The sequence below is a fragment of the Mesorhizobium sp. WSM4814 genome (assembly GCF_055811595.1).
Genome location: NZ_JBVVQT010000026.1, coordinates 1 through 56,550 on the forward strand (window position 1 = coordinate 1; position 56,550 = coordinate 56,550).

Annotated in this window: 54 protein-coding genes, 1 tRNA gene and 1 pseudogene (1 of these 56 only partly in view); 25 read left to right on the forward strand and 31 right to left on the reverse strand. The window is 62.2% G+C overall.

Translation table 11 applies throughout. The features are described from left to right. Positions 1–395, reverse strand: a pseudogene (locus AC0L2V_RS27575) (hypothetical protein); the annotation flags it as partial. 221 nt (positions 396–616) lie between these two features. Between AC0L2V_RS27575 and AC0L2V_RS27580 the strand changes: the two are divergent. Then, a complete protein-coding gene (locus tag AC0L2V_RS27580) occupies positions 617–1,144 on the forward strand; it encodes a transglutaminase-like cysteine peptidase (RefSeq protein ID WP_236389063.1) in 528 nt (175 codons plus the stop codon). A gap of 197 nt (positions 1,145–1,341) precedes the next feature. Here the strand turns inward: AC0L2V_RS27580 and AC0L2V_RS27585 are convergent, their stop codons facing one another. Both AC0L2V_RS27585 and AC0L2V_RS27590 read right to left on the reverse strand, forming a co-directional pair. Next, the gene (locus tag AC0L2V_RS27585) at positions 1,342–1,824 is read right to left on the reverse strand and encodes a hypothetical protein (RefSeq protein WP_027156248.1); all 483 of its coding nucleotides are present in this window, start codon (positions 1,822–1,824) and stop codon (positions 1,342–1,344) included. A gap of 8 nt (positions 1,825–1,832) precedes the next feature. Further along, entirely contained in the window at positions 1,833–2,543 is a 711-nt protein-coding gene (locus tag AC0L2V_RS27590) for a helix-turn-helix transcriptional regulator (protein ID WP_236377182.1), read from the reverse strand. Positions 2,544–3,202: 659 nt separating this feature from the next. On the opposite strand from AC0L2V_RS27590, the gene AC0L2V_RS27595 reads away from it, so the two are divergent. After that, the gene (locus AC0L2V_RS27595; protein WP_236388778.1) at positions 3,203–5,281 is read left to right on the forward strand and encodes a hypothetical protein; all 2,079 of its coding nucleotides are present in this window, start codon (positions 3,203–3,205) and stop codon (positions 5,279–5,281) included. 147 nt (positions 5,282–5,428) lie between these two features. Continuing rightward, positions 5,429–7,432, forward strand: coding sequence for a type I secretion protein (locus tag AC0L2V_RS27600; RefSeq protein ID WP_236388776.1), 2,004 nt, complete (start codon positions 5,429–5,431; stop codon positions 7,430–7,432). Between the two features lie 585 nt (positions 7,433–8,017). Here the strand turns inward: AC0L2V_RS27600 and AC0L2V_RS27605 are convergent. Next, the gene (locus tag AC0L2V_RS27605; RefSeq protein ID WP_473521764.1) at positions 8,018–8,413 is read right to left on the reverse strand and encodes a hypothetical protein; all 396 of its coding nucleotides are present in this window, start codon (positions 8,411–8,413) and stop codon (positions 8,018–8,020) included. On the opposite strand from AC0L2V_RS27605, the gene AC0L2V_RS27610 reads away from it, so the two are divergent. From AC0L2V_RS27610 to AC0L2V_RS27620, 3 genes are read left to right on the forward strand one after another with little or no spacing between them, the layout of a single operon-like run. Beyond that, entirely contained in the window at positions 8,346–10,481 is a 2,136-nt protein-coding gene (locus AC0L2V_RS27610; protein ID WP_413468486.1) for a type I secretion system permease/ATPase, read from the forward strand. The genes AC0L2V_RS27605 and AC0L2V_RS27610 overlap by 68 nt on opposite strands. Before the next feature lie 14 nt (positions 10,482–10,495). Further along, positions 10,496–11,833, forward strand: a complete 1,338-nt coding sequence (locus tag AC0L2V_RS27615; RefSeq protein WP_473521733.1) for an HlyD family type I secretion periplasmic adaptor subunit — start codon at positions 10,496–10,498, stop codon at positions 11,831–11,833. Between the two features lie 22 nt (positions 11,834–11,855). Then, on the forward strand, positions 11,856–13,544 hold the full coding sequence (locus AC0L2V_RS27620) for a GNAT family N-acetyltransferase (protein WP_473521734.1): 1,689 nt from the start codon (positions 11,856–11,858) through the stop codon (positions 13,542–13,544). Positions 13,545–13,580: 36 nt separating this feature from the next. Here AC0L2V_RS27620 and AC0L2V_RS27625 read toward each other — a convergent pair whose 3' ends face one another. Together AC0L2V_RS27625 and AC0L2V_RS27630 are read right to left on the reverse strand one after the other, a co-directional pair. Next, positions 13,581–14,261: a DUF2161 domain-containing phosphodiesterase gene (locus AC0L2V_RS27625; RefSeq protein WP_023802536.1), complete on the reverse strand. Its 681-nt coding sequence runs from the start codon at positions 14,259–14,261 to the stop codon at positions 13,581–13,583. Positions 14,262–14,396: 135 nt separating this feature from the next. Beyond that, positions 14,397–14,693, reverse strand: a complete 297-nt coding sequence (locus tag AC0L2V_RS27630) for a DUF982 domain-containing protein (RefSeq protein WP_473521735.1) — start codon at positions 14,691–14,693, stop codon at positions 14,397–14,399. 301 nt (positions 14,694–14,994) lie between these two features. Between AC0L2V_RS27630 and map the strand changes: the two genes are divergently transcribed. Continuing rightward, the gene (gene map, locus AC0L2V_RS27635) at positions 14,995–15,822 is read left to right on the forward strand and encodes a type I methionyl aminopeptidase (protein ID WP_023802538.1); all 828 of its coding nucleotides are present in this window, start codon (positions 14,995–14,997) and stop codon (positions 15,820–15,822) included. A 49-nt stretch (positions 15,823–15,871) separates the two neighbouring features. Then, a complete protein-coding gene (radC, locus tag AC0L2V_RS27640) occupies positions 15,872–16,636 on the forward strand; it encodes a RadC family protein (protein WP_023802539.1) in 765 nt (254 codons plus the stop codon). Positions 16,637–16,681: 45 nt separating this feature from the next. Here the strand turns inward: radC and AC0L2V_RS27645 are convergent, their stop codons facing one another. Then, entirely contained in the window at positions 16,682–18,130 is a 1,449-nt protein-coding gene (locus tag AC0L2V_RS27645; RefSeq protein WP_473521763.1) for an MFS transporter, read from the reverse strand. 147 nt (positions 18,131–18,277) lie between these two features. Between AC0L2V_RS27645 and AC0L2V_RS27650 the strand changes: the two genes are divergently transcribed. Continuing rightward, positions 18,278–19,186, forward strand: coding sequence for a LysR family transcriptional regulator (locus tag AC0L2V_RS27650; RefSeq protein WP_473521736.1), 909 nt, complete (start codon positions 18,278–18,280; stop codon positions 19,184–19,186). A gap of 33 nt (positions 19,187–19,219) precedes the next feature. On the opposite strand, the gene AC0L2V_RS27655 is transcribed toward AC0L2V_RS27650, so the two are convergent. After that, positions 19,220–19,504 carry a hypothetical protein gene (locus tag AC0L2V_RS27655; RefSeq protein WP_473521737.1) on the reverse strand — a complete coding sequence of 95 codons (285 nt, stop codon included), beginning with the start codon at positions 19,502–19,504 and terminating at the stop codon, positions 19,220–19,222. Positions 19,505–19,631: 127 nt separating this feature from the next. Here AC0L2V_RS27655 and coxB point away from each other — a divergent pair, with 127 nt between their 5' ends. The 6 genes from coxB (at position 19,632) to AC0L2V_RS27685 (ending at position 24,832) form a co-directional block, all read left to right on the forward strand. Further along, a complete protein-coding gene (gene coxB / locus AC0L2V_RS27660) occupies positions 19,632–20,447 on the forward strand; it encodes a cytochrome c oxidase subunit II (RefSeq protein WP_023802543.1) in 816 nt (271 codons plus the stop codon). Between the two features lie 89 nt (positions 20,448–20,536). Beyond that, on the forward strand, positions 20,537–22,306 hold the full coding sequence (gene ctaD, locus AC0L2V_RS27665) for a cytochrome c oxidase subunit I (RefSeq protein WP_473521738.1): 1,770 nt from the start codon (positions 20,537–20,539) through the stop codon (positions 22,304–22,306). After that, positions 22,303–23,007 carry a cytochrome c oxidase subunit 3 gene (locus AC0L2V_RS27670; RefSeq protein WP_091596997.1) on the forward strand — a complete coding sequence of 235 codons (705 nt, stop codon included), beginning with the start codon at positions 22,303–22,305 and terminating at the stop codon, positions 23,005–23,007. The genes ctaD and AC0L2V_RS27670 overlap by 4 nt, the downstream gene beginning before the upstream one ends. Before the next feature lie 13 nt (positions 23,008–23,020). Further along, entirely contained in the window at positions 23,021–23,743 is a 723-nt protein-coding gene (locus tag AC0L2V_RS27675) for a heme-copper oxidase subunit III family protein (RefSeq protein ID WP_023802546.1), read from the forward strand. Positions 23,744–23,774: 31 nt separating this feature from the next. Then, positions 23,775–24,179, forward strand: coding sequence for a cytochrome C oxidase subunit IV family protein (locus tag AC0L2V_RS27680; RefSeq protein ID WP_473521739.1), 405 nt, complete (start codon positions 23,775–23,777; stop codon positions 24,177–24,179). A 179-nt stretch (positions 24,180–24,358) separates the two neighbouring features. Then, on the forward strand, positions 24,359–24,832 hold the full coding sequence (locus AC0L2V_RS27685) for an aminoacyl-tRNA deacylase (protein WP_023802548.1): 474 nt from the start codon (positions 24,359–24,361) through the stop codon (positions 24,830–24,832). 57 nt (positions 24,833–24,889) lie between these two features. Here the strand turns inward: AC0L2V_RS27685 and AC0L2V_RS27690 are convergent, their stop codons facing one another. The 3 genes from AC0L2V_RS27690 to AC0L2V_RS27700 all read right to left on the reverse strand — a co-directional run bounded on the left by AC0L2V_RS27690 (position 24,890) and on the right by AC0L2V_RS27700 (position 27,554). Beyond that, positions 24,890–25,708, reverse strand: a complete 819-nt coding sequence (locus AC0L2V_RS27690) for a DUF2189 domain-containing protein (RefSeq protein WP_473490353.1) — start codon at positions 25,706–25,708, stop codon at positions 24,890–24,892. 406 nt (positions 25,709–26,114) lie between these two features. Then, positions 26,115–27,062: a heme o synthase gene (locus AC0L2V_RS27695; RefSeq protein ID WP_091596990.1), complete on the reverse strand. Its 948-nt coding sequence runs from the start codon at positions 27,060–27,062 to the stop codon at positions 26,115–26,117. A 111-nt stretch (positions 27,063–27,173) separates the two neighbouring features. After that, positions 27,174–27,554, reverse strand: coding sequence for a c-type cytochrome (locus AC0L2V_RS27700; RefSeq protein WP_023802551.1), 381 nt, complete (start codon positions 27,552–27,554; stop codon positions 27,174–27,176). 295 nt (positions 27,555–27,849) lie between these two features. Here AC0L2V_RS27700 and AC0L2V_RS27705 point away from each other — a divergent pair, with 295 nt between their 5' ends. After that, positions 27,850–28,731: an alpha/beta fold hydrolase gene (locus AC0L2V_RS27705; protein ID WP_473512688.1), complete on the forward strand. Its 882-nt coding sequence runs from the start codon at positions 27,850–27,852 to the stop codon at positions 28,729–28,731. A 64-nt stretch (positions 28,732–28,795) separates the two neighbouring features. Further along, entirely contained in the window at positions 28,796–29,122 is a 327-nt protein-coding gene (locus tag AC0L2V_RS27710) for an antibiotic biosynthesis monooxygenase family protein (protein ID WP_473512686.1), read from the forward strand. Positions 29,123–29,184: 62 nt separating this feature from the next. Here the strand turns inward: AC0L2V_RS27710 and tig are convergent, their stop codons facing one another. Next, positions 29,185–30,657, reverse strand: a complete 1,473-nt coding sequence (gene tig / locus AC0L2V_RS27715) for a trigger factor (RefSeq protein WP_091597207.1) — start codon at positions 30,655–30,657, stop codon at positions 29,185–29,187. Positions 30,658–31,303: 646 nt separating this feature from the next. Next, entirely contained in the window at positions 31,304–32,155 is an 852-nt protein-coding gene (locus AC0L2V_RS27720) for a hypothetical protein (RefSeq protein ID WP_473512685.1), read from the reverse strand. A gap of 343 nt (positions 32,156–32,498) precedes the next feature. Here AC0L2V_RS27720 and AC0L2V_RS27725 point away from each other — a divergent pair. After that, positions 32,499–32,581 (forward strand) — tRNA-Leu (locus AC0L2V_RS27725). Positions 32,582–32,670: 89 nt separating this feature from the next. Here the strand turns inward: AC0L2V_RS27725 and AC0L2V_RS27730 are convergent. Beyond that, a complete protein-coding gene (locus AC0L2V_RS27730; protein WP_473521740.1) occupies positions 32,671–33,252 on the reverse strand; it encodes a GDYXXLXY domain-containing protein in 582 nt (193 codons plus the stop codon). Continuing rightward, positions 33,249–34,364 carry a DUF2157 domain-containing protein gene (locus AC0L2V_RS27735; RefSeq protein WP_473512683.1) on the reverse strand — a complete coding sequence of 372 codons (1,116 nt, stop codon included), beginning with the start codon at positions 34,362–34,364 and terminating at the stop codon, positions 33,249–33,251. Before AC0L2V_RS27735 ends, AC0L2V_RS27730 begins: the two co-directional genes overlap by 4 nt. A 236-nt stretch (positions 34,365–34,600) precedes the next feature. Here AC0L2V_RS27735 and AC0L2V_RS27740 point away from each other — a divergent pair, with 236 nt between their 5' ends. Both AC0L2V_RS27740 and AC0L2V_RS27745 read left to right on the forward strand, forming a co-directional pair. Continuing rightward, the gene (locus AC0L2V_RS27740) at positions 34,601–34,741 is read left to right on the forward strand and encodes a DUF1127 domain-containing protein (protein WP_006335194.1); all 141 of its coding nucleotides are present in this window, start codon (positions 34,601–34,603) and stop codon (positions 34,739–34,741) included. Between the two features lie 54 nt (positions 34,742–34,795). Continuing rightward, the gene (locus AC0L2V_RS27745; protein WP_023802557.1) at positions 34,796–34,936 is read left to right on the forward strand and encodes a DUF1127 domain-containing protein; all 141 of its coding nucleotides are present in this window, start codon (positions 34,796–34,798) and stop codon (positions 34,934–34,936) included. A gap of 369 nt (positions 34,937–35,305) precedes the next feature. Here AC0L2V_RS27745 and AC0L2V_RS27750 read toward each other — a convergent pair whose 3' ends face one another. Next, complete coding sequence (locus tag AC0L2V_RS27750) at positions 35,306–35,896, reverse strand: hypothetical protein (RefSeq protein WP_473512681.1); 591 nt, start codon at positions 35,894–35,896, stop codon at positions 35,306–35,308. A 120-nt stretch (positions 35,897–36,016) separates the two neighbouring features. On the opposite strand from AC0L2V_RS27750, the gene trmFO reads away from it, so the two are divergent. From trmFO to AC0L2V_RS27765, 3 genes are all read left to right on the forward strand, one after another. Then, positions 36,017–37,426: a methylenetetrahydrofolate--tRNA-(uracil(54)-C(5))-methyltransferase (FADH(2)-oxidizing) TrmFO gene (gene trmFO, locus AC0L2V_RS27755; RefSeq protein ID WP_473512679.1), complete on the forward strand. Its 1,410-nt coding sequence runs from the start codon at positions 36,017–36,019 to the stop codon at positions 37,424–37,426. A 72-nt stretch (positions 37,427–37,498) separates the two neighbouring features. Beyond that, on the forward strand, positions 37,499–37,801 hold the full coding sequence (locus tag AC0L2V_RS27760; protein ID WP_473521741.1) for a type II toxin-antitoxin system ParD family antitoxin: 303 nt from the start codon (positions 37,499–37,501) through the stop codon (positions 37,799–37,801). After that, the gene (locus AC0L2V_RS27765) at positions 37,773–38,105 is read left to right on the forward strand and encodes a type II toxin-antitoxin system RelE/ParE family toxin (protein ID WP_473512703.1); all 333 of its coding nucleotides are present in this window, start codon (positions 37,773–37,775) and stop codon (positions 38,103–38,105) included. The genes AC0L2V_RS27760 and AC0L2V_RS27765 overlap by 29 nt, the downstream gene beginning before the upstream one ends. Before the next feature lie 61 nt (positions 38,106–38,166). On the opposite strand, the gene AC0L2V_RS27770 is transcribed toward AC0L2V_RS27765, so the two are convergent. From AC0L2V_RS27770 to secDF, 3 genes are read right to left on the reverse strand one after another with little or no spacing between them, the layout of a single operon-like run. Continuing rightward, positions 38,167–39,018, reverse strand: a complete 852-nt coding sequence (locus tag AC0L2V_RS27770; RefSeq protein WP_473521742.1) for a phytoene/squalene synthase family protein — start codon at positions 39,016–39,018, stop codon at positions 38,167–38,169. Between the two features lies 1 nt (position 39,019). Further along, positions 39,020–39,409, reverse strand: a complete 390-nt coding sequence (locus tag AC0L2V_RS27775) for an Mth938-like domain-containing protein (protein WP_023802563.1) — start codon at positions 39,407–39,409, stop codon at positions 39,020–39,022. 15 nt (positions 39,410–39,424) lie between these two features. Continuing rightward, complete coding sequence (gene secDF, locus AC0L2V_RS27780) at positions 39,425–41,977, reverse strand: protein translocase subunit SecDF (protein WP_473521743.1); 2,553 nt, start codon at positions 41,975–41,977, stop codon at positions 39,425–39,427. Here secDF and AC0L2V_RS27785 point away from each other — a divergent pair, their 5' ends adjacent. Continuing rightward, on the forward strand, positions 41,978–42,343 hold the full coding sequence (locus AC0L2V_RS27785; RefSeq protein ID WP_473521744.1) for a hypothetical protein: 366 nt from the start codon (positions 41,978–41,980) through the stop codon (positions 42,341–42,343). It begins immediately after the preceding gene. On the opposite strand, the gene yajC is transcribed toward AC0L2V_RS27785, so the two are convergent. Next, on the reverse strand, positions 42,303–42,641 hold the full coding sequence (yajC, locus tag AC0L2V_RS27790) for a preprotein translocase subunit YajC (protein WP_023802565.1): 339 nt from the start codon (positions 42,639–42,641) through the stop codon (positions 42,303–42,305). The two genes, AC0L2V_RS27785 and yajC, sit on opposite strands and share 41 nt — an antisense overlap. A gap of 277 nt (positions 42,642–42,918) precedes the next feature. Here yajC and AC0L2V_RS27795 point away from each other — a divergent pair, with 277 nt between their 5' ends. Next, positions 42,919–43,794 carry an ATP-binding protein gene (locus tag AC0L2V_RS27795; RefSeq protein ID WP_473521745.1) on the forward strand — a complete coding sequence of 292 codons (876 nt, stop codon included), beginning with the start codon at positions 42,919–42,921 and terminating at the stop codon, positions 43,792–43,794. Positions 43,795–43,987: 193 nt separating this feature from the next. Here AC0L2V_RS27795 and AC0L2V_RS27800 read toward each other — a convergent pair whose 3' ends face one another. The 11 genes from AC0L2V_RS27800 to AC0L2V_RS27850 form a co-directional block, all read right to left on the reverse strand. Continuing rightward, complete coding sequence (locus AC0L2V_RS27800; RefSeq protein WP_473521746.1) at positions 43,988–45,490, reverse strand: peptidoglycan DD-metalloendopeptidase family protein; 1,503 nt, start codon at positions 45,488–45,490, stop codon at positions 43,988–43,990. A gap of 199 nt (positions 45,491–45,689) precedes the next feature. Next, a complete protein-coding gene (locus tag AC0L2V_RS27805; RefSeq protein ID WP_473515776.1) occupies positions 45,690–46,355 on the reverse strand; it encodes a protein-L-isoaspartate(D-aspartate) O-methyltransferase in 666 nt (221 codons plus the stop codon). Continuing rightward, on the reverse strand, positions 46,352–47,110 hold the full coding sequence (gene surE, locus AC0L2V_RS27810) for a 5'/3'-nucleotidase SurE (protein WP_027156218.1): 759 nt from the start codon (positions 47,108–47,110) through the stop codon (positions 46,352–46,354). Before surE ends, AC0L2V_RS27805 begins: the two co-directional genes overlap by 4 nt. After that, entirely contained in the window at positions 47,110–48,414 is a 1,305-nt protein-coding gene (gene serS, locus AC0L2V_RS27815) for a serine--tRNA ligase (RefSeq protein WP_473521747.1), read from the reverse strand. The genes surE and serS overlap by 1 nt, the downstream gene beginning before the upstream one ends. 125 nt (positions 48,415–48,539) lie before the next feature. After that, the gene (tatC, locus tag AC0L2V_RS27820; RefSeq protein ID WP_051407946.1) at positions 48,540–49,349 is read right to left on the reverse strand and encodes a twin-arginine translocase subunit TatC; all 810 of its coding nucleotides are present in this window, start codon (positions 49,347–49,349) and stop codon (positions 48,540–48,542) included. A 44-nt stretch (positions 49,350–49,393) separates the two neighbouring features. Then, positions 49,394–50,074, reverse strand: coding sequence for a Sec-independent protein translocase protein TatB (gene tatB / locus AC0L2V_RS27825; RefSeq protein ID WP_473521748.1), 681 nt, complete (start codon positions 50,072–50,074; stop codon positions 49,394–49,396). Positions 50,075–50,103: 29 nt separating this feature from the next. Continuing rightward, positions 50,104–50,325: a twin-arginine translocase TatA/TatE family subunit gene (locus AC0L2V_RS27830; protein WP_023802572.1), complete on the reverse strand. Its 222-nt coding sequence runs from the start codon at positions 50,323–50,325 to the stop codon at positions 50,104–50,106. A gap of 178 nt (positions 50,326–50,503) precedes the next feature. Beyond that, a complete protein-coding gene (gene scpB / locus AC0L2V_RS27835) occupies positions 50,504–51,283 on the reverse strand; it encodes an SMC-Scp complex subunit ScpB (RefSeq protein WP_287229315.1) in 780 nt (259 codons plus the stop codon). Beyond that, on the reverse strand, positions 51,280–52,080 hold the full coding sequence (locus tag AC0L2V_RS27840; protein WP_091597197.1) for a segregation and condensation protein A: 801 nt from the start codon (positions 52,078–52,080) through the stop codon (positions 51,280–51,282). Before AC0L2V_RS27840 ends, scpB begins: the two co-directional genes overlap by 4 nt. 126 nt (positions 52,081–52,206) lie before the next feature. Then, positions 52,207–53,226, reverse strand: a complete 1,020-nt coding sequence (gene nagZ / locus AC0L2V_RS27845; protein WP_473521749.1) for a beta-N-acetylhexosaminidase — start codon at positions 53,224–53,226, stop codon at positions 52,207–52,209. A gap of 165 nt (positions 53,227–53,391) precedes the next feature. Further along, positions 53,392–56,550: the 3' portion of an SPOR domain-containing protein gene (locus tag AC0L2V_RS27850; RefSeq protein ID WP_473521750.1), read on the reverse strand. It continues 699 nt past the right edge of the window; the window shows 3,159 of its 3,858 coding nt (coding positions 700–3,858); its start codon lies beyond the right edge, outside the window — the gene reads right to left on this strand; the stop codon is at positions 53,392–53,394.

Here is a 56,550-nt window from a genome sequence, read left to right on the forward strand (position 1 = left end):
CCGCCATTGCCGCCGTCGCCGTCGCCGTCGCCGTCGCCGTCGCCGTCGCCGTCGCCGTCGCCGTCGCCGTCGCCGTCGCCGTCACCATCGCCGCCATTGCCGCCGCCATTGCCGCCGTCACCATCGCCGCCCTCGTTCAAGGCGGCGGTGATAAGGGCCGTGGTAACCGGCGGGCACATGTCGATTTGCGCGGCGGAAAGAATGCTGGTGCGGTTGGCTGCAATACAGCAAAGCGCGAAATTGGCTTCAGTGAGAGGTTGGCACTGTGCAGCCGCAAGCCGAGGACGTTGACTCTGCTGTGCGGTTGCCGGTGTGATCATTGCCACCGTGAAGGCAGCGGATGAAAGGAGCAGTATTCTTAGAATCGTGCTTGAGACGTCAGGGTACAGGTGCATTTTCTTCCTCCTTGAGGGAAAAAAAGGCGCTCCCGTCCCCTTTGGTTGCGCGAAGGATCAATATTACCGACCATCGGTAACACTTTGTTAAGTATGGCAAACAATTTGTTCCTGCGCAATCGCGATTCTCAGGATTGATTTACCAACCCCCATAAGGATTATGGCGACCCACCAAAAGGGGACACTCAGTGATTCGTTCAGCGACGCTTCTCGCGGCGGCCATTTTGTTGGCCGGCTGCAGCAATCAAACAACCGGAACAGCAACGAAGATGGCCACGCAAGGCTACGCCTTTGCACCGGCCGCCTTCTACAAATTCTGCGCCAGCGATCCGGCGCTGTGCAGCACCCGCGGCAAGGTCAAAGCGGTCGAACTCACGCCGAGGCTGGAAGCGGAACTTGCGAGCGTGAACAAGTCGGTCAATCGCCGCATCAAGGAGAGAGGCGACAGAGACTCCGCAGGACGAGCCGACGTCTGGGGCTTGCCGACCGGCGAAGGCGATTGCGAGGATTTCGCCATCCTCAAGAAAGCCGAGCTGTTGAAACGCGGGTGGCCCGCATCCGCCATGTTGCTGACCGTTGCGACGCTTGGCGGCGCAGGTCATACGGTCCTGACGGTGCGGACGAACCAGGGCGATCTGGTGCTGGATAACAGGACGGGCGCGATCAGGAACTGGTCACGGACCTCGTACCGTTATTTTGCTCGGCAGTCCCAGTCCGAAAACGGCAAGTGGACGCGGATAAGAACCTGACACCCGTGCCTTGATCGCCCCGCGCCGATTTCGACGCGGCGCTAACCGGATCTATCTTTCATCTGGTGTCCTCAGCCCGACCGTTGGCCGCGACGTCACTGGCTCTGCGCGATAATGCGTCCAGGCGGACGTCACGGCGGCCCGGACCCGATCGCCGCCTACGTCAACTTCGATGCGCGCGGCACAGGACAAGCAATTCAATGCGGGAAGGAATTGCTTTCGACGACCCGCCAAATATCCTTGTTGATTGCGCTGATCGCCTGGATGGAGGCGCTGATCCGCTTCATCTCGGAATCGTCGAGCTCCTCGATCTTCCCATATTTGATTGCATCCTTGCTGTCGAAGATGCGCATTAGTTGCGTGCTCGCATGCGTTCCCGTTTCGTCGAACGAATAGATGCAGTGGCTGTATTTGTTGCGCAGCTTTCCCTGCCGGGTAAGCTGGCTGGCGATCTCCAGGACCTGGCGTCGGCATTCAACCGGTGTTCCCGCCATCTTCGCCAACCGCTCGACCAGTTCGATCCGTGCACGCGTGGTGTTCAGCGTCAGGAAAATGACGATCGCAGTCTCCTTGTCTACTTTCGCCAGACCGGCAATCAGGTAAATCAGCAAGCTTTCTGTGTTGGTCCATGTGTAGTTCAATTGACCAACAAGCAGCAAAATCTCCTGGAAGCGTGGCATCGACCTGCTCACGTGAGAGTTGAGATCACCGGGCGATCCGCACCGGGAACCATTCCAGCGGCCGCAACCCGTCTGGCATGAAAAAGGGCTGCGGCTTCAGTCCTGTTGTGGGCGCCCAGCTTGTTGATGATGTTGTGCATGTGAATTTTGACGGTGTGTTCGGAAAGGCGAAGTGCGGCCGCTATGGTTTTGTTCTGCAGTCCCTGCGACGCCATCTCCAGGATCTGACTCTCCCGACATGTCAGCTGGCCTGACTCCTCGAGTGCGGCTTGCCGTTTGATGGCGGGCTTCGCTTCCTTCGCGTCGCTATGTGGGATGCCGTTGTTCAGGTACGGCTGGAACATGGCCAAGGGGAAATATTCGCCTCCGCGCAGCATGAGCCTGATTACGGAAAGCCACACATCCAGCTTCAGGTTCATGGGAAGCACGCCGCGCACCACTCGCGACGCAAAGACCTCATCGGGGGAAAGCGGCCTCCTGCCGTCGTCCTGCATCACAGCGGTCATGGCTGCCGGGTGGAAGCGGGCCAGCTGGGCGGAACAGGAATCGATCTCGCTCAGAAACACCGCATCGATCAGAATGAGGGAAACCGAGGGATCGAACGCAGCCCAGGTGGCGGACAGGTCGCGAACGCGCTCAGCCCCGATCCACGGGAATTCCCTTTCGACGGCATGCACCAGGCTATCGGAGATCGTGTCGTCAGGGGCGATGAACAGCAAGGTTCGTCGGGCCCAGGATTCTCTATCGGCTGTATCAGCTCGACCTCGTCCGCTCGCCTCCACCCCATCCACCCCACTCATGGCCCACCCCGTTACTAGCACTCACTAAAGGCCGGGAACCCCTACCCGGACGACACACGTTAACGACTTCCTAACTCAAAAATAGGCGAAAAAATATAGTCCTGACGAGCTAGGCAATTGCTAGGGCAACCCGTGCTGGCAGCGGCGCGGCGCGCAACTGTCCGCGATTCACGATTGCTGCCGACCTAGTCACCGTCCAGGATTTAACCCTTCATGGCGAGCAGCTCGTCCCAAACGGGCTAGCTCCAACTATCAGCTTACATTTTACCGCTGACGGTCACAGACTTCCAATGTTCCGAATTGGGAGCTTGGGGAACATCCAGAGAGTCACGAGAGCAGCGAGCGACCGCACCGTTGGGCGGCGCAGGCGGAAACTCGTGCGCAACCTGGCTGCCTCGCTCCCCCGTCAAAGGGAGGTGACGCCGTACAAACAGACGATGACCGGATCTCCGGCCTTAGTCCCCTAGGCGCAGGCGATCCAAACCAACCACATGAAAACTTAACGGCCGCGAGCAGCCCAAGACCACGTCAGAATGAATGTGGTTCGGTTGTCGCGGCCCCTAACCGAGGGAACGACAATGACTTCTCGCACCAACAATAACACCGGTTGGCAGTTCATCGGCGACGTCGCCGATGCCGATGCCGATGCAAAATCCGACGCTGACTCCAAGAGCGACGCCAGCGCCGACGCCAAGAGCGACGCCAGCGCCGACGCCAAATCCGATGCCGACTCAAAATCCGACGCTGACGCCAAGAGCGACGCTGACTCCACCGGTGTCGGCGTCGGCGTAGGCGTAGGTATCGGAGCCGGCATCGGCATTGGCGACGCTGACGCTACGGCCAATTCGACCAGCAACAACAACAACAACAATAGCAATTCGAGCAGCAACAACAACAGCAACAATAGCAACAACAACAACAACAACTCCAACTCCAACACCAACCACACCGACGTTAAAGCCAGTGTTAGCGCCCACGCGTCGTCGGACGGAAAGTCGGACGACGATTTCGCTGACCTCGACCACGTGGCTGTCGGCCTCGGCGGCGTCATGATGTTCAGCCGCGACGGCGACATCAGCTTCGATCCGGGCGACGACGTCAGCTTCTCGGATGTCCTGAACGGCGCGTTTGCCGGAGCTGGCAATGGCCACAGCGCCACCATCATCAACCAGACCGGCGACATGAAGGACAACGACTATCTCGGCAGCGCGACGGTCAAGAATGATGGCTACTTCGGCAACAAGGGCGACGCCAAGGGTGGCTACGCCAAGTCCGAGGAAGGCATTGATGCCGGCGGCGACGGCGGCCATGCTGGCGATTCGGTCGCTTTTGGTGGCTTCGGCGCCAAGGGCGGCGATGCCGATAGCGGCGACGCCAAGGCTGGCGACGCCAAGGGCGGCGGTGTGGCCGTGAGCGTGCCGATTGTCGTCGGCTCCGCTGACGCCAAGTCCGACGGCGGCAACGCCAATGGCGGCGACGCCGTGCCGATCGCGGTTAGCGGCGACGCCAAGGGCGGCGACGCGAACGGCGTGGCAGTCGGTGCAGGCCTCGGCGGTGACGGCAAGGGCGGCTACGGCGACAGCGGCGAAGCCGATGGCGGCGACAGCGGCGACGCCAAGGGCGGCGACGGCGGCGACGGCGTCGGGCTCGGTCTGGGCCTCGGCCTGGGCGTCGGCGTCGGCGGCGACTCCAAGGCCGACGGCGGCAATTCCGACGCCAAGGGCGGCGACGCTGGCGCGCTTGGCTTTGCCGACGCCAAGGCTGGCGACGGCGGCAACGGCGGCAATGGCGGCAACGGCGGCAACTCGACCGCGGTGCCGGTTGCCCTGGCGCTGATGGACGATGCCGAAGCTGGCAGCGACAGCGATGCCTGGTTCTCCAAGGATGACAACGTCGCCGTAGCTATCCCGATCGCCGCGAATGGCGACACCGATGCCGGCAACACCGGCGGCGGCGGCGGCGGTGGCGGCGGCGGCGGCGGCGGCGGCGCGAATGCCGGCAACTTCGCCGATGTCGATGGCGGTGCTGCAACCTCGACTGGCGGCGCGGCAGACTCGACCGGCGGCGCTGGCTCAGGCTCCGGCTCCGGCACTGGTTCTGGCTCTGGTGTCGGCGGCGCCGGCGGCAGTGGGACCAGCGGCGCGGGTGGGGCTGGCACGAGCGGCGACGCAACCGGCGGAGCCGGCAGCGGCGGCGCCGGCAGCGGCCTGGCGAGCAACGTCAACACCGGTGGCGCAGCTGCCAGCGGTGCGGCCACGAACGGCGACGCGACTGGCGGTGACGCGACCGGCGGCGCTTCGACGGCGACCGGTGGAACGGGCGCGGTTGCTCTCAGCGGCGCTTGGGCTGACGGTGCGGACGGTGGCTATGCCTGGAGCGGCGACGCCACGGGCGGCGCTGGCGGCAACGGCGGCGCAGCGACTGCGACCGGCGGCGCGGCTGGCGCTGGCGGCGACGGCGGCAGCTGGGGGTCGAATATCGGCCACGACCAGCACATTGAAGCCATCAGCCAGGCCAACGCCAATGGCACCATCGACATGAACGGCTTCAACCAGCAGATCGTCATGGGCGCCAACCTGCAAGGCCACTCGGTCGACATGACCGTAGTGGGCGGCAACCTCACCAGCTCGCTGGTTGGCGAAGACGACGCCACATAACTGGCATGGCAGGTCTCGCAACGGCGGGACCTGCAAAAAAGGGACTGCGCGGGGGAAAACCCCGCGCAGTCTTTCGAACCAGAGAAGAGAAGCGCGACCCGGCAAGGGCGCGGATGATCTCGAAAACCGGAGGAAACTTCCGTGTATATGGACAAGATCACCGAGGCGATCAGCCACTTTGTGGGACTCTTTGAAATCACGCTGGAGCAAACCCGTCTCAGGAAAGCCTATGACGAATTCAAGGCGGCCCAGGCGGTCGAGGAAGAAACGCCGGAGCTTGCCAGTCAGACGGTCAACGTCGACGCAGGATACACTCTGAAGGATTTCGTTCCCTCCATCGAGTATTCGCCAGTTCCACCAAAACTTGTCCTGTCGACACCCTGGTCGGATTTCCAATTCGTTCCTCCAGACATCCCCGCGATCCCGCAGCCGGACGTCGCCTATCCAGGTTTCCTGCTTCCCCACGAAGCGTACCCGATGGGGAGTGCGCCCTCACGCCTGATCCTGCCCCATATCGAGCCCCCTGGCTCGGTGGCGGTCCTTATCAATCAGGAGGTTCGGCTCTCCGACAACGACTATACAGGCGCTGGCGGACATGGCCTGAAATTCTCTCCCGCAGCAGCGGACCATGCTGCCGAAATGGCAACCTTGCTGGGCGCGGCGGCGGATCTGTCGCCGATCGACGATCTGGAAATGCCGGGTTCGTCCGAGGAGATAGTGGCTGTCATCAAGACAGCCGGCGAACGGCTCAACGGCTATCCGGAGGAAACGGATGGCGAAGCCGATGTTTTCGTCGTCAAGGCCGACGTCATCGAAGGCACTTACGTCAATGGGCAATCCGTGGACGAAGCGCCCAAGCTCGACGATCACCTCCCGGAGAAGCACCGTCGAGCCGACGAGGAGGACGAGGACGAGGAAGAAGAGGCCGAGCAACCCTCCTACACGCCTGGGTCCGGAAGCATCGACATCGATGTTTCGGTCGAACTGGAAGCCGGCGGCAATCTCCTCGTCAACAGCGTGGCGATGGCCAACAACTGGCTGCAGTCGCCGGTTTGCGCAGTGATGGGCGACCATGTCGAGCTCAACGCGATCATTCAGATCAATGTCTCGTGCGACAGCGACCTCGTCAGTTCCTCCATCAACGGTTGGGGCCTGAACGCCACCGATCCGACCCAAGGCTTCAATATCGCGATGTTCAAGCGCATCGATCCGTCGGCGGAAGCTGCGGCGTCGCAGGCCAAGCAGGGTGACTTTCCCAAGCACTGGGTTGTCACCGAGGTCGAAGGCGACCTGCTCATCATGAACTGGATCCAGCAATACACCTTCATGATGGACAATGACGTTTCCGTCCTGTCGTCATCGGGAGTCAAGACGCTGGTGACGGCCGGCGCCAACACGGCGGCTAACGACATTTCGCTGGACGAACTGGGCTTCAACTACGACCTGATCGTCGTCGGCGGAAACATTTATGACGCCAACATCATCCATCAGTTGAACGTGCTCCTGGACAACGACCTGATCGGCGCGGTCGATGGTTTCCAGACAACCGGCCAAGGCGCGGCCTCCACCAGCGACAATCTGCTTTGGAACCAGGCCAACATCGTCAATTACGGCGCCGGCGATCGCTTCGAGGCGATGTCTGAAGCTTATCGCAAGGCGTGTGAAAGCCTGCAGAACGGCAAAGCTGACCTTTCCGACATACTGGGCGACGGCGCATTCGCGGGCATCGGGGCGATTCGCGTGCTCTACATCTCCGGCGACATCCTCAATCTGCAATACATCAAACAGACCACCATTCTTGGCGACAGCGATCAGGTGGCCCTGGCCATGAATGCGCTGGCGCATCCGGAGGCGGACTGGACAATTTCGACGGGAACGAATTCGCTGGTCAATTATGCCTACATCGCCGACGTGGATTCCACCGGCAAGACCTATGTCGGCGGCGGCATCTATTCGGACGAGATCCTCATCCAGGCGGAGCTGATTTCCACCGGCCCCGATCTTGGCGGCCAGAATCCCGACGTGCTGGTGAATGAGGCGGTCGCTTTCCTCGATGACGACATGCTGGCGCCGGAAGCCTCTCAAAACGTGGCGTATCCCTCGCTCGTGCCTGAGACCTATTCCGATCCGATGCAAAGCGTTCTCGCGTGATTTTCGAACCGGGGTGGCAGCAATGACCGAAGATCGCGATCAAACCGGGCGCGCTTTCGCCCAGGAACCAGAATGGGATCGGCCGGATGACGGCGGCGACGCAGTCGGGCGAAGCGCCGCCGAGCCGATCGCACAGACTTGGTTTCGTCACAGCAGGGCGGTCGATCGTTCGGTGGAAAAACTGGACGATGTCGTTGCCGAATTGTGGCGCATAGTGGACGCCCGGCCGGCCGAAACGCCGACATCGCTTCGCGACGCGACGCCAGCCAAGGTCACCGAACAAGCCAAGGTCACCGAACAAGCGCGCCCTTCAACCGCGCCTTTACCTGGTGATAGAAGCGCTCCGCAACGCGAGGTGCAGCCACCCTCCCCGCAAGCAAAAGCGCCTTCGGCTCCGCCGCCGGCCACGCCCGCTGCTCCAGTCGCAGACAGCATAAGAGGCCTCGACCCCATCCGGCCACCGAGCCCTCGGATCTCCGAGCCGGCTCAGCGTGCCGTAGCACCAAAGGAAGAGCCGGCGCGCAAGCCCGAGCCGGAAATGCTGGAACGCAAGACGCCGAACGCACCGAAGGACGCACTTGGCAATCAGGACCAGCCGAGCGCGCGAGTAGGCGAGCCGCCCACGCAGGAGATCCGGCCACCGAGCCCTCGGATTTCCGAACCGGCCCAGCGCGCCGTATCACCAAAGGAAGAGCCGGCGCGCAGGCCCGAGCCGGAAATATTGGAACGCAAGACGCCGAACGCACCGAAGGACGCGCCCGGCAAGCAGGACCAGCCGAGCGCGCGAGGAGGCGAGCCGCCCACGCAGGAGATGCGGCCACCGAGCCCTCGGATTTCCGAGCCGGCCCAGCGCGACGTATCACCAAAGGAAGAGCCGGCGCGCAAGCCCGAGCCGGAAATGCTGGAACGGAAGATGCCGAACGCGCCGAAGGACGCGCCCGGCAAGCAGGACCAGCCGAGCGCGCGAGTAGGGCCGCCCACGCAGGAGATCCGGCCACCGGGGCCTCGGATCTCCGAGCCGGCCCAGCGCGCCTTACCGCCAAAGGAAGAACCGGCGCGCAAGCCGGAGCCGGAAATATTGGAACGCAAGACGCCCAACGCACCGAAGGACGCGCCCGGCAAGCAGCACGAGCCGAGCGCGCGAGTAGAGCCGCCCACGCAGGAGATGAAGAACAAGCCGGTTCTGCCCGGCGTGACAATCGAGGGCGACCGCGGTCCCTTGCTTGCCCGGGAAGTGCCTGGCGGCGGCGGCCCGACCGGAACCGGCAAGGGGGGCGGCGGTGGCGGCGGCAATGGCGGCGGCGGCGGCGCATTCCACAAGCGTCTCGGCCCGGTCGATCTCTCGGCAAGCCTCACGGCCGGCCTTCGCGCGGTCAAGAAGAACCTCATCGCAGTGATGATCTTCACGATCGCGACCAACGTGCTGGTGCTGGCGATACCTGTCTACCTCTTCCAGATTTCGGATCGCGTGCTGACGAGCCGCTCGGTCGACACCCTGGTGATGCTGACGATCGTGATCGTCGGCGCAGTCATCCTGCAGTCGGTTTTTGACGCCATCCGGCGCTTTATCCTCATGCGCACAGCGGTCGAGGTCGCCGCCCAACTGGGCGGACCAATCCTCAGCGCAGCCGCCAGGGCTTCACTGCACAGCAATGGGCGCGAATATCAGACGCTGGGGGATCTTCAGCAGCTGCGCACGTTTCTGGTGTCCGCCACGTTGCTGTCTCTTCTCGATGCGCCGATGGCCCCGTTGTTCATGCTGGCCATATTCCTGATCCACCCCGACCTCGGCTTCATCGTCGTGGCGACGGCGCTGCTGCTGCTGGCCATCACGCTCGCCAACCAGCGCGCAACCGCCAAGCCGTTCGGCGAGGCCAACACAAGCCAAACCAAAGCCAACCTCCACGTCGATTCGATGTCGCGCAACTCGCAGATCATCAACGCGCTCGCGATGATCCCGGAAGCCGTGTGGATCTGGGGCAAGGATACCGGCAACTCGCTCAGATGGCAGGTCATAGCTCAGGACCGAAACATAGCCTTTGCTTCTCTTTCCAAGGGCGTCCGGCTGCTGACCCAGGTCATAATGCTCGGCTGGGGCGCCTATCTGGCCATCGAAGGCTCGGTCACGGGCGGCATGGTCATCGCCGCGTCAATCATTGCCGGTCGCGCACTTGGCCCGATCGAGGGTGCGATTGAAGGGTGGAACCAGGTTGTGCAGTCACGCGCCGCCTTTGGCCGCATCAGTGCGCTGCTGAAGGAATCCCCGCTGAACTTCGAACGCCTGAAGCTGCCGCGTCCGGAAGGGCGCCTCGATGTCGAGCGGCTGCTGTTCGTGCCGCAAGGAACCAAACGTGTCGTGCTCAATGGCATCGGCTTTGGGCTGGAGGCCGGAGACTCGCTGGCGATCATCGGCAATTCGGGCGCCGGTAAAACGACCTTGGGCAAAATGCTCGTCGGCTCGATCCTTCCAACTTCGGGAAGCGTGCGGCTCGACCTGATGGACCTGCGGAACTGGGATCAGCGGCAATTTGGTGAAAGCATCGGCTACCTTCCCCAGGACGTGCAGCTTTTCCCGGGGTCGATCAAGGCGAACATCGCCAGAATGCGCGAAGACGTCGACGATGGCGCAATTTACGAAGCCGCCAAGCTGGCCGACGTGCACGAACTGATCGCCTCGCTCCCGCATGGCTACGAGACCTTTGTCGCCGCCGATGGCGCGCCGCTTTCTGGCGGGCAGAAGCAGCGGATCGCTTTGGCGCGCGCCTTTTTCGGCAGCCCGAAACTGGTGGTCCTCGACGAGCCGAATTCGAACCTCGACACCGCTGGCGAGTTGGCTTTGTCGCGCGCTCTACAGCAAGCCAAAGAGCAAAAGATCACGATGGTGACGATCACGCAGCGGCCTGCTTTGCTGCAGACCGTGGATAAGATCCTGGTGCTCGTCAACGGCACCGTGGCTCTTTTCGGGTTGCGTCAGGACGTGCTCCAGGCTTTGGCGGCGCGCGGCATGAGCCTCGATGGCGGCCATTTTGCCAATATTCAGGTCAAATGAGAGAGAGAGCGGCCGTGAAGGAAATAGCCAAGATCGAAGACGCCCAATGGTATGGCGCCGTTCCGCGTTCCATTTGGAAGCAGACGACCGCCGGATTGCTGCTGATGGCCGTCACCTTCGGCGGATTTGGCACCTGGGCATTCACGGCACCGCTCGCAGCCGCGATCGTCGCGCAAGGAAGCTTCGTGGCCACTGGGCAGAACAAGATCATCCAGCACCTCGAAGGGGGTATCATCAAGCAGCTTCTGGTTAGCGAAGGCGACCATGTCGTAACCAATCAGCCTTTGGTGCTGCTCGACGAAACGGCCGCGCGGGCAAAGGAACGGCAGTTGTTCTTCCGCCAGGCGCGCCTTGAAGCGATTGTGGCGCGCTTGACCGCCGAGGTGCACGGGGCGGAGACGATTACGTTCCCGGCCACAATAACCGAAAATCGCGACGACCCGGAAATTGCTTCGATCGTGCATAGCCAGCGTCTCAACTTCGAGGGCTCGCGCACCAAAATGAGCAGCGAGATCCGATTGCTCGACCAGAACATCGGCGCCCTGAAATTCCGGGCGGGCGGTTATGAGCAGTTGCTGAAAGCGGTCACGATACAGCTCGGTCTGCTACGCGAGGAGTATACCGGCAAGAAGACCCTGCTCGACCAAGGATTGATCCGCGCGACCGAGATCAAGGCGATTCAGCGCGCCATAGCAGATGCCGATGGGCAGATGGGGCGGCTCTCAGCCGAGATATCCGAGACCGGCGCCCAGGTCATCAAGCACGAACAGGAGATGCGGCAGACAGAAAACGCCTACCGCCAGGCGGCGCTCGACGAGCTCGAGGGCGTTGAAACCGAACTGGACAGCATCCGCGAACAGTCCCGCGAGGCGCAAAACGTGCTGCGCCGAGCGACGATCAATGCGCCGGTTTCGGGCACTGTCGTGCGGCTGTTCTACCACACGTCCGGCGGCGTCATCGAGAGCGGCAAGAGCATCATGGAGATCTTGCCGGCGAATGTGCCGCTTATCATAGAAGCGCAGGTGCCTCGCACCGAGATCGACAATGTCAAGGTCGGACAAAAGGCGACGGTACGGCTGGTCGCGCTCAACGCGCGCACGACGCCGGTTCTGAACGGCGAAGTCTACTACGTCTCGGCCGACTCGCTCCCCGACGCCTCCGGCCCGACCGCAAAGGAGGTTTATCTGGCGCGCGTCAACCTCCCAGTCAGCGAACTGGCTCGAGTGCCTGGATTTGTTCCGACGCCAGGCATGCCCGCTGAAATTCTCATCCAGACGGCGGAGCGGACCTTTTTCAGCTACCTGTCCAAGCCGATCAAGGACAGCATGGCTAGGGCATTTAATGAGCGCTGACCGTAGAGGCGGGGGTGTAAGTATGCAGATCGACGTCTTGACACGCCCGGAAGAACTGAACGGGCTTCGCGACAACTGGGACGACCTCTACGCCAGGGATCCCGACGCGCATTTCTTCGTCTCGTGGGACTTTCTTTCCCACTATCTTCGACGCTTCGACGGTGAATGGTTCATTTTGGCGGCACGCAAGGGGCCGCCGGGCTCTCCCTATGTCGCGCTTCTGCCGCTCCGGCTGCGCACCAGCATGAGGAAAAAAACCGGCGAAATCTACCATGAAGTGTATATGGGGGGAAACCTTGCAGCCGATTATACCGGCATCCTCTGCGCGCCGGAATACGCCTACCGGGCAATCGCGGTTTTCGCGAAGCATCTGAAGACGATGCATTGGGCCAGCCTGCATCTGGAAAACCTGCGGATGTCGGAACGCAGGATAGGCTGGCTGATGGAGCAGCTTTCCGACAATCGGCTGACGATGCGCAGGATGAGGCGCGTCAACCAGGTTGACAATGTTGACAACTGCATATGCCCGGCGATCGACCTCCCGTCCTCATGGGAAGATTATCTTCTGCACAATCTCAGCGCTAACACCCGCCAAAAGATGCGGAGATTTCTCCGGAAGCTGGAGAACTCTGACGAGTTTCGCATAACGCATGCCGACGCCTCTACCATCGAGCGCGATATCGACATCCTGCTCGAGTTCTGGCGCATCAAGTGGACGCCGCGAAAGGGGAATCTCGTTCCCGGCCTGGTCAAGAGCAACCGACGGCTGTTCAGGCAAGCTTTCGAACAGGGCACGCTGTTTGTGCCTGTGCTTTGGCACGGCGACCGGCCCTTGAGCGCTCTCGCGATCTTCCTCGATCCGGTCAAGAAGAGCATGCTGTTCCACATGGTCGGGCGCGACGAGACGGCCGACATGCTGCCGTCGGGACTGGTCCTGCACGGTTATTGCATCCGCCGCGCGATCGAGAACGGTTTCCGGACATATGATTTCCTGCGCGGCAACGAACCTTACAAATATTCCTTCGGTACCCACGACACCGTCCTCAACTGCACATTGATACGAACCAAAACCGGCCGGAACCTTGGCGACCGGCTGGACAGGCGATCCTTGGTCGGCGCGTTGCAGCAGGCGGCCGGCCTCCACAAGAAGGGTTGGATCATCCAGGCCGAAAACATCTATCGCCAGATCCTGAACACCGAGCCGACGCATGATCAGGCTCTGTACGGACTCGGTCACGTTCTGGGCACCAAGGGCGATCACCGTCAGGCTGCCGAATGCTTCGGCGCGCTTGCAGCCATGTCGCCGCAATCTGTAAACGCCTGGCTTTGCCTGGGCATTGCGCAGCAGTCGCTAAACGACCACTCCGCAGCCATCGAGTCGTTTAGGCGAGCAACGGACCTCAACCCAGACCTCATTCTGGCGCGTTATGCCTTGGGCCGCAGCCTTCTCGCCCTGCAGCGGACGGATGAGGCGGCCCAGGCTTTCACTCTGGTCCTTGAGAATGGATCGCCCGCCCCCGCGGAAACCGCCCTGCGCGCCAAGGCCCGGCGACAATTGCAGCAGCTGAGGACAGCCAAGCCGCTCTACATTCTAAAGAAACCTGAGCGCGAGAAGCCCGTCATCCAGCCGTCGCTGCCGCTGGGGCTGACCACTCTGCTCACGGTTGCGCGGCCGGCAACCGTAAGCCGCTCCACCTCTTCTGTCACTTGACGTGGGCTTCGTTGTCTGCCTGTCGCTGCAAGTCGCTCAAACGACTCGTGCCGCCTCGTCAGAAGCCGATTGAGGCCAGCGCTGTAGCGCAGCACGGCCAACGTCGGTAAGCGCATAAACGCCGCGCTCGGCCCTGGCGAACCAGCCATAGACATTGTGAAGCAGGATATTGGCGGCGCGTGGCGAAATGGTTTTCAGATCGCGCGGGCGTTTTGGGCCGTCGACCATGGCAGCGGCGCAGGCCAGCGCGTCCTGCCGGTAAGCGGTCATGACCGGCGTACGCGAGCCGCCGCCGACTACAGGGTCGCCGCGCCGGCGCCGATGCTCGTCCACCAGGCGCGATCTTCGCCTCGGGTCTCGCCGGGGCGGCAAGGCGGCCGGACTGAGCAGCAATTCGACGTTGCCGGCGGAGCCAACCCCGAGAAGGCCGAAGCCGAGCCGCCGGCACAGCGCACGGAACCGGCGATCGTGCTCGCGGCCCTTGCCTCGACTTGACATCCTCGCCGCGAGCCAGACCTCATCGCATGACGCAGCACGGTCAACACCTTGAAGAATGAGTTCGAGGTTGAACTGCAGCTTCAATTCGCAGATGACGAGCACGGGCGGCTCGCCGTCACGCAGTCCCACGACATCGCAGCCGCCAACCTCGCCTTTGACAGTGAAGTCCAGACTCTCAAGAAACCGCTTCACCGGGATGTAAAGAGACGTTTCCTGCATGCCGCAGGCATAGCCGATTCGTGGCCGGTTGGCACAGCATCGCCGACAGGCATTGCCACCGAGGGCAGATTTGCCACTCGTTCAACACACGGAGCCATGCTTCAAGCAATTTGCCGGGACTTGCCCACTCAGCCGTTAAGCCCTCAGCCCCCTCGCCTCGCCTCCGCGCTTGCGCGGGACCATCATATCCCTGGCCAGCAGGCGGCTCACCCGGCAGAATGCCATGAACGCCCGGCAAGCCGCCTCGGTCTCGACCAGGTCGACGGTGGCGCCGAAGCAGGCGTTGAACGCGGCCTGATAGACTCGGCCCTGGCGGCGAACCGGCCAGCCTTGCAGGAAATCCAGCGCCTGTTCGACGCTGTATATTTCCTCGACCGGCAGGCCAGGCGCGGTCGTGATGCGCACCGGCACCTCGAATTGCAATCTGTCCATTCCTGTCTCTCCAGAACGCGCAGCAACGCCGCTCGCCGCAAAAAGTTGCTTTGACCAGCTTTCCGCTCAGGCCCCGTTTCTTGCCCAGAAACTTCTTGCTCACAAAATATGTCGTCAGTGCGGACGAACGGCCCGGCATGGGGCCGGACACGCACAAGATGAAGCCGCAAAGCATGAATATCGCCGGCTTGAGCCCAATCGCCGGCAGTTCGTCCTTGAACCTGGCGCCGTCCGGTGCCAAATCTGGGGGACTCTTCTCGCGGGCTCAACAGAAGCCCTTTCACCCGGCAAGACGGACACAATGGTCACCTATCTCGACGCCGCCACGGCACCGCTCAGAAACACCGGCCAGATCCGCCTCTATGGCGAAGAAGGCTTTGCCGGCATGCGCAAGGCCTGCGATCTCACCGCGCGCTGCCTCGACGAACTGGTGTCGATCGTCGCGCCGGGCGTCACCACCGAAACCATCGACCGCTTCGTCTTCGAGTTCGGCATGGATCACGGCGCATTGCCGGCGACGCTCAACTATCGCGGCTACACCAAGTCGTCCTGCACCTCGATCAACCACGTCGTCTGCCATGGCATCCCCGACAGCAAGCCGTTGAAGGACGGCGACATCGTCAACATCGATGTCACTTACATCCTCGATGGCTGGCATGGCGATTCCTCGCGCATGTATCCGGTGGGCACGATCAAGCGCGCCGCCGAGCGCCTGCTCGAGGTCACGCATGAATGCCTGATGCGCGGCATCGCCGCGATCAGGCCCGGCGCCCGCACCGGCGCCATCGGCGCCGCCATCCAGACCTATGCCGAAGCCGAGCGCTGCTCGGTGGTGCGCGATTTCTGCGGCCACGGCGTCGGCCAGCTCTTTCACGATGCGCCGAACATCCTGCACTATGGCAGCGCCAGCGAGGGCGTCGAGATGCGGCCGGGCATGATCTTCACCGTCGAACCGATGATCAATCTCGGCCGGCCGCACGTAAAAGTGCTGTCGGATGGCTGGACGGCGGTGACACGCGACCGCTCGCTGTCGGCGCAGTACGAGCACACGATCGGCGTCACCGAGACCGGATGCGAGATTTTCACGCTGTCGCCAAAAAACCTCGACCGCCCCGGCCTGCCAGCATAGTGTTTGCGCGAGGGCCGGATCTTCCCGGTCAAGAAAATGCGGGCGGCCTATGGGAAAGACCAGCGACGATGACGAACGGATCTTCTTTCCCGAAACACCGATAAAACCGCTCGCGAAAGCCAATTCGGTCGATAAGTCGCCCGAAAAGCCGCACTATCTCGGCCATCGCGACCGCTTGCGCCAACGGTTTGCGGCCGGTTCCGACGCCCTCCCCGACTACGAATTGCTGGAGCTCTTGCTGTTTCGCCTGATCCCCCGCGCCGACACCAAGCCCGTCGCCAAGGCATTGCTGGCACGCTTCGGCACGCTGGCCGAGGTGCTTGGCGCCCCCGTCGCACGGCTTGAGGAGGTCAGCGGTATCGGTCCGGCAGTGGCACTCGATCTGAAGATCGTTGCCGCGGCCGCCCAACGCGCGGCGCGTAGCGAGATCAAGGGCCGCGAGGTGCTGTCGTCCTGGACGCAGGTTCTCGGATACTGCCGGTCGGTCATGGCCTTCGAGGAGCGCGAGCAGTTCCGTATCCTGTTTCTCGACAAGAAGAACGCGCTGATCGCCGACGAGGTGCAGCAGGTCGGCACCGTCGACCACACACCGGTCTATCCGCGCGAAGTGGTCAAGCGGGCGCTCGAACTCTCCGCCACGGCGATCATTCTGGCGCATAATCATCCGTCAGGCGACCCGACGCCGTCGCGCGCCGACATCGAGATGACCAAGCTGGTCATCGAGACGGCCAAACCGCTCGGCATCGCCGTCCACGATCACATCATCATCGGCAAGAAGGGTCATGCCAGCATGAAGGGCCTGCTGCTGATCTGACGCCCTGTTTGGACAAGCATCGGCCCCAAAGCGTCCGGTCTCGTGTCATGACACGCCAGGCAGCGACGGGCGTGCCGCGAGAACGCGGCCTCCGACCGCAACGACGAGCGCGACGATGATCAGTATTGCCGCGACCGCAAACGTGATCCGCATACCAGTCGCGACGGCGTCGGGCCGCGCCGTTGCGATGTCTATGGCCTCGGAGGCGAATGCGAACACAGCGCCCATGACGGATGCGCCGGTGATGAGCCCGAGATTGCGCGACAAATTGAGCAAGCCGGAAATGACGCCCGGCTGGTCCGGGCGGATATCCGACATGACAGCGGTGTTGTTTGCCGTTTGAAACAGCGCATAGCCAGATGTGATGACGGCGATCGGGGCGATGTAGCCAGGGATGCCCGATATTGCCGGCATCACGGATAGAATGAAGCAACCGGCGGCTATCGCGATAAGCCCAATGGCGGTCATGCGCCCAGCGCCAAAACGGTCGGCTATGCGACCAGCCGGCACACCCGTCAGCGCGGCGACAAGCGGACCGACCGACATGACGATGCCAACAACAGCGGCGTCGAGCCCGAGCGCACGAGACAGATAGAACGGCCCGACCACCAGTGTCGCCATCATCACCGTCGCAACGAGCGCGCTCATGGCGAGGCTCGCGCTCAACGTCGTATTGCCGAAAGCGGCCAATCGGATCAAAGGCGACGCCACTCTCGCCTCGACAAGCACAAACAAACCCGCCGCGAAGACTGCAGCCACGAATAGAGCCAGGTTGGGCTGACCAAAACTGCCACGCCCGATCGTCATCGCGAGCGCATAGGCGCCAAGCGTCAGGGCAAGCAGCAGCGTGCCGACAACGTCGAAGCCGGCCCGATCCGTCTTCGGCTCCCGGCGATCAGCCGGCAGATAGCGGTAGGCGAGACAAAATGTCAGCAAGCCCAGTGGCACGTTGACGAGGAAGATCGCCCGCCAACCGGCTCCGGCAATCAGCAGACCGCCGAGCGAGGGACCGAGAGCGGTGCCGATCGCCGACATCGTTCCGAGCAGCCCCATGGCGCTGCCGGTCCTTGCCTTCGGCACCGTCTCACCGACAAAAGCCATGGTCAGGGTCATCATGATGGCCGCCGCCAAGCCCTGGGCCGCCCGGGATGCAATCAGCAGCCAGAGCGTCGGCGCGACGCCACACAGGACCGAGGCCACCGTAAACAGGAACAGCCCGACCAGCAGCAGCCGCCGGCGACCGGTGATGTCACCCAGTCGCCCGACGCTGACGATCAGGGTGGTGATGGCGAGGAGGTAAGCCAGCACGATCCACTGGACCTCCTGGAACGAGGCGTCGAACGCCTGCGTCAACGTCGGCAAGGCGACATTGGCGATGCTGATGCCGAGCGAGGACAGCAACATCGATAGCGAAAGGCTGGCGAGCGCCCACCGAACCGCAGGTGCCCGTTCTGGATTTTCGGCGACTGCCCGTCCTGCATCGATTGGCTTCAACATGAACTCCGTTTTCTGGCGCGACTCCCGAAACGGAGCTGGCAGACAGGTAGTCCTTTGCTTGAGATGGCGGAAGCCGCATCATTTGCACGTAATCATTGCGTTTGACGCCATGTCAGATCGGGCCGGCCATGCTACGATCATCATATGTCGCATCCCGACCTCAATCTGCTTGTCACGCTTGACGTGTTGTTAACGGAAGGCAGCGTGGCGCGCGCCGCCAGAAGGCTGCTGCTGAGCCCGTCGGCGATGAGCCGGGCGCTGGCGCGATTGCGTGAGACGACGGGCGATCCGCTGCTGGTCAGGGCCGGACGCGGCCTCGTTCCGACACCTCGGGCCCTCGAGCTCCGCGAGCGCGTCGGTCAGCTTGTGCAGAACGCCGAAGCCGTTTTGCGTCCTGTCGAGATGCTCGACCTGAAACGGCTTGAGCGGACCTTCACGCTTAGAAACAGGGATGGCTTTGTCGAGAATTTCGGGCCGGATCTCATTGCGCGCGTCGGCGAACAAGCACCGGGCGTGCGGCTGCGCTTTGTGCTGAAGCCGGACAAGGACAGCACGCCTCTGCGCGACGGTAGCGTAGACCTGGAAACCGGCGTTGTCGGAAAGGCCACGGGACCGGAGATGCGCGCGCAAGCGCTGTTCCGTGATCGTTTCGTCGGCGTCGTGCGGATGGGACATCCATTGTGCGAGGTCACGATGACCCCTGCCCGCTACGCAGCCGGCCGGCACATCCTCATCTCCCGTCGCGGACTCGACAGGGGACCGATCGACGATGCCCTTGCGCCGTTAGGGTTGAAACGGGAGATCGTGACGGTCGTCAGCGGCTTTTCGGAAGCTCTGGCTCTGGCGCGTGCCTCAGACCTGATCGCCAGCGTTCCCGAACGCTATACGGGAAACCTGCGCGATGGAATGTTCTGGTTCCCTCTGCCGGTTCCCCTGCCGGAAATCGCGGTCTCACTTTTGTGGCACCCGCGGCTGGATGCCGATCCGGCGCACCGGTGGCTGCGCGGCTGCGTTCGAGACGTTTGCACCGGAAAAGCCCACTGGATCTCTTAAAGCGCAGCGGTCAAGGGAGCGTTGCTGATTCGATCACAGCAACTCTAGTTGCAGGTGCCGGCGATTCCGACCGACCGCCTCGCTGAACCCGATTAGGTCGAAAACGGCCTCGCCTCGCCCCGACAGCAGCCGAATCGCCAGGGACAGCAGGAGCCGGTCGGCGAAAAAACAATCGCCTTTATCGCGTCGGCACAATCCCGAACCAGCCTCCTCCCCCGCGAGGGGGCGGCCTTTCACTATCCGGCAGGATGCCGTGTTGTTCGGTGCCCCAGCAGGTTTTTTCTTCGCCGCAGCCTTCTTCTTCTTGGGTTCTTCCACATCATCGCCCTTGCGTTTTCGGCTGACGGGAAGACCGCACTAGAATTTCGACCGGAAATCGAGCTATGATGCATTTGGCATTTCCTGGGACGGCTTCGCGCCCTTGGAATGCCGGGAGGAACGGGATATGGCCATAGCGCTTGTACTCGTTTTGGTAGTTGTGGGCTCAGTGTTGTTCCACTTCCTGAGCCCATGGTGGTGGACGCCGATTGCCTCTAATTGGGACTATATCGACAACACCATCATCATCACCTTCTGGATCACCGGCGTCGTCTTCGCCGCCGTCGTCCTATTCATGGCTTATTGCGTCTTCCGCTTCCGTCACCGGGAGGGCAACCAAGCTGCATACGAACCCGAGAACAAGCGGCTCGAATGGTGGCTGACGATCGTCACCGCAATCGGCGTCACCGCCATGCTGGTTCCCGGCCTGTTCGTCTGGAACCAGTTCGTCAGCGTCCCAAGCGACGCAACCGAGGTCGAAGTCGTCGGCCAGCAATGGCAGTGGAGTTTCCGCTTGCCCGGCAAGGACGGCAAGCTCGGCACGTCCGACACCCGCAACGTCAGCCCTGAAAATCCTCTCGGCGTAGACCCCAGTGACGCCAACGGCCAGGACGATGTCGTCGTCGAAGCCGCCGATCTGCATCTGCCGGTCGGCAAGCCGGTCAAGATGCTGCTCCGCTCGATCGATGTGCTGCACGATTTCTACGTGCCGGAATTCCGCGCCAAGATGGACATGATCCCGGGCTCGGTCACCTATTTCTGGTTCACCCCGACCAAGACCGGAACTTTTCAGGTCCTGTGTGCCGAGCTTTGTGGCCAGGGGCACCCGTTGATGAATGGCGTGGTGATGGTCGACACGCCGGAAGACTATCTGGCGTGGCTCGGCGAACAGCAGACTTTTGCACAATTGTCGGCCCCCCAGCAGGTGGGCTCGGCAGAGTAGACGCCGGCAAAGACGGCGATTTGGGTTGAAATTGCGGCACGGCTCGAAACTGTCGAGCCTGGCCGAAAAGGACACGGAGGTGTTCCTATATGGTCGATGTCACACCTGCAGATGGGGTACCGCCGGCCGAAGTCGCGGAGATGGAACTCTACCATCCGCGCAGCTGGTGGACGAAGTACGTCTTTTCGCAGGACGCCAAGGTCATCGCCATCCAGTATTCGGCGACGGCCACGGCAATCGGCATGGTGGCGCTGGTGCTGTCCTGGATGATGCGGCTGCAGCTCGGCTTCCCCGGCACCTTCGACTTCATCACCCCGGAAGCCTACTACCAGTTCATCACCATGCACGGCATGATCATGGTGATCTACCTGCTCACGGCACTGTTCCTGGGCGGATTCGGCAACTACCTGATCCCGCTGATGGTCGGCGCGCGCGACATGGTCTTTCCCTATGTCAACATGCTGAGCTACTGGATCTACCTGCTCGCCGTGCTGGTTTTGGTGTCGAGCTTCTTTGCGCCCGGCGGACCGACCGGCGCCGGCTGGACGCTTTATCCGCCGCAGGCGATCATGACCGGCACACCAGGCGGCCAGGACTGGGGCATCATCCTGATGCTCGTCTCGCTGATCCTGTTCATCATCGGCTTCACCATGGGCGGCTTGAACTACGTCGTGACGGTGCTGCAGGCCCGCACACGCGGCATGACGCTGATGCGCCTGCCGCTGACCGTCTGGGGTATCTTCACCGCGACAGTCATGGCGCTGCTCGCCTTCCCGGCGCTGTTTGTCGCCTGCGTGATGATGCTGTTCGACCGTGCGCTCGGCACCAGCTTCTTCATGCCGGCCATCGTCGAGATGGGCGAACAACTGCAGCACGGCGGCGGCAGCCCGATCCTGTTCCAGCATCTGTTCTGGTTCTTCGGCCACCCCGAGGTCTACATAGTGGCGCTGCCGGCCTTCGGCATCGTGTCCGACCTGATCAGCACCCATGCGCGCAAGAACATCTTCGGCTACCGGATGATGGTCTGGGCCATCGTCGGCATCGGCGCGCTGAGCTTCGTGGTCTGGGCGCACCACATGTATGTCAGCGGCATGCATCCCTATTTCGGCTTCTTCTTCGCCACCACGACATTGATCATTGCCGTCCCGACCGCGATCAAGGTCTACAATTGGGTGCTGACATTGTGGCGCGGCGACATCCACCTCACCGTGCCGATGCTTTTTGCCCTGGCCTTCATCGTCACCTTCGTCAATGGCGGGCTGACCGGACTGTTTCTCGGCAACGTCGTCGTCGACGTTCCGCTATCGGACACGATGTTCGTCGTTGCCCATTTCCATATGGTCATGGGCGTTGCCCCGATCCTCGTGATCTTGGGGGCGATCTATCACTGGTACCCGAAGGTCACTGGCCGGATGCTGAACGAGGCCATGGGCCAGTTCCACTTCTGGGTCACCTTCCTCGGGGCCTATCTGATTTTCTTTCCCATGCACTACATCGGCCTGATGGGCGTGCCGCGCCGCTACAACGAACTGACCGCCACGACGGTGATGACCGAGTCGGCCCACGATCTGAACGCGTTCATCAGCATCATGGCGTTCCTCGTCGGCTTTGCCCAAATCGTGTTCCTGTTCAATCTGATCTGGAGCATCCGCCATGGCCGCGAGGCCGGCGGCAATCCATGGCGCGCCACGACGCTTGAATGGCAGACGTCGGAAACACCGCCCGCCCATGGCAATTTCGGCAAGGAACTGCCGATCGTCTATCGCTGGGCCTATGACTACAGCGTCCCGGGCGCCAAGGAGGACTTTATCCCGCAAAACATGCCGGGCTCCTTCGGATCCTCCAGGGAGCCGGCATGAGCGTCATTCTGGTCTTCCTCCTCGTCATCGTCGGCTTTGTCGGATGGTGGCTTTCCCATCAGCGGCTGATGGCCAAGCCATGGCTCGAGCAAGGTTTGATCGGGGATATTATAGGCCCGGAAGGATCGGCGCTGCCGACCGCCAAGATCGGGCTCGGCGTCTTCCTCGCCGTCGTCGGCTGCCTGTTTGCGCTTTTCACCAGCGCCTACTTCATGCGCATGGCGCTGTCGGACTGGCAGGCGCTGCCGCTGCCGCGCGTGCTCTGGTTCAACACCGGCGTGCTGGTCCTGAGCAGCATCGCGCTGCAATGCGCCTCGGTCGCTGCGCGCCGGGGCGAGATCGACGCGGTCAGGCTCGGCCTCGTCACGGCTGGGCTCACCGCGCTTGCCTTCCTGGTTGGACAGCTTGTGGCTTGGCGGGAACTGACCGCCGACGGCTACCTGCTGACCGCCAATCCGGCCAACAGTTTTTTCTACCTGATAACCGGGATGCATGGGCTGCACATACTGGGCGGGCTGGTGGGCCTGGGCAGAACAACTGCCGGCGCCTGGAACGGAGCACGGCCGGAGCGGCTTCGCCTCAGCGTCGAACTGTGCGCCATGTACTGGCATTTCCTGCTTTTCGTCTGGCTCGCCATTTTTGCACTTCTGGCCGGCTGGGCCGCGACTTTTATCGAAATTTGCCGACAGCTGCTGACCTAGGAGGGCCGGACGGATGGCAGACACGACAGTGACGCATACCGGCCAAGCACAGGCGCGGCCGGCTGGCTTGCAAGGCGTCGCCGCCGACTGGTCCTCGGATCAGCGCGCGTTCAAGAACGTGTCCTGGGGCAAGGCCATGATGTGGATCTTCCTGCTCAGCGACACCTTCGTCTTCGGCTGCTTCCTGCTCTCCTACATGACCGCGCGCATGTCCACCCGAGTGCCGTGGCCCAATCCGAGCGAGGTCTTTGCCCTTCATATCGGCGGCTCGAATATTCCACTGATCCTTATCGCGATCATGACCTTCGTGCTGATCTCGAGCAGCGGAACGATGGCCATGGCGGTGAATTTCGGCTACCGCCACGACCGCCGCAAGACGGCGATCCTGATGCTTTTGACCGCAGCGCTCGGCGCAACCTTCGTCGGCATGCAGGCCTTCGAATGGACCAAGCTGATCTCCGAGGGGGTGCGGCCCTGGGGCAATCCGTGGGGTGCGGCGCAGTTCGGGTCATCCTTCTTCATGATCACCGGCTTTCACGGCACCCATGTGACGTTCGGGGTGATCTTCCTGATCATCGTCGCGCGAAAGGTCTGGCGCGGAGATTACGAAACCGGCCGGCCCGGGTTCTTCACCAGTCGCAGGGGCCGCTACGAGCACGTCGAGATCATGGGGCTCTACTGGCATTTCGTCGACCTGGTCTGGGTGTTCATTTTCGCATTCTTCTATCTTTGGTGAGAGGCAGACATGGCTTTGGTGAGAGGCAGATATGGCTGAAGCAACCGCAAACGGTCTGGGGCAACATACGCTGCACGGAACGCAAGCGCATGATGCGGCAGCAACCGGCATCGCCCCTGCGGAGGTTCATCAGGAGCACCCGATCAGGCTCTATCTGGTGGTCTGGGTGTGGCTGTTCATCCTCAGCGCCTGCTCCTATCTGGTCGATTATGTCGGCCTCCAGGGCTATCTCAGATGGTCGCTGATCCTGATCTTCATGATGCTCAAGGCCGGGCTGATCGTCGCGGTCTTCATGCACATGGCCTGGGAGCGGCTGGCGCTGACCTATGCGATCATATTGCCGCCGATCCTGGTGCTGGTGTTCGTGGCAATGATGGTCTTCGAATCGGAGTACACGCTTCTCACCCGGATGCTGTTTTTTGGGGCCGAGCCCTGACGCGCAATCCGGGTTCGGGCAGCATTTCCCGTCGCGGGCCGGAGGGGCTGTTCACGGCCCGCTCTGCGTTGCCTTGAAACGGTCGACAGCTGGCCCATTTTTGTCACCACCGGAAAACGACAGAAGGAGAACGATTTTCGTCGGTTCTCCGTCGTGAACTCCAGGAAGGGAGGCTCAAGATGACGATCGCAAACAGATTGAAGGACTTTATCGACGAGAAAGGAATTTCCTACGACACCGTCGAGCACCACCGCACGTCGACAAGCAGGCAGTCCGCCTTAGCGGCGCATGTGCCCGGCAGCATAATGGCCAAATCGGTGGTGGTTCACCACGACGGTGGCTATGCGCTGGCCGTGGTCCCGAGCACGCACAGGATCGAGCTCGGCACATTGCAGGACGTCATGCACCAGCGTATTGGGCTCGCCTCCGAGGACGAGGTGGTTTCGCTCTTCGAGGATTGCGACACCGGCGCCATCCCGCCGATCGGCGCGGCCTACGATGTGCCGGTGATTGTCGATGAAAGCCTCGGCAATGCCGGCGATATCTATTTCGAGGGTGGCGACCACAGGACGCTCGTGCATGTCAGCGGCAAGGATTTCCGCAACCTGACCAGCGACGCACAGCAAGCCCGCTTTAGCTACCCGGCTTACTAAGCACTCTTGCCAACCTGCCGCAGCGGCCTCTCGCCGGTGCGGCAGGGCAGAGTTTTTTCAGTCCGCCGGTCTGGTGGAGGCCGGCGATTCCACGACTTTCCGATAGACGTGCCAGGTGGCGTGACCGAGGATCGGCAGCACCACCGCCAGCCCGGCGAACACCGGCAGCGAGCCTATGATCAGGGCGACGGCGACAATCAGGCCCCAGACAGCCATCACGATCGGGTTCGCCAGGACCACCCGCACCGAGGTGTGGATGGCTTCGTAGGCGCCGACGTCGCGGTCGAGCAACAACGGGAACGCGACGACCGTGGTGCACAACACGACCGCGGCGAAGACGAAGCCGATCGCGTGGCCAACGATAATCAGCGTCCAGCCGCGCCCGGTGGCGAATATTTCACTGATGAAGCTGGACAGTGATTCCGGCGGGGCTGGACCGAACACTTGCTGATAAAATATTTGCGCGGTCAACAGCCAGGCGACGAAGATCGCAAGCAGCATGATCCCGACCGCCGCGATGGCCGGCAGCGCTGGAGAATTCCTGACCTCGAAAGCGTGGCTCCATGAGGCGTCGAGCCCGGCCTCCCGCCTCCGGCTGATCTCATACAGGCCGAGCGCCGCGAACGGGCCGATCAGCGCAAAACCAGACACCAGCGGAAACAACAGCGGCAACGTGTTGTTGCCCGACGTCCAGACAGCGAGCACGACGCCGACAAGCGGATAAATCAGGCAGAGGAAAACGATGTGCGACGGTTTGACCATGAAATCGTCGACGCCACGCTTGAGCGCGTCGAAAAGGTCGGAAACGCCTATCTTTCGAATTCTGGTGTGCTCCAGCGTCTCGCTGGCGCCTGCAATCACGTGAAAACTTGCCATGACCATTCCTCCAGACCAGGTCCGGTAAAGGTCGCGATTTCACGGTGCTGTCGTTCAGCGTGACTGGCCACGCAAAACCGCGACCCGCACCATGATCAACATACGCTCTTGCATGGCATTTGTCGCCGCCCTTTGTCTGCGGGACGGCTCCGGTGATCCCGCTAGCTCTAACGGCCTTTCTTCGCTAGTCTCAAAGCTGGGTTGAAGGGTGAAGATCATGGATGGAAAGACCGTTCTTATACTCGGCCTTGGCATAGTTATTCTGCTGGTGCTGGGATTCTGCGCAGTGCCAACGTGAGGTTTGAGCAGGTTCGGACGCACTTCGTTCAGCAATCGCCGATTTTCAACCCGGCAAACAATCCGAGAACATCAGGATTCAATGCAGCCACGAGGCAGGTTCATGCCGTCAATTTCCGGCTGACATGACGACACGCATTGCAACGGTATCGGCAAGCAGCACGGCAAAGATCGCGAAAAGATAGAGAATCGAATAGGCAAACAGCGCCTTTGCGCGTTTCATCTCCCACCCTTCAGCCAATCTTTTGTCGACCAGAAGCTTCCAGGCATGCCAGATGAAACCCGCGCCCAATGCGGCCGAAACAATCCCGTACAATCCGCTCGCGAATCCGACAGCCCAAGGGAGCACGCCGATTGGCGCCAGGATCAGCGAATAGACGAAGATTTGCTTTCTGGTCGAAGCCTGGCCGGCCACGTTCGGCATCATCGGAATGCCGGCCGCAGCATAGTCGCCGATCTTGAACAGCGCGAGCGCCCAGAAATGCGGCGGCGTCCAGAGGAAAATGATCAGAAACAGGACGAGACTTTCAACCCCGACGGCGCCGGTGGCGGCCGCCCACCCGATGACCGGAGGAAGCGCGCCCGCGGCACCACCTATGACGATGTTCTGCGGCGTCGAGCGTTTCAGCCACATCGTGTAGATGACGACGTAGAAGAAGATGGTGAAGGCCAGCAGCGATGCGGCGAGCCACCCCACCAGCACGCCGAGCGTCATGATCGAAAGTACGGAAAGCACCATGCCGAAGCCGAGCGCTTCGCCTGGCGTGACCCGGCCTGACGGGACCGGCCGCTTTGAGGTGCGCGACATCAACGCGTCAATATCGGCATCGTACCACATGTTGAGTGCCCCGGCCGCTCCCGCTCCAACCGCAATTGCACCGATTGCAATCACGGCGATGACCGGGTTCATCGCCCCGGGCGCCACCATCAGGCCGACGAAAGCGGTAAAGACAGCAAGCGCCATGACGCGTGGTTTCAAAAGCGCGAAGAAATCACTGACCGTCGCTTCAGAGATCTGGATACCGGTATCCTTGAGGCCGCTTTCCCGAGCCGACATTTCAGGCGACTACCGATTGGCACACGCAATCTGGCCGGCCCATCGGCCGACGGAAGAACCGGGTTACTTCCTGGCGGAAGAACCGGGTTACTTCCTGGCGGAAGAACTGGGTCATTTGGAGAATTGCTTCAGATAGGCGATGACATTGGCGAGATCCTCGTCCTTCTTGAGGCCGGGAAACGCCATCTTCCCACCTTTGATCATGGCCTTGGGATCGCGAAGATAATTCGTCAGCGTGGCGTCGTCCCATTTGACGCCGGATTTACCCGCCTCGGTCATGGCTTTGGAATACTTGAACCCGGGATGCGTGCCGGCCGTCCGGCCGATGACGCCGCTCAGCGACGGACCGACCTTGTTCTGGTCCTTGTCAACGACGTGACAAACCTTGCATTTGGCGAAGACCTTCTCACCCGCGGCGGCATCCTGTGCCTGGGATTGGCTCGTGACAAAGGTCGCAACGGACACGACTGCGAAAAACGCGATTGCACGCATGGCATTTCCTCCCCGATCGCCAAATCTGCCTTGGACGATCTGCGCCTGCCGACACTTTCGCCGTCATGCGCCCCTTGCACGACAGAGCGGAATATCCGCGTCTCCCGCATGGAATTGCGGCATCTACATACCACAAAATCTGGCCGGCAGATAGAAGAAGTCGACCAGCAAGATTGGCGCCGAAGCGACGAGGCAGGCCGATCGGCGTAGAGCGTAACCGGAACGCATACCGGGTAAAGGCGTTAGACCAGCTACGGTTAAACATCTGAAAGATCAAAAATTCAGAGAAGTGTCTATGAACGACAGGAGCGACCTGGAGGTGCGCCACGGCACCCGCACGATTGACGGCGACACCGTCTTTTACAGACAAGCAGGTCCTGAAACCGCGCCGGTGTTGCTGCTTCCGCATGGCTATCCCTGCTCATCCTTCCAATATCGCCGGCTGATGCCGGCGCTCGCCGATCGGTGGCGGACGGTCGCGCCGGATTTCCCCGGCTTTGGCTACAGTGGCGATCCGGCACGGTTCGGTTATGATTTTGATGCCTATGCAACGTTCCTTGAGCGGTTCACCGACGCGCTGGAGCTCGGTAGCTACGCGCTATGGTTGCACGACTACGGCTCGCAGATCGGCCTGCGCCACGCCATAGCGCACCCATCGCGGATCAGGGCCCTGATCATCCAGAATGGCGACATCTACGCCGATGCTCTTGGCCCGAAGTATGAAACGATCCGGCGTTTCTGGCGTGATCCTTCACCAGCGAACCGTGCGCCGCTCGAGCAGGCGGTGAGCGAAGACGGCTTTCGCGCCGAGTTCGTAGGCGAAGTCGATGACGACGTCGCTCGACGCGTCCCGCCTGATCTATGGAAGTTGCATTGGCCGCTGATGGATACGCCTGTGCGCCGTGCGCTTTCAGTCGGACTGATGGAGAAGCTCAAGGCTAATCTCGACTGGTTCCCTCGTTACCAGGCATACCTGCGCGAGCGGCGGCCACCGGCAATGATCCTTTGGGGACCGAAGGACGAATACATGCCCGAGCCGGCAGCGCGCGCCTATCTGCGCGATCTCCCTGAGGCCGAGTTGCATTTGCTGAACGAAGCAGGGCACTGGCTGCTGGAGACCCATTTCGAGGTCGCCCTGCCACTGGTGCGACGGTTTCTGGGCAAGGTCTTGCATTAATCGCCCGCACAACACCGCAGCGGATTCCGCCATTGCTGACCACCCATCGAGAGGAGCGCACGCCATGATCGACAACGCCACAATCGCCCGGATCTGGCGGGGAAGGACACGCCGTGATCTGGCGGACGCCTACGAGCCATACCTACGCCGCGAAGGCATTCCGCCGCTTCAGGAGAAGGCACTCGGCGTACAGTTATTTCGCGAAGATCGCGAAGAAGAGACGGAGTTCGTGACGATCTCGTACTGGCCTGACGTCGATGCCATGGCGAGCTTCACCGGCGGCGACCCGCACAAGATCCACCACCTGCCGCGCGACCAAGAGTTTCTCGTTGAGCTGCCCAAGCGAGTAACCGTGATGCGTATCCTCGTCAGCCAACTGCCTCACGAGTAATGCGGCGCGGCGAAAAAAAGGCCGCCTTGAGGGCGGCCTTTCACATCCAGCAGAATGCCGTGTTATTCGGCGTCCTTGGCAGCTTTCTTCTTCGGCGCGGCCTTCTTCTTGGGCTCTTCCGCATCGTCGGCCTTGTTGGCGTCGGCCTTCTTTGCTGCGGCTTTCTTCGCCGGCTTCGCCTTGGCCGTCTCGCTGTCCTCGTCGTCGGCCATCAGCTCTTCCTTGCTGACCTTGACGTCGGTGACCGAAATCTGGCTGAGCAGATGGTCGACCACCTTCTCCTCGAACAGCGGCGCGCGCAACGTGTTCAGCGCTTCAGGATTGCTGCGGTAGAATTCGAAGGCTTCCTGCTGCTGGTTGGCCGGATAGCGGCGCACCTGCTCGAGCAGGCCGCGCTGCAATTCCTCGTCCGACACGGTGACGCCGGCCTTCTCGCCGATTTCGGCGAGAACCAGGCCGAGACGCACACGGCGCTCGGCAAGCCGCATATATTCGGCGCGCGCCTCTTCTTCCGTCGTCTCCTCGTCGGCAAAGGTGCGGCCGGCGGCTTCCAGATCGCGGTTGACCTGGTTCCAGATGTTGTTGAACTCGGCCTCGACGAGCTTCGACGGCGCCTCGAACGAGTAGGCGGCGTCGAGCTGGTCGAGCAGCTGGCGCTTGATTTTCTGGCGCGTCATCGAGCCGAACTGGTTCTCGATCTGGCCGCGCACCACTTCACGCAGACGCTCCAGCGACTCCAAGCCGAGATTCTTGGCCATTTCGTCGTTGATCTCCAACGCACCGGGCTGGGACACTTCCTTGACGGTGACGTCGAAGGTGGCTTCCTTGCCGGCAAGATGCGCCGCCTGATAGTTTTCCGGGAACGTGACCGTGACCTGCCTCTCGTCGCCGGCCTTGCTGCCGATGAGCTGATCCTCAAAGCCGGGAATGAATTCCTTGGAGCCGAGCACCAGCGGCTGGTCGGTGCCGGCGCCGCCGCTGAAGGCTTCGCCATCGATCTTGCCGACATAGTCGATCGTCACGCGGTCGCCCTCGGCGGCCTTGCCGGTCTTCGGTTCGTAGGTGCGCGCCGATTCGGCGACCCGCTTGACCTGCTCATCGATTTCCGAATCCGGCACGTCGAACACCTGACGCGTCACCTTGATGTCGGAGAAATCCTTGATCTCGATCGGCGGAATGATCTCGTAGTTCAGGCGGAACTCGAAGTCGGCGCCGCCGGCCAGGATCTTCTCGGCCTCCTTCTCGTCCTCGGTCATGATCACTTCGGGCTGCATGGCAGCCTTTTCGCCACGGCCGGTAATGATCGAACGGGTCGAATCGTTGAGGATCTCGTTGACCACTTCGGCCATGAACGACTTGCCATAGACCTTGCGCAGGTGCTGCACCGGCACCTTGCCGGGGCGAAAGCCGTTGATGCGGACCTTGCTCCTGGCATCTGAAAGCCGCGCCATCAGCTTGGCTTCCATGTCACCGGCCGGCACGGTGATCTTGATCTCGCGCTTGAGACCGGAGTTGAGCGTTTCGGTGACCTGCATCATAGAACCTTCGTTTCCGCAGCCAAACGGCTCTTGCCGTTTACAGCCTGCCGGTATGATCTTGCCGGGAATGGCTTTTGGTGCGGGACTTGGCGATCTGTCCACTCAACGCGGCTCAAAATCGTCCAGAAACACGCTCCAAAATGTGAATAAGTCTTTGTTTTTCCGACTTCTTATCACATTCTGCAGAAGTGGATCGTCGCATCCCGTCACATTCGACACGCCTTTTGTCACAGGCGCGGCCGATTTTCAACCATCTTCGCGTCTACAGCGCCGCGCGTCATCTTGGACGCGCAGGAAGCTGGAGCACCTTGATTTTGGCGCGTGATCCCCAAAAATACGATTTTTCGTTTTTCGGGATCATGCGCCGGCGAACGGCCGCTATTTTGACCGCGACATTGACAGAATGATGGCTGCCTGCGGGCAACGCGGATGCGGCGGAATTGCTGGACGCGCTGGATTTTAGGCTCCACTCCGACTTGGCTCCCGCTGGTGTAGCTACCCCGAAGTCGTCAGCCGCTTGGCGCAGCGGTCCTGACGCAGAGAAGCCCGCCACCTTGCGAGTGGCGGGCCGGCCGCGAGGCCAGGAGAGTGTTGTCAAAGCCTGTACGGCCGATGCGACACTCCCGTTTGCGCAACAGTCTTCTCAGCGTCGTGCGATCAGCAAGCAGAGCTCACGCAGGTCGCGATCGTATGTCCCGCCGCTCCCGAGCACGTCGACGCAGCGCTTCTTCATCCGTATCAACTGGCTGCTGGACAACTGCGCGACCACGCTCACGCCAGGTGTTCCAGGAGTCCCGGGTGTTCCAGGAGTCGCGGGTGTGCCAGCAAGGGTCCCGCCGCCGACGTCTACACCGACTCCGACCCCGGTCGTCCCACCAACATTGGCACTCACACCCGCTGCAACGAGGCCGGTGCCGCCTACATTTACGCCTGCGCCAGCAGTGATACCACCGGTGCCGCCGGCATTGGCGCCCAGGCCGGCCGTGACGGCACGGGTGCCGCCGACAGTGGCACCCAGGCCAGCCGTGACGCCACGAGTGCCGCCGACACTGGCACCCAGGCCAGCCGTGACGCCACGAGTGCCGCCGACATTGGCGCCGGCACCAGCGCTAACGCCCCTGCTGCCGCCGATCGATGCACCGGCGCCGGCATTCACTCCGCTTCGGCCGCCGATCGAAGCGCCGACACCCGCGATAATGCGTTTCTTGCCGCCTATCGATGCGCCGGCTCCCGTATTTACCCCGCGGCTACCGCCGATCGAAGCGCCGACTCCCGCATTGACGCCGCCACTGCCGCCGATCGAGGCGCCGAGACCGGCGTTTACACCGCCTCGGCCGCCAACCGATGCGCCGAGACCGGCGTTTACGCCGCCTCGGCCGCCAACCGATGCGCCGGCGCCGACGCTAATGCCGCCTGCGCTGGAGGGAAAAGAAAGAGATAAAACAAGTGCACCACAGGCCAAAGCTGCGGCGAAACTGTTAACGACGTTTGCCATGACACTCTCCTTTGGTAATTACCCCACAGCAGCAGTTTCAAATTTGCTACTTTAGCAATAACGAACCCAGAGAGTGTTTGAATCGCTAACAGGAAACAATGTTTGCGGTCGTGACTTACGAGTAGAAAAATATTCCGAATCAATTTGAAAGAAATTTGAATACATCCTTGGGCAGGAAGACCCGGCCGCCGACGAGTTCGTTCGCGCCGCCGTCGCCTACTGTGGACAGAAAGTCCGCGCAGTGGCCCCGAACGCCAACGCGAGGCCCAAAAACCTCGAAAATCTAAGTGTTGAACTTGTGACATGGGTTGTGACATAGACATGTCACGGTGACACGAAGCCAGCGGGTATGGCGGAATTGGTAGACGCACCAGATTTAGGTTCTGGCGTGAGAACGTGGGGGTTCGAGTCCCTCTACCCGCACCACTGCTCCCTCGAACAGTGGACTAAGGTTCCAGTACCGGAAGGCGTTGGGGGCCGCGGTCGCGCTTTCCCAATTCTAATCCGTGCCTATTCTAATAGAGCGGTTCCTCGAACAGCGTCTTGTCGCCGTCCATCAGCGCCTTGATCTGCGCGGCGCCATCGGTTGCGATTGCGACGCGGACGCCGAACGGCCGCACCCGCATGTCGTTCTGGATCGCCATCCCCTCGCCTTCCGGCAGATAGAAGCGCTCGATGCCGTAATTCGGCGCGATCGTCGTGGCTGCGCTGAGATCCCACCCTTCTGACACATGCCCGACGATATTGACTTCATCGGATGCTGCCGGTGCCGGCGCTTGCCCGAACCAGGCCGTGGTCGCGCCCCAATAGCCGTCGGAGCCCCGTCTCAGCCTGACCACGATCGGCGTATCGTCGCTCGTCAGCTTGCCGGTCGGAATGTTGGCGATCAGCTTCACCGGCAGGCGCGAAATATCATAGCTGAGTATAATGTAGTCGCCGCGCAGCAGATCGCGCGGGTCGATCGGTTCGACCCTCAGCAGCACCTGCTTGCCGTCGCGCAGGATCGCCGCCCGGCCGGCGATGATCCAGCTCAGGAAGCCGATCTGGACGAGTGTCAGCACCAGCGCTGAAATGATCAGTTTTTTGCCGGTCATCATGCCGCTGCTCCTTCTACGCTCGGGAGCCTCATGCGCTTCTCCACGCGGAGGATGACAAGGGCAAGCAGGCCAAGAAGCACAGCGGCTGCAAGGAAGAAGCCTGCCGTGTCGAGCATCGACTGCAGCATCACCACATAGATGATGGCGAGTTCGAAGGCGAAGCCGGCATAGGCAACCCAGCGCAAGCCCCTGCTCTCGCGGCCGCCCAGCACGATTGCCGCGACAGTGCCGGCAAGCGCAATGGCCGAGGCAATGCCAAAGCCGCTGTTATTGCTTTCACCGGCCAGTTCGAACTGGATCATCGCCAGGCCGGTGAGAAATCCGATCAGCGCGTGTAGCGGCAACCTGCCACCGAGTTGCAAGACCCCGTCGACGGGCTCGGCAGCGAAGATCGCAGCCGCGAAAAGCAGCGCCGACACGACAATGAGCGGGACGGCGACCTGCAGCGTTTCGTATTCCGTAAACAACAGCACGAGATAAAAGATGACCGACACGACGATCAGATGCCGCGCCGCCTGGCTGCGGGTCCAGAACGAAATGGCGAACAACACGATCGCCATGACGACGAAGAGGTGCGGAAATTCCGTGCGCCTGAAATAATCGAACCCTCTCAGGAACAGCCACGCGTCGGCAATGCCGACAGAAGCTACGGTAAGCGGGTTCGAGCGCAGCGCGACTGCCGCCAGGGCGGTGCCCGCGCCCCAGGTGATCAGGGCCGACGCTTCGTCGCCGGACAAATGGTACATCTGGCCGATCAGCGCGATCGATCCGCCAAATGCCGCTGCGGCGACGATCCAGAATGCCTCGCCGATTGCAGCATGGTCGCGTGTCTTCAGCACGGCGCCGCCGACATAGCCGGCGAAGATGATGGCGAAGAGCGCTGCCACCCGCGCCAGCCGCGGAATGGCTTCCCAGTTGGCGGCGACGAAGATCAGGACGGCCGCACCAAAAAGCAGCGCCGCCATCATCGCCAGGATCGAGCCGAAGCTCAGTGATTTGCGCTCATTGGCCTCGACGTCGCGCGTCAGCGCGTCGGCCGTCGAGGCGTCGATCAGGTCAGCCTGCAGCCATCGGGCGATATCGGCCCTGACCCGCGACGAATAGCTCGCCATGCCTTTCTCCTCCAGCTTGGTTGTCTCTTCAGCCGACCCGGACAAACCGTTGACGCTACGGCATTTTCCGATTCTGGCCTATCTATGTCGAAGACGGGAATTGCCGGCGATTGTGCATTGCACAATTTGCATTGCTGCCATGCACCAATAGCGCTTTTAAATCGATATGACCCGACCTATCTTCAGGGCGTACACAAAGACGGAATGATCCGGAAGAAAGACGAAACGAGAATACCATGAACCTGATCCGCAACTACCGCAACTGGCGCCGCTACCGGGACACCGTTTCCGAGCTGAGCCGCCTGAGCAACCGTGAACTGACCGACCTCGGCATCAGCCGCAGCGACATCCACTACGTCGCCCGCAAGGCGGTCTAATCCTCTTCGGACCGCAAATGGTCCGAACCAGTTTGACTTGAAAAGAGAACGACAATGAACCTGATCCGCAACTATCGTAACTGGCGCGTTTATCGCTCGACGGTTACCGAACTGGGTCGCCTTTCGAACCGCCAGCTGCATGATCTCGGCATCGTCCGCGAAGAGATCAAGAGCATCGCCCGCAAGGCGATCTAGTCAGAATTTCGCCAGGGTCGACCTCCTCCCCGACCCTGACGGATACGGTCAGCCTTCACCTCCTCCCGAGGGTTGACCACAAAAACGGCGCCCGCCGCACCTCCTCCCGCGGCGGGCGCTGTTTCCCCCAGGGCGAAGCGATTTCGTCCAAAAGGGTTTCGCCCCCTTTCATAAGGCGAAAGGAATTTCGTCAAAGCCGACCTCCTCCCCGGCGATGGCGAATACGGTCGATCTTCACCTCCTCCCGAGGATCGACCAGCAAAACGACACCCGCCGGATCCTCCCCCGGCGGGTGTTGTTGTTTTTCAGGCTCGACGCACACTCTGAGAATCGTTCTGGGAATTCGTTCTGGCGGGGAAGTCCCTGTCGTCAGTCGAGCGCACCGCTTTCCAGCACACCCCTCTTCTTCCACTGGCTGAGCGGAAAAATGTCCGGTGCGCCGCCCATCGGCGCATACCAGGAATCCACCACCCACTCGGTGCCTCTGCGGTCGCTGATCACCGCCGTCCAATGGGGATAGCGCCCGTCGACAAACAAGCCTCGCGAGGCCTTGTCCTCGACCTTGTGGAACCTGAAAAATTTTCGCTCGGCAAGATAGACCAGCAGCGCATGGGTATTGGTCGATTCGTCGACACAATCCATCTGGCCCCTGATGCGCGATGCGCCGAATTCCGACTGCGGCAGATCGCGAATGCCGGTGGCCCGGAAAATGCGCTGCTCGAAATAGCGAACAGCCTTCGAAATAGCCGCACGCTCGGCTTGGGGCGAACCGGCGCCGGCACGCAGGATAGAGCGGAAACGCGCGCCGTCACCGGGGCCAAGCGCCAGCATCGTGCGATAGTTGCAACTGTAGCCGTGGCAGATGGGGATCCGCTTGGAAGCCGTCGCGGCCAGTTCGCCGGCGGCCGCTGATCCACCCACGGCGATCACGACTGTCAGAAATGTCGCTCTGGCAAACATCCCAAGCACCCCGTCCATTCTCCGACAGTAGACGATTGCAGCGCTTGGCGGCAACAACGCGGCCGACACGGCCGGCTCGTGTAATTGCAATCGCAGCTACAAAGGATTATTTCGGCGCTCATGAACAAGAAACCCATTCACGTCATCGGCGGTGGCCTGGCCGGTTCTGAAGCCGCTTGGCAGGCGGCCGAAGCCGGCGTTCCCGTCGTGCTGCATGAAATGCGTCCCATCCGCGGCACCGATGCGCACAAGACGGATGGATTGGCCGAACTCGTCTGTTCCAATTCCTTCCGCTCCGACGATGCGCAGACCAACGCCGTCGGCCTGCTGCACGCCGAAATGCGGCTGGCCGGTTCGCTGATCATGAGCGCCGGCGACGCGCACCAGGTGCCGGCCGGCGGTGCGCTGGCTGTCGACCGCGACGGGTTTTCCGGAGCGGTGACAAAAAAGCTCGAAGCGCACCCGCTCATCACCATCCAGCGCGAGGAAGTGCCAGGCCTGCCGCCGGCGGATTGGGACCAGGCGATCATCGCCACCGGCCCGCTGACCGCACCTGGGCTCGCCCAATCGATCGCGGAAGTGACCGGGGCCGATGCGCTCGCCTTCTTCGACGCCATCGCGCCGATCGTCCATTTCGACACGATCGACATGGACATCTGCTGGTTCCAGTCGCGCTACGACAAGGTCGGACCTGGCGGCACCGGCAAGGATTACATCAACTGTCCGATGGACAAGGAGCAATATCTAGCCTTCGTGCAGGCGCTTGTCGACGGCCAAAAGACCGAATTCAAGCAATGGGAAGGTACGCCCTATTTCGACGGCTGCCTGCCGATCGAGATCATGGCCGAGCGCGGCGTCGAGACGCTGCGCCATGGGCCGATGAAGCCGATGGGGCTGACCAATGCGCACAATCCGTCGGTAAAGGCCTATGCCGTCGTGCAGCTTCGCCAGGACAATGCGCTAGGCACGCTCTACAATATAGTCGGTTTCCAGACCAAGCTGAAGCACGCCGAGCAGGTGCGCGTGTTCCGCACCATCCCGGGCCTCGAAAACGCCGAGTTTGCCCGCCTCGGCGGCCTGCACCGCAACACCTATATCAATTCGCCGACGTTGCTTGACCAATCGCTGCAGTTGAAATCACGGCCCGGCCTGCGCTTCGCCGGCCAGATCACCGGCTGCGAGGGCTATGTCGAAAGTGCCGCCATCGGCCTGCTTGCCGGGCGCTTTGCCGCCGCCGAGCGGTTGGGCCACGCGCCGGCGCTGCCGCCGATGACCACAGCCTTTGGCGCGCTGCTCAACCATATTACCGGCGGTCACATCGTTTCCGACGACGAGCCGGGAAAGCGCTCATTCCAACCGATGAACATCAATTTCGGCTTGTTCCCTCCGGTGGAAGCGCCGAAAGCCGAGGGAAAACGCCTGCGCGGCAAGGACAAGACCGTCGCCAGGCGGCGTGCTGTTACATCGCGTGCGTTGGATGATTGCCGGCAATGGCTAGGGCTGCCTTCGCAGGCGGAAGCAGCGGAGTAGCCTTTTCCGGTCTTGTCGATCAGTTGATCGGAGAGTAGGATATTATCCTACCTCGCCACAGGGAGCAATTCCATGGAGCCCGCCGAGAAACTGTCCGTCACCGTCACGCCCGCCATGGCGCGCATGATCCGCGAAAAAGTCGAGGATGGTACCTTTGGTTCGGCGAGCGAGGTGATCCGCGCAGCACTTCGTGCCTTCCAGCGCGAGGAGGAAGAGCATGCCGAGCGGATGGCGTCGATCAGGGCGCGCGTGAAGGCATCGATCGAGGATACAAGGCCCGCTGTTTCGCTCGAAGAAGCAATCGACAGGGTAAAGAGCCGGATTTCACGACGCGAGCGAGACAATGATGATACAGCGTCTCGCCGTCGCTCTTAGCGAAGAAGCTATTGCCGATCTCGAAGCGATGGCTGCCTACATCCTTGAGAGCAGCGGCAGCGAAAGCATCGCAAATGGTTTTGTCGATCGGATTAAACAACGCTGCCAGAGCATCGGCAATGCGCCTCGTGGTGGCCGGTCGCGCGATGACATTGCGCCGGGATTGCGGACAGTGCCGTTCGAGCACTCTGCCATCATCGCTTACGTTGTCGATGACGAACTCGTCCGCATCGTCAACATCTTCTATGGCGGTCGCGACTATGAGGCGCTGATGCGCGATGGCGGATCGAGCGACCCATCGTGACAGACGTCTACGGCTGCCGTGATAGTTCCGGCTTTCCGGATTCCTTCATCCTTGGCAGCCTTCAGGCGTCCGGCCAGCCTCGCGTCGCGCGGCGCAACAACAGAAAATGCCGGCGCCAGGCCGAGAGCCGCGCCACCTCGTTCAGAGGTGACTGACGAGAACTTTCCATCTTGCCGAGATAGGCGCGCGACAAGGCCAGCGGCAAAAATGCTGGTCTGAGCGAATCCGGCAACGACGATGCACCGCTTTCGAAAGCTGCAAGATGTTCTTGCGCCAGCGCGATCATTGCGGCGACGGCGCGTTGTGCTCCAGGCCCGTCATCGCCTGCAACGAACTCTTCGGACGACGATCCTGCCGCGGCCAGAATGTCGGCCGGGACAAAGCATTGCCCACGCTTGCGATGCAATGGCAGCAGCAGCAAAAGGCCGGTCATCGCTTGTGCGCAACCTGCCCTGCCCGCAAGTTCGGCGAAACGCGGCGCTTCGACGGGATCGAGCACCATCGCTGCAAGCTGGATGAGCGCCGCTGCTGTCTCGCCGCAATAGCCTTCCAGATCGGTGCGCGACGGCATGGGGTCGTCATAGAGATCGAAAATACGGGCTTCGAGCATGTTCTCGAAGGCGGGCTTCGGCAGGTGATGGGCGGAAATCGTCGCCTTCAACGCGTCGGCGGCGGGATGGCCTGTGCCTACCCCGGCGTCCTCGGCGGCGATGACATCGCGCCACCATTGCAGTCGCACCTCGCCGGGCAGTGCCTCGCGGATACGGTCGCGAATGCCTGATATCTCGGCATTGAAGGCATAGAGCGAAAATAGCGCGTCACGCTTGTCCTCGGGCGCATAGAGCGCGCAAACATAGCGATCATGGTCGGCGGCGCGCACCGTTTCCATGACGATTTTGGCGTTTTCGCTCACGTCACTCGACGGCAATCAGCGCGGCGGCCACCGCACGGTTTTCCGCCAGGAGAACATTGTAGGTCCGCACGGCAGCACCAGTCGACATCGGATCGGCCGCAATGCCCGCCGCCTTCAACACAGCACGCAGCGCTGCCGGCAACGGCCTGAGATCCTTGCCGGCGCCGACCAGCAGGATCTCGACCTGGTCAGCCTCGTTGAGCAGCTTGGCGAAATCCGCCGCCGTCAGTGCCAGGGGATCAGCCGGCTCCCAGCCATAGATGCCCGACGGCAGGCACAGGAGCGAGCCGCGATGCGACATGTCGGCGAAACGAAACCCGCCATTGCCATAGGCCTCGATCGGCGCACGGCCGGGGAAATGCGCTTCACGGATGACAATGCCTTTGGTCATCCCGTTGGCCACCCGTCAGGTTGCTATGGCTTTGCCGCCGCTCACCGGCTTCTCCACATCGGCCGTCGCGGTTTCCGGCCGCAGCTTGAACAGGATGAGCAATGGCGCGGCGATGAAAATCGACGAATAGGTTCCGAAGACGACGCCGAACAGCATCGCCAGCGTGAACGAGCGGATCACCTCGCCGCCGAACAGCACCAGCGCCAGCAGCGCGAGCATCGTCGTCACCGAGGTCAGCGTCGTTCGCGACAGCGTCTCGTTGATGGCGTTGTTCAACAATTGTGGCAACGGCATCCTCTTGTATTTTCGCAAGTCTTCGCGAACACGGTCATAGACGACGATCGTGTCATTGAGCGAATAGCCGATGATGGTGAGTATCGCTGCAAGCGACGATTGGTTGAATTCGAGACCGGTGATGACAAAGAAGCCGATGGTCATGACCACATCGTGGACCGTGGCGATGATGGCGCCGACCGCGAACTGCCATTCGAAGCGGAACCAGACATAGACCAGGATTCCGAGCAGCGCGATCACCATGGCGATGGTGCCTTGCTTGGCAAGCTCGCCGGAAACCGTCGGTCCCACCACCTCGACGCGGCGGAAATCGTAATGGTCCTGCAACTCGCCACGCACCTTGTCGATGACGGTCTGTTCGGCGTTCTCGCCGCCCTCCTGCGTGCCGACGCGAATCAAGACGTCATTCGGGTCGCCGAACTGCTGCACCTGCACTTCGCCGATATTGAGTTCCGAAAGCCTGCCGCGGATGTCGGCAATATCGGCGGTGCCATCCTTGGCCTGGACCTCGATCAGCGAACCGCCCTTGAAGTCGATGCCGTAATTGATGTCGACGGTCATGAACAGCACGACCGCCAGGATCGACAGCACGCTGGACAGCGCGAATGTCCAGCGGCGGATGCCCATGAACGGAATTCGCGTGCCCGGCGGGACGAGTGTCACCGGCGCGCGCGGCAATTCCTTCGGGCGGGCGCGGCGAAGCCAGATCGACACCAGCAGGCGGGTGAAGGTGAAGGCGGTGAAGACGGTGGTCAGAATGCCGATGGCGAAGGTTACGGCAAAGCCCTTCACCGGGCCGGTCCCGAGCCAGAACAGCACCACGGTCGCGATCAGCGAGGTGACGTTCGAATCGACGATGGTCGCCAGCGCTTTGGAAAAGCCCGTGTCGATCGCCTGGATTACCGAGCGGCCGTTTCGTCGCTCCTCGCGGATGCGCTCGTAGATGAGAACGTTTGAATCGACCGCCATGCCGATGGTCAGCACGATGCCGGCGATGCCGGGCAATGTTAGTGTCGCGCCAAGCAATGACAACAACCCGATGATCATCGCGACATGCACCGCCAGCGCGATGTTGGCAATAAACCCGAGAAAGCCATAGGCCACGAACATGAACACGACGACGAGGATGGAGCCGATCACGCCGGCGACCTTGCCGGCGTGAATGGAATCCTCGCCGAGCCCAGGGCCTACTGTGCGCTCTTCGATCACCGTCAGCGTCGCCGGCAGCGCGCCGGCACGCAACAGCACGGCGAGGTCGTTGGCGCTCTCGGCGGTGAAATTGCCTGAGATCTGGCCGCTGCCGCCAAGGATCGGTTCGCGGATCTGCGGCGCTGAAATCACCTGATTGTCGAGGATGATGGCAAACAGCTTGCCGACATTCTGCGAGGTGGCCTGGCCAAAACGCGCCGCCCCCTTGGAATCGAAGGTGAACGAAACCACCGGCTCATTGGTCTGGGAATTGTACGTCGCCTGCGCATCGACGAGATTTTCGCCAGAAACGATGACGCGGTTCTCGATCAGATAGGGAACCGGCGGATCATCCTGCGAATACAACACCGAGGATCCGGCCGGCGGACGACCGTTGAGCGCGTCCTGCACCGGCATCGACTGGTCGACCATCTGGAAGGTCAGCTTGGCGGTCTGGCCTAGAATGTCCTTCAGCCGTTGCGGATCCTGCAGGCCCGGCACCTGGACCAGAATGCGGTCGTCGCCTTGGCGTTGGACGATCGGCTCGGTGGTGCCGAGTTCGTTGACGCGGCGCTCGACGACTTCGAGCGACTGCGCCAGCGCCGTCGACGTGCGATATTTGATGCCGGCATCGGTGAAGGCGAATTTGAGCAGGCCAGGCTCGGAATCATCCAGCGACATTTCCTGGACGGAGCCGCCGCTGAACAGGCCGGCGGCCACCGGGTCGGTCAATGTCTTCAGCGCCGTCTTGGCGGCTTCGACCTGACCGGGATCTGTGATGCGGACCTGCACGGCCCGGCCTGATCCGGCAAGGCCGGTATAACCGATCTTGGCATCGCGCAGCCGCGTCCTGATTTCGTCGCGCGTCGTCTCCAGCCGATCCTTGATCAGATCGTTCGGATCCATCCTGAGCAGGATATGCGAGCCGCCCTGCAGATCGAGGCCGAGCGTCATCTGGCGCTTCGGAACCCAGTCGGGAAGCTTGGCGAGCGTGCTTGCCGAAAAAAGATTGGGCGCAGCCAGGATCACTGTGGCGGCCACGGCCAGCCAGATCAGGATCATCTTGAAGCGCGAGAAATAGAGCATATGGCGTCGTCCGTCACGGCATTCGGGCGGATCGTTCCGCCTGGAATTGGGTTATTTCTAGGCGCTCTGGTTCGCCACTGGCTCGCCGTGGTCCGCACAAAAGTTGATGTCGAGCACAAGGCAGTTCACTTTGATGCTGCCATCGGGCTTTCTTCAACTATTGTCAATCTTGCCGGCATGGGACCAGCGCGCAATGGCATCACGAGATCGTTGGCGCCCCGTGATACCGGCGGCCAGCCAGATCAGGTTCGTCCTGAAGCGCGACAATACAGCAAATGGCGTTTGTCGGTCTGGGTGTATCCGCAGATCGTTCGCCGACAATCGGTTATTTCTTGGCGTTCTGGTTCGCCACTGGCTCGCCTTTGACGCGCACATCGGCGATCGTCGAGCGCAGCGCCGTTACCTTGGTGCCACCGCCGAGATCGATCTCGAGCTCGTTGTCATCGATGACCTTGGTCACCTTGCCGACGAAACCGCCGCCAGTGACGACCGTATCGCCGCGGCGCACCGCCGCCAGCATCTCGCCGCGCTTCTTCAACTGCGTGCGCTGCGGCCGGATGATCAGAAAATACATGATCACGAAAATCAGGACAAACGGCAAAATGCTGATGAACATATCCGGGGAGGTGCCGACGCCTTGGGCATATGCCGGTGTCACGAACATCGAAGTACTCCTGAATTTTGAAAAACAGCCGCCAAACGGGTAATTTGGCGGCCCCGTGAAATTTGGCCGGAATATAGTCGGTAAAGTTGCCAATGCAACTGCGGCCGAGCATTTCAGCTGCTTTTCCGGCTGGTTGAGCCGTGTTAGAGCATGGTCCCGAATTATGGAGCGCGGTTCTCGAAAAAGATCGTGCCCTAACAAAAGGTTGGAGCCGGTTCCGAAACCGCCGGAATCAATAGGTTCCGTTGCTTCGTGAATGCAAAAACAAAAGACAAGAATGACCGACAGCACCATCGAAGCCCTGAACAGGAAGCTCGACCGCCTGATCGAGGCGGTCGCCCGCCTCGCCCCGCCTCCGGTGCCGGAAACCGATCTCGGCGGGGCCGACTGCTTTGTCTGGCAGGCTGATCCCGGCTATCTGGAGCCGGTGCGCAAGGTCAACCGCGTCGACATCGGTTTGATCCGCGGCGTCGACCGGGTCCGCGACATACTGGTCGACAACACCGAGCGTTTCGCCTCCGGTTACGCAGCCAACAACGTGCTGTTGTGGGGCGCACGCGGCATGGGAAAATCCTCGCTGGTCAAGGCCGTGCATGCGGCGGTCAACGCATCGGCAAAGCTGGACCTGCCACTCAAGCTCATCGAGATCCACCGCGAGGACATCGACACGCTGCCGAAGCTGATGGCGCTGCTGAAGGCAGCGCCTTACCGTTTTATCCTGTTTTGCGACGACCTCTCATTCGACCACGATGACACGTCCTACAAGTCGCTGAAGGCGGCGCTCGAAGGCGGAGTCGAGGGCCGCCCGGTCAATGTGATCTTCTACGCCACGTCGAACCGGCGCCACCTTTTGCCGCGCGACATGATCGACAACGAGCGCTCGACCGCCATCAACCCGTCGGAAGCGGTCGAGGAAAAAGTCTCGCTCTCCGACCGTTTCGGCCTCTGGCTCGGCTTCCACAAATGCTCGCAGGACGAGTATCTCGACATGATCGACGGATATGTCCGCCATCACGGACTTGCCATCGATCCCGAGACGCTGCGCGCCGAGGCGCTGGAATGGGCGACGACGCGCGGCAGCCGTTCGGGCCGCGTCGCCTGGCAGTACACCCAGGATCTGGCAGGCCGGCTCGGCAAGTCGCTCCAGGATTAGACCATGATCCCGAACCGAAGGTCAGCGTAGCAAAAAGTGGAGCCCGGTTTTCGGACAAGATCATGGTCCGGAAAAGCCCTGAAAAAGCCCGCCCCTTGCGGAGCGGGCTGAGCCGGCGGGCCGGACTGGAGGTCAGGCGGCCCGCAATCGCTTTTCTTGTTCTATTCAAGATAGGTCGAAGGATCGACTTTCTTTATTCAAGATAGGTCGAAGGATCGACCGGCGCCGAATTCTTGCGCACTTCGAAATGCAGTTTCGGCGAGTCGGTGGTGCCGCTCATGCCGGACTGCGCGATCTCCTGGCCGCGCTTGACCTTCTGGCCGCGCTGGACCTCTATCGAACGGGCGTGACCATAGACTGTGACCAAACCGTTCTCGTGGCGCACCAGCACCGTATTGCCGAATTCCTTGAGGCCATCGCCGGCATAGATGACGACGCCGTTCTCGGCCGCCTTGACTGGCGTTCCTTCCGGCACGGCGATGTCGACACCATCCTTGCCGCCGCCGAAACTGGAGATCACGCGGCCGCGCACCGGCCAGCGCATCTTGCCGATACCGGTGGCGTTCGGCGCGACCGCGTCGTCGTCCTCGGCCTGCTGGATGACCTTTTCCTTCTTCGGCGGCGTGTAGGCGGCGAGCGTTTCCGACGGCGTTGTCTTCGCCGCAGGCGGGGTGGTGGCAGTTGTTACCGGATCGACCTTTGCCGGCTTGGCGTTGGCAACTGTCGCGGTTCCGCCGGTCGGCACCTTCAATGTCTGGCCGATCTTGAGCAGACCCTCCTGCATGCCGTTCGCCTGCTTCAACGCAACCACGCCGACGCCGGTCTTCCTGGCGATGGCCGACAGCGTATCGCCCTGCTGCACAGTGTAGGAGCCACCGGCACCAGCCGCCTTGGGTGCGGCGTCCTTCGGCTGGCTTGCCGCGGCCGATGCATCCACCTGCGCGGCGGATTTGCCCTCCTTGAGCTTGGGCTGTTGCGGCAGCACGGCGACCATCTCCGGCGCCTTGACCGGCACATCGTGCTTGGTGTCGTTCGCAGGCTTGGCGTCGGCAAGCTTCGGGGCCGGTTTCTTGCCCGAATAGGCATAGGCCGGGATGACGATCTTCTGGCCGGTCTTCAGCCCGTTGGTCGCGCTTAGCCCATTGACCTTCATCAGGGCGTCGGCGGGCACGCCGTAGCGCCGCGACAGGCCGGAAATGGTCTCGCCATCCCTAACGATGATCTCGGCTGCACGCGGTTCGCCGCCCGCCGTCGCCATGCGCGGGGCATCGGGCTGTGACTCTTTGAACGGCTTTGCCACGGTTCCGGCAGTCCGGTCGACCCGGGGAGCGGCTGGCGCCGAAGCGGCGCGAGCCGGACTGGCGGCGGGCGCCGACGCGGTAGCCGGCTGCGCCTGGTCGACCGGCGGCAATTGCTGCGTCGTGACCGGTTCGAGGCTTGAACGGCTTACCGACTGGGTGTGGCCGCCGTCGAGCGGCGCGGTCGAAACCGCGGCGGCATCGCCGGGATAGGGCTGGGCGGCGTCCTGCTTGTCGATGATGGCGCGCTGGTTGTTTGTCGACGACGTGAAGACGTCGTCGACACTGTTGAACCGCGAGACCTGGGAGCTGCATCCCGCTGTAGTGCCCGCAACCATCAGGACGGCGATACCCCGCGCCAGGTTGCGTCCGTTTGCCTTCAAAATACTGAATTGCATCGCATTTACCCGCAGATACCCGGTACAGACTGACCGTGATTAAAGCGCGTTAATGTTACCGGCCGGTTAAACCTCTAGAATCAGACGCAAATTTTCTTAAAATATTTAAAGCTGCATTGGACGGGCGTGACTGAGCTGAGGCAAGCCGGAGACGGATCAGACAGGTGAGTTGCGGGCATCACCTGAATATCGACAGATCCTAGATGACGGCGGCCACGCTGCGCAGGATCGGCTGCAGGCGTACGAGACCGATGTCCTCGCGTTCGAAGCGGCTGCCGACCTTGGTCAGCTTGGCCAGCACCTGCTCGCCCTCCTCGGGTCCGATCGGGGCGATGACGATGCCGCCGCTCGACAATTGATCGAGCAGGAAGCGCGGCAGGCTGTCGAAGGCCGCCCACGCGACGATACGGTCGAACGGCGCTTCATTGGCCAGTCCGTTGGAGCCGTCCGCCTGGCGCACGACGACATTGCCGATGCCGAGCGCCTCGAAGCGCTGTTTGGCCTGCTCGACCAGCGTCTTGTAGCGATCGATTGTGACGACGCGCGCGGCGAGCCGCGACATCACCGCCGCCGTGTAGCCCGACCCGGTGCCGATCTCGAGCACCCGGTTGCCCGGCTCGATGGCAAGTGCTGCGATCACCGCAGCCTGCAGGTCGGCGCCCTCGATCGCCTCGCCGCATTCGATCGGTAGCATGCGGTCCGACCAGGCGATCGGATGGAACTGTGCGGAAAGGAAGCCGCGCCGCGGCGTCGCCTCGAAGGCGGCGATCAGCGCCTTCGGCACCACGCCCTTGCCGCGCAGACGGAGCAGGAAAGCGGCGAAGCCTTCGCGGTCATCGGCCGTCGGACCATGGTTCAGGTTCATGCGAGCGCCTTGGTCAGTTGATCGCGAATTTCATGCGCCGTGAGATCGAGCTGCAGCGGCGTCACCGACACCAGCCGGTTGCGCATGGCATGGAGATCAGTGCCTTGCTTGCCCTCGACCGGCTCGCGGCCGAAGCGCAGCCAATAATAGGGAAGCCCGCGGCCGTCGCGGCGCTCGTCGACCCACAGGCTGTGGACGAGCTTGCCTTGCGAGGTGACCACCGTGCCGGCGATCTCTTCGGGAAGGCAATTCGGAAAATTGACGTTGAGCAGCACGCCATCCGGCAGCGGCATGGCGACCAGTTTTTTGAGCAGCGCCGGCGCCAGCGCCTCGGTGGTCTCGTAAGGGACGAGGCGATCCTCGCCGACATAGGAATAAGCCTGGCTGAGCGCGATCGAGCGCACACCGAGCAGCGCGCCTTCCATGGCGCCGGCAACGGTGCCCGAATAGGTGACGTCGTCGGCGATGTTGGCGCCGGAATTGACCCCGGACAGGATCAGGTCTGGTGCTGCGGGCAGGATTTTTTTTACGCCCATGATGACGCAGTCGGTCGGCGTGCCGCGCACGGCAAAGTGCTTTTCGCCGATCTTTCTCAGGCGCAGCGGCTCCGAGATCGACAGCGAATGCGCATAGCCGGACTGATCCTGCTCCGGAGCCACCACCCAGACATCGTCCGACAGCGTGCGGGCGATGCGTTCGAGCGATGCAAGGCCCTCGGCATGGATGCCGTCATCATTGGTCAGGAGGATGCGCATTATCTCGATTCGATCTTTTCCAGATCGCCCATGTAAGGCCGAAGCGCTTCAGGAATGGTTACGCTGCCATCCTCGTTCTGGTAGTTTTCGATGACGGCAATAAGGGCGCGGCCGACGGCGGTGCCGGAACCGTTCAGCGTGTGGACGAAGCGGTTGCCCCTGCCGTCCTTGTCCTTGTAGCGGGCATCCATGCGCCGTGCCTGGAAATCGCCACAGACCGAGCAGGACGAAATCTCGCGATAGGCGTTCTGGCCCGGCAGCCAGACCTCGATGTCATAGGTCTTGCGCGCGCCAAAGCCCATGTCGCCGGTGCACAGCGTCACGGTGCGGAACGGCAGGCCGAGCCGCTTCAGCACTTCCTCGGCGCATTCGGTCATCCGCTCGTGCTCGGCAAGCGAGGTGTCCTGGTCGGTGATCGACACCAGTTCGACCTTGTAGAACTGGTGCTGGCGCAGCATGCCGCGCGTATCGCGCCCGGCCGAGCCCGCTTCCGAACGGAAGCACGGCGTCAGCGCGGTATAGCGCAGCGGCAATTTTTCATGCGGCGTGATCTCTTCGCGCACGAGATTGGTCAGCGGCACTTCGGCGGTGGGAATGAGGCCAAGCCTGCCATCCCCATGCGAGGCAAAGAACAGATCCTCCTCGAACTTCGGCAGTTGCCCGGTGCCGAAAAGAGCTTCGTCGCGCACCATCAGCGGCGGCTGGATCTCCTCGTAGCCATGCTCGGTCGTATGCAGGTCCAGCATGAACTGGCCGAGCGCGCGCTCCATCCGTGCCAGTCCGCCCTTGAGCACCGTGAACCGCGAACCGGACAGTTTCGCCGCCCGTTCGAAATCCATCATGCCGAGCGCTTCGCCGATCTCGAAATGCTCCTTCACCCAGTTCGGGCGGGCCGGCACCTTGCCGACGGTGCGCTTGACGACGTTGTCGTACTCGTCCTTGCCGACCGGCACGTCGTCGAGCGGCACGTTGGGCAGCACCGCCAATGCGTCGTTCAGCGCCTTGTCGAGCTCGCGTTCGCGCGCCTCGCCGTTCTGGATGAAGGCCTTGATCTCGCCGACCTCGGCCTTCAGTCTTTCGGCAAGGGCGGCGTCGCCCGAGCGCATGGCGTTGCCGATTTCTCTCGAGGCGGCGTTGCGGCGCTCCTGCCTGATCTGCAGCTCGGTCAGATGTTCGCGCCGCGCCTCGTCCCTGGCGATCAGATCATCGACCGTGGATTGCGCCTCCGCAGCCGGCCACGAGCGCTTCTGCAGCGCCTCGACAAGGGCCTTCGGATGGTCGCGAATCCATTTGATGTCAAGCATGGTCTGTTCGTCCTCAAGTAGGCTAGAGGGGGCGTAAACCGCATCCTTGACCGATGCAAGATGTGAAGATCGAGTTCCCTCGCGCCCCGCGCTGTCCCGCAAACCTGAAGATAACGGCGATGCCGCTAGGTTGACGACGCGTCCGCCGGCTTTTCGGCCGCCGCTTCCGCAGCCTCCCGCTTCTCGCGCGCCAGACGTTCCCGTTCCTTGCTGCGCTCGATCAGCCGGGCCGACCAGATCGAGACCTCGTAGAGAAGGATGGTGGGAACGGCCAGGCCGATCTGGCTTATCGGGTCGGGCGGCGTCAGAATAGCCGCGACGACGAAGGCGATGACGATTGCCCATTTGCGCTTTTCGACCAGCGCCTCGGACGACAGCATGCCCACCCGCGTCATCAGGCTGGTCACCACCGGCAACTGGAACACCAGACCGAAGGAGAAGATCAGCGTCATGATCAGGCTGAGATATTCCGACACTTTCGGCAGCAGCGAAATCTGCACCTGGTCGTCGGTGCCGGCCTGCTGCATGGCGAGGAAGAACCACATCACCATCGGCGTGAAGAAGAAATAGACCAGCGACGCGCCCATCAGGAACAGGATCGGCGAAGCGATCAGGAACGGCAGGAAGGCGTTGCGTTCATTCTTGTAGAGACCGGGCGCGATGAATTTGTAGATCTGGGTGGCGATCAGCGGAAAGGCGATCACCATGCCGCCGAACATCGCCAGCTTGACCTGGGTGAAGAAGAATTCCTGCGGCGCCGTGTAGATCAGCTCGACCTTGTGCGGGTCGAGCCCTGCCCATTGCGTCGCCCATTTGAACGGGATGACCAGCAGGTTGAACAACTGCTTGGCGAAGAAGAAGCAGAACAGGAAGGCGACGAAGAACCCGCCGATCGACCACATCAGCCGCCGGCGCAACTCGATCAGATGCTCCATCAGCGGAGCCGCCGACTTGTCGATCTCGTCCTTTTCCGAAATGCTCACTTGGCGGCTCCCGCCGTCTTTTTGGCGGCTGCGGCCGGCTTCTTCACCGTTGCTGCTGCGGGCTTCGGCTCGGCCTTTTTAGCCGCGGTCTTTGTCACAGCAGGTTTTGCCGCTGGCTTCGCTGCGGCCTTGGAGGCCGGCATCGCTTTCGCTGGCGCGGCCTCCGTCTTCGCCGCCGAGGCCTTTGGCGATGCGGCCGGCGCCGCCGTCGCGACAGGCGGGGTCACCGAACCATCGGTCATCGCCGGAAAGGTCGGCGCCGCCGGCGCCGCGTCCGGGGCATCGACGCCCGGCAGCACCGTCGCGCCATTGTTCAGCGCGGTATCCTGCGGCGTCGAAGCAGCCGGCGCGACCGGGTCTGCGGCCGGCTTCGGCTTCATCACCGCGTCGACGCCTGAACGGACGTCGGCCGCCGCCTGCTCGAACGGGTTGAGCTGTTTCCTGATCTCGGCGGCCGGGTTGAGGCTTCTGAGTGAATCGACCGACTTCTTGACGTCGTCAAGCTCGGCCTCCTTCAGCGCATCGTTGAACTGTTTCTGGAAGTCGGCGGCCATGCCGCGCATCTTCGCCGTCGTGCGGCCAAAAGTGCGCAGCATCTTGGGCAAATCCTTGGGCCCGACGACCACGATCATGACGATCGCGATCACCAGCATCTCGGTCCAGCCGATGTCGAACATGGCGATACGTTCCGACTAAAGTTTTGGGCTCAGCTCTTGCTGGCCTTTTCCTTCGCTGCCGAAACGGTTTCGTCGGCACGGTGCTCGACGGTGCGCTTGTCCTCGGCAACCTCGTCGTCGGCGATGCCCTTCTTGAAGCTCTTGATACCCTTGGCCATGTCACCCATCAGCTCGGGAATCTTGCCGCGACCGAACACCAGCAGCACGATCACCAGCACGATCAGCCAATGCCAAATCGAAAATGAACCCATAACAATCTCTCTCGAAAGTTTTCTCTGACGATGATCTATGCGCTTTCGCGCCGGGATTCAAACACAACCGCGACAGAGTTTATAAATGAGTGGCCGAAGTCACGCAGTTTCGGCGCCTCAGCCCGCTACCTATCGGCGCAGCCGCTAAATACCATCGCTTTCGGCACGTCGCTTGCGGTCAATCTTCCTCGACGCGCGGCGTCAACAGGCCAAGTTCCTCAAGGTCGATGTCGGTCAGCGGATCCTCGTCATCGGTCAGCACGTCCGGGTCGGCCGGCGGCATCGGAATGGAAAAATTCGACGGCATGCGGCCCGAAAGCAGCCCGGCACCCTTCAATTCCTCCATGCCTGGGAGATCGCGGATCTCCTCCAACGCGAAATGGTCGAGGAAGATGTCGGTGGTGCCGTAGGTAACGGGACGGCCGGGCGTGCGGCGCCGGCCGCGCATCTTCACCCATTCGGTCTCCATCAGCGTGTCCAGCGTGCCCTTCGAGGTCTCGACGCCTCTGATATCCTCGATCTCGGCGCGCGTCACCGGCTGGTGGTAGGCGATGATCGCCAGCACTTCGAGCGCCGCACGGGACAGCTTCTTCTGCTGCACCGTGTCGCGGCTCATCAGGAAAGCGAGATCGCCGGCGGTGCGGAACGCCCAGGCATCGCCAACGCGCACCAGATTGACGCCGCGCCGCGCATAAATCTGCTGCAGTTCAGCCATCGCCGCGGCAATATTGATGCCGTCGGGCAGGCGCCCGGCAAGCTGCCTTTCGCTGACCGGTTCGGCGCTGGCGAAAACGATCGCCTCGGCCATGCGCACGGCCTCTGCCATATGCAGCCGCTCGCCGGGATTCTGGGACAAGTTCTGGGCCTGACTTTCTGCCGGCACCTCGGCGAGCACGCCGTCTTCGGTCTCGTCGTCGACCTTGAACGGAATGACCGAAGCGTTGGTGCGCTCGCTCATGATGCCACCTCAACTGCCCTGATGCCTTGCGCACGACCGCGCAGATAGAGCGGCGCGAACACTTCGTCCTGCCGCATTTCCATTTTGCCTTCGCGCACCAGTTCCAGCGTCGCCGCAAACGAACTGGCAATCGCGGTACGCCGCTCGTCCGGGTCGGTCAGATATTCGACCAGGAAACGGTCCAGCGCCGTCCAGTCGGCAAGCGTGCCGATCAGCCTGTTCAGGATGTCGCGCGCATCCTTGAGCGACCACACACCGCGCCTGGCGATCGTCACATTGGTGATCGCCTGCTTCTGGCGTTGCGCCGCATAGGCGGTCAGCAGATCGTAGAGCGAGGCCGAATAGGCGTTGCGTTTCTCGACGATGACCATTTCCGGCATGCCGCGGGCGAACACGTCGCGCCCGAGCCGATTGCGATTGACCAGGCGTGCCGCCGCGTCACGCATCGCTTCCAGCCGCTTCAACCGGAATTGCAGCACCGCCGCCAGTTCCTCGCCGCTTTCACCGTCGTCGCCGGGTTGCTTGGGGATCAAGAGCTTCGACTTGAGAAACGCCAGCCACGCCGCCATCACCAGATAGTCGGCGGCAAGCTCCAGCCTGAGCGCCCTCACCTTTTCGACGAAGGCCAGATATTGCTCGGCCAGCGCCAGGATCGAGATGCGCGACAGATCGACCTTCTGGTTGCGGGCAAGATGCAGCAGAAGATCGAGCGGGCCCTCGAAACCGTCGACATCGACGACCAGCGCGGGATCGCCGGTCAGCCGCGAATCGTCGTTCTCGGCCCAAAGACGGTCCATCGGTGCGGCCTTGCCGGCCTTGCTGTCCAATGTTTCCGCCACTTCCTGTCGCTTCCTTTGCTTCTAACTTCGTGTTTGGCCGTGATCTGTTCCGAAAAACCGGCTCCCACCGTTCGGGATCATGGTCTAGGCCACCGCATCGAAATAGGTGGCGAATTCGGCGCGTATCTCGGTTTCATCAGCCCGATCGCGGTTCTTGATATAGGTCAGCGCCCGTTGCGCGCGTTGCAGCGACGTGCCTTCAAGCCCCGTTGTGCGCGACGCAATGCCGACCATCTCCTCGAAAACGCCGTTGCAGTGAAGGACCAGATCGCAGCCCGCCGCAAGGATCGCCGCCGCCTTTGTCGGGAAATCCCCAGAAAGTGCCTTCATCGAGGTGTCGTCGCTCATCAGCAGCCCGTCGAAACCGATTTCGCCGCGGATAATCTCGTCGATGACCTTGCCGGAGGTGGTGGCCGGGTTCTTCGCGTCGATCGCGCTGTAGACGACATGCGCCGTCATCGCCATCGGCAAATGATTGAGCTCCCTGAACGGGGCGAAATCATGCCGCTGCAAGTCGCTCATCGAGGCATCGACGGTCGGCAGTTCGAAATGCGTGTCGGCAAAGGCCCGTCCATGCCCGGGAATATGCTTCATCACCGGCAGCACGCCTCCCGACATCAGGCCCTCCGCCGCGGCGCGGCCCAGTTCGATAACGGCACGAGGCTCCTTGCCATAGGCGCGCGCGCCGATGACGTCGCTGGCGCCCTCGATCGGCACGTCGAGCACCGGCAGGCAATCAGCCGTGATGCCGTAGCGCAGCAGGTCGAAAGCATGCAGCCGCGCCATCAGCCATGCTGCGCGGTTGCCGGCATCGTGGTCGTTGCGCCACAAGGCGCCGAGCGCGCCACCGGCCGGATAATTCGGTGCCAGCGGCGGCCGCAGGCGCTGCACACGGCCGCCTTCCTGGTCGATGAACACCGGGGCGTCCGGGCGCTCGACACAATCGCGCATCGCGGCGACCAGATCGCGGATCTGCTCGGCCTCGCCGATGTTGCGGGCAAACAGGATGAATCCCCACGGGCATTCGCTGCGATAGAAACTGATTTCGTCGCGTGTGAGCGATTTCCCGGCGCAGCCAAGGATCATGGATTTTGATTCGGTCATGGGCGGGAGTTTAGAGCTTCACGCAGACAAAGGGAATCGCATCGAGCCACATCGCTCGGGCCGGAATCCCTTCCACACGAGGAACTCCTTCCACCATAGAAAACCGGCGCGGTCTGTGACCGCGCCGGTTCTTTCGGCCCAAGGGCGGGAGAGATTTGAAAATGGTTAGCGCGACACGAAACAGTTGCCGCCGGCAGCCTTGTAGTTGGTGCACAGGCTGATCGCATCGTTGCGCGACTTCGCCGGGACGCGAACGCGATAGAACGTTCCCTTGCCGGCGATCTCGGCCTTGACGATGTTGGCCGTGTGGCCGGAAAGCACGCTGCCATAGCGACGCTGCAGATCCTGATAGGTCGACTGGGCGCTTTCGACGGTCGGCTGCGAGGCGATCTGCATCGACCACGAGCCACCGCCGGTCGAGGCCGCCGCCGGACTGATGGACGCAACCTGGTCGGGCTTGACCTCACCGACGACGTCGACCGGCTGGTCGGACGGACGCTGCGGCGCCACCGGAACCGTGGCCGGCGTGTTGGCAGGCTGGTTGGTTTGGCCTTCAGCCTCAGCCGTGGGCACGGCGGCCAGATTGACTGCTTCCGGCGTGGCGGTTTCGGCCCGGTCGCCGGCCACTGGGTCGCCGCCCAACAGGTCGCCACTTGCCTGGTCGGCAACAGACGCTACGGTACCGGTCTGCGCCGCTTCGCCGGCCTGACCCGCCGGGGCCACAAGCTGCGGCGCCGGATCGACAGGCTCGACGGCAGCCACCTGCGATGCCGCAGGCGCCGGATCCTCGCGCGCAACAAGTGAACCATCAGATTTGACCACCATGGTTCTCACCTTGCGTGGCGCAACGGCGACGACATCCGGCTCGATGACCTGCTCGGCCTCTTGCAGAACCTGGGCGATACGATCCTCGGACTTGGGTGCCGGCGCGGCGGCGTCGGCATTCCCGGCCGCTTGCGTGCCGCCGGCAGCTTGCGTGCCGCCGGCCGCATCGGCGGCTTCAGCCGTGTCGATGTCGTCGGGCGAAAGATCGACCACACGGCTCTGCGGCGGTTCCTTGGCCGCCACGTCCACCGGCTCTTCGGTGTTGGTGACCAGTTTTTCCTGGACCGGTTCGGCAGGCCTCGCGCCCCCCTTGGCCACGGCGTCGTAAACCTTGTTGTCCTGGTTTGGCACGACGGTGCCGCCCGGGTTTTCCGGCCTGACCTTGATCGGTGCGTTGTCCGCCTTGACGATGACCGGCGCATCGGTGCCGCCGTTGCCGCCGAAAGACAGCGCGAAGGCGCCGAGACCGCCGGCGATCGCCACGGCGCCGACGACTGCGGCGACCAGCAGGCCGCGGCTCCGGGGCCTCGCGGCATTCTGCTCGGCCAGGCCTGGAACCGACATGGCCTCATCCAGTTCGGGGTCGTAGTCGAGTTCGTCCAGGGCAAAATCGTTGGCTTGCGCTTGCGAAACCGGCCGGCCGCTGGGCAAGTCGCCGAGATCAAAGCCGCTGGCGGCATCGGCGTAAGACGCACTGACGGGCGCTGCTGCCGGTCTCGCCGCATAGGTCCGCGTTTCAACGCGGTCGGGCTCATGGCCTGACTGGAACCCGGCCGCTGACTGGAACCCTGCCCCCGGCTGGGGTCCGGCCCCCGGCTTGAATCCGGATTTGTAGGATTCGTCGTCATACGCCGTGCTGCGCGCCGGGCCGGCAGCGACGTCCACGGCATTCATTTCCGAGAGAAGGTTGGCGAACTCGGTATCGAGATCGTCATAGGCAGGCGCCGGCGGTGCGTCTTCATTGACGTCGAGTTCCGGAATATCGAGGTCGTCCGCCAGCGCTACGACGCGCTCGGGCACATCGACCGTCTCGACATCGGGCATCTCGTCATATGCAGAGGCTTGTTCGCTTTGATCGGGCGCAGGTGCCGCATTGGCGGCATCGTCTTCGGCCGGCTCATCCTGATAGGCCGGCTCATCCTGATAGGCCGGCTCATCCTGATAGGAGGATGCCGCAGCGGTTGGCGGTGTTTCTGTGGTCGCCGAAGCCGTCGGCTGGGCTGCAAAGGCAGGCTGCGGCTGTGCGATCGGCGTTACGCGGCTCCACGAACGGGCCGGCGCAGGCGCGGCGGAGGGTGCCGTCATCCAGCTGAGCGAATCATTCGGATCCTGCTGTGGAGCGGTGGCCGCAACGTCATCGCCGTCGCCATGATCCAGACCGATGTCCTTGGCGAAGGCGGCGTGCAATGTATCGTCGTCGAAATCGATATCAGCCGGTCCGGCAGCATCTTCAGCGCCGAAATCATGGCCCACGAGCCCGTCGAGGAGAACGGCGTCGAGATCGGCGTCGGCGGCCTGGACCGCGTCTTCATTCGACTGCTCCGAAAGGTCTTGCTCGTCAAGGCTCCCGGCCAGTTCGTCGGTGGGATCCACTGGTTCGTCGGCGGCTTCTCCAGCCGCGGCTACAGGTTGCTGAACCATGGCGGCCGCGGACGCTGCCACCGGGGCAGCCCGTGCGCTCATGGTGCCCAACAGCGCGTTCAATTCGTCTTCGAGGCTCCGCTCCTCAGCGACGGCAGCTGGCGCCGTCGGTTCGGCTGCAACGCCGGGGGCCTGAGTAGCCGGCTCCTCGGCTTCATCGGCAAGCGTGTCGTCGAAGCTCAATTCAAGATCGTCGTCCAACGCATGTTCCGGGGTCGCGGCGGAGGGCTCGTCGTCGTTGGCGGCGATAGAATCCGGCTCGTCAATTTCTGGCTCGTCGACTTCGACCGGCTCAGCCGTGCGAATGTCGAAATCCATGTCGACGTCATCCATGGCGACGTCGGCCATAGTGTCGTGGTCGGCAAAGTCCTCGTCGGACTCATCCGAAATGGCCCAAACAGCCGCAGCGGGAGCCTCGACAGCGGCCTCGATCGGCTCATGCTCGTCGAGCGTCAGCTCGTCTTCGAGCGAGCTTGCGACGGCGTTGTCAAATTCATCGTCGAACGCGGGTTCGGCGGCCGGCGTGGCGATGTCGGCGGCTTCGGCAGCCTGCTCCACCTGCACGTGCTCGTCGAGCGTCAGCTCGAATCCGAACGCGGGTTCGGCGGCCGGCGCGGCGATGTCTGCGGCTTCGGCGGCCTGCTCCACCTGCACGTGCTCGTCGAGCGTCAGTTCGTCTTCGAGCGAGCTTGCGACGGCGGTGTCGAATTCATCGTCGAAGGCGGCGTCAGCGGCCGGCGCGGAGATGTCGGCGGCGGTATTCTGTTCGTCCGTCGCATCGTCGTCCAGCCGGAAATCCTGTTCGAGCGACGCAGAGAGTTCGTCGTTTACCGGCAAATCGTCTTCGAACGGCGACAC

Coding starts and splice junctions, on each gene's coding strand:
- AC0L2V_RS27765 (WP_473512703.1), top strand. CDS start 37,773: ATGATACAGCGTCTCGCCGTCGCTCTTAGCGAAGAAGCTATTGCCGAT.
- AC0L2V_RS27680 (WP_473521739.1), top strand. CDS start 23,775: ATGGCTGAAGCAACCGCAAACGGTCTGGGGCAACATACGCTGCACGGA.
- AC0L2V_RS27795 (WP_473521745.1), top strand. CDS start 42,919: ATGACCGACAGCACCATCGAAGCCCTGAACAGGAAGCTCGACCGCCTG.
- AC0L2V_RS27720 (WP_473512685.1), bottom strand. CDS start 32,155: ATGGCAAACGTCGTTAACAGTTTCGCCGCAGCTTTGGCCTGTGGTGCA.
- AC0L2V_RS27670 (WP_091596997.1), top strand. CDS start 22,303: ATGAGCGTCATTCTGGTCTTCCTCCTCGTCATCGTCGGCTTTGTCGGA.
- ctaD (WP_473521738.1), top strand. CDS start 20,537: ATGGTCGATGTCACACCTGCAGATGGGGTACCGCCGGCCGAAGTCGCG.
- AC0L2V_RS27695 (WP_091596990.1), bottom strand. CDS start 27,062: ATGTCGGCTCGGGAAAGCGGCCTCAAGGATACCGGTATCCAGATCTCT.
- AC0L2V_RS27760 (WP_473521741.1), top strand. CDS start 37,499: ATGGAGCCCGCCGAGAAACTGTCCGTCACCGTCACGCCCGCCATGGCG.
- AC0L2V_RS27620 (WP_473521734.1), top strand. CDS start 11,856: ATGCAGATCGACGTCTTGACACGCCCGGAAGAACTGAACGGGCTTCGC.
- AC0L2V_RS27775 (WP_023802563.1), bottom strand. CDS start 39,409: ATGACCAAAGGCATTGTCATCCGTGAAGCGCATTTCCCCGGCCGTGCG.
- AC0L2V_RS27750 (WP_473512681.1), bottom strand. CDS start 35,896: ATGTTTGCCAGAGCGACATTTCTGACAGTCGTGATCGCCGTGGGTGGA.
- AC0L2V_RS27710 (WP_473512686.1), top strand. CDS start 28,796: ATGATCGACAACGCCACAATCGCCCGGATCTGGCGGGGAAGGACACGC.
- AC0L2V_RS27840 (WP_091597197.1), bottom strand. CDS start 52,080: ATGGACCGTCTTTGGGCCGAGAACGACGATTCGCGGCTGACCGGCGAT.
- AC0L2V_RS27700 (WP_023802551.1), bottom strand. CDS start 27,554: ATGCGTGCAATCGCGTTTTTCGCAGTCGTGTCCGTTGCGACCTTTGTC.
- AC0L2V_RS27785 (WP_473521744.1), top strand. CDS start 41,978: ATGGCGTCGTCCGTCACGGCATTCGGGCGGATCGTTCCGCCTGGAATT.
- tatB (WP_473521748.1), bottom strand. CDS start 50,074: ATGTTCGACATCGGCTGGACCGAGATGCTGGTGATCGCGATCGTCATG.
- coxB (WP_023802543.1), top strand. CDS start 19,632: ATGGCCATAGCGCTTGTACTCGTTTTGGTAGTTGTGGGCTCAGTGTTG.
- trmFO (WP_473512679.1), top strand. CDS start 36,017: ATGAACAAGAAACCCATTCACGTCATCGGCGGTGGCCTGGCCGGTTCT.
- yajC (WP_023802565.1), bottom strand. CDS start 42,641: ATGTTCGTGACACCGGCATATGCCCAAGGCGTCGGCACCTCCCCGGAT.
- AC0L2V_RS27675 (WP_023802546.1), top strand. CDS start 23,021: ATGGCAGACACGACAGTGACGCATACCGGCCAAGCACAGGCGCGGCCG.
- AC0L2V_RS27595 (WP_236388778.1), top strand. CDS start 3,203: ATGACTTCTCGCACCAACAATAACACCGGTTGGCAGTTCATCGGCGAC.
- secDF (WP_473521743.1), bottom strand. CDS start 41,977: ATGCTCTATTTCTCGCGCTTCAAGATGATCCTGATCTGGCTGGCCGTG.
- AC0L2V_RS27690 (WP_473490353.1), bottom strand. CDS start 25,708: ATGGCAAGTTTTCACGTGATTGCAGGCGCCAGCGAGACGCTGGAGCAC.
- AC0L2V_RS27805 (WP_473515776.1), bottom strand. CDS start 46,355: ATGAACCTGAACCATGGTCCGACGGCCGATGACCGCGAAGGCTTCGCC.
- AC0L2V_RS27585 (WP_027156248.1), bottom strand. CDS start 1,824: ATGCCACGCTTCCAGGAGATTTTGCTGCTTGTTGGTCAATTGAACTAC.
- AC0L2V_RS27630 (WP_473521735.1), bottom strand. CDS start 14,693: ATGGACAGATTGCAATTCGAGGTGCCGGTGCGCATCACGACCGCGCCT.
- AC0L2V_RS27800 (WP_473521746.1), bottom strand. CDS start 45,490: ATGCAATTCAGTATTTTGAAGGCAAACGGACGCAACCTGGCGCGGGGT.
- AC0L2V_RS27685 (WP_023802548.1), top strand. CDS start 24,359: ATGACGATCGCAAACAGATTGAAGGACTTTATCGACGAGAAAGGAATT.
- map (WP_023802538.1), top strand. CDS start 14,995: ATGGTCACCTATCTCGACGCCGCCACGGCACCGCTCAGAAACACCGGC.
- surE (WP_027156218.1), bottom strand. CDS start 47,110: ATGCGCATCCTCCTGACCAATGATGACGGCATCCATGCCGAGGGCCTT.
- AC0L2V_RS27735 (WP_473512683.1), bottom strand. CDS start 34,364: ATGGCGAGCTATTCGTCGCGGGTCAGGGCCGATATCGCCCGATGGCTG.
- serS (WP_473521747.1), bottom strand. CDS start 48,414: ATGCTTGACATCAAATGGATTCGCGACCATCCGAAGGCCCTTGTCGAG.
- radC (WP_023802539.1), top strand. CDS start 15,872: ATGGGAAAGACCAGCGACGATGACGAACGGATCTTCTTTCCCGAAACA.
- tatC (WP_051407946.1), bottom strand. CDS start 49,349: ATGGAGCATCTGATCGAGTTGCGCCGGCGGCTGATGTGGTCGATCGGC.
- AC0L2V_RS27745 (WP_023802557.1), top strand. CDS start 34,796: ATGAACCTGATCCGCAACTATCGTAACTGGCGCGTTTATCGCTCGACG.
- nagZ (WP_473521749.1), bottom strand. CDS start 53,226: ATGACCGAATCAAAATCCATGATCCTTGGCTGCGCCGGGAAATCGCTC.
- AC0L2V_RS27600 (WP_236388776.1), top strand. CDS start 5,429: ATGGACAAGATCACCGAGGCGATCAGCCACTTTGTGGGACTCTTTGAA.
- AC0L2V_RS27650 (WP_473521736.1), top strand. CDS start 18,278: ATGTCGCATCCCGACCTCAATCTGCTTGTCACGCTTGACGTGTTGTTA.
- AC0L2V_RS27625 (WP_023802536.1), bottom strand. CDS start 14,261: ATGCAGGAAACGTCTCTTTACATCCCGGTGAAGCGGTTTCTTGAGAGT.
- scpB (WP_287229315.1), bottom strand. CDS start 51,283: ATGAGCGAGCGCACCAACGCTTCGGTCATTCCGTTCAAGGTCGACGAC.
- AC0L2V_RS27610 (WP_413468486.1), top strand. CDS start 8,346: ATGCCGAACGCGCCGAAGGACGCGCCCGGCAAGCAGGACCAGCCGAGC.
- AC0L2V_RS27740 (WP_006335194.1), top strand. CDS start 34,601: ATGAACCTGATCCGCAACTACCGCAACTGGCGCCGCTACCGGGACACC.
- AC0L2V_RS27705 (WP_473512688.1), top strand. CDS start 27,850: ATGAACGACAGGAGCGACCTGGAGGTGCGCCACGGCACCCGCACGATT.
- AC0L2V_RS27730 (WP_473521740.1), bottom strand. CDS start 33,252: ATGATGACCGGCAAAAAACTGATCATTTCAGCGCTGGTGCTGACACTC.
- tig (WP_091597207.1), bottom strand. CDS start 30,657: ATGCAGGTCACCGAAACGCTCAACTCCGGTCTCAAGCGCGAGATCAAG.
- AC0L2V_RS27830 (WP_023802572.1), bottom strand. CDS start 50,325: ATGGGTTCATTTTCGATTTGGCATTGGCTGATCGTGCTGGTGATCGTG.